Origin of the sequence: Pseudanabaena sp. CCNP1317 (assembly GCF_034931345.1) — a bacterium.
Taxonomy (GTDB): domain Bacteria; phylum Cyanobacteriota; class Cyanobacteriia; order Pseudanabaenales; family Pseudanabaenaceae; genus Pseudanabaena; species Pseudanabaena galeata.
Map to the genome: position 1 here is coordinate 1 of NZ_JAYGIF010000112.1, position 41,868 is coordinate 41,868.

The 41,868-nt window shown below is 40.6% G+C and carries 31 protein-coding genes and 1 pseudogene; 18 read left to right on the forward strand and 14 right to left on the reverse strand.

Features of this window, described 5'->3' with window-relative positions:
- Window positions 1–139 (forward strand): annotated as a pseudogene (locus tag VB775_RS20585) (IS982 family transposase); the annotation flags it as partial.
- A gap of 94 nt (window positions 140–233) precedes the next feature.
- Here VB775_RS20585 and VB775_RS20590 read toward each other — a convergent pair.
- Complete coding sequence (locus VB775_RS20590; RefSeq protein WP_281008553.1) at window positions 234–1,622, reverse strand: dihydroorotase; 1,389 nt, start codon at window positions 1,620–1,622, stop codon at window positions 234–236.
- 94 nt (window positions 1,623–1,716) lie between these two features.
- Here VB775_RS20590 and VB775_RS20595 point away from each other — a divergent pair, with 94 nt between their 5' ends.
- Entirely contained in the window at window positions 1,717–1,869 is a 153-nt protein-coding gene (locus VB775_RS20595) for a hypothetical protein (protein WP_281008554.1), read from the forward strand.
- On the opposite strand, the gene VB775_RS20600 is transcribed toward VB775_RS20595, so the two are convergent.
- From VB775_RS20600 to VB775_RS20635, 8 genes are all read right to left on the reverse strand, one after another.
- The gene (locus tag VB775_RS20600) at window positions 1,870–2,967 is read right to left on the reverse strand and encodes a DNA polymerase beta superfamily protein (protein ID WP_281008555.1); all 1,098 of its coding nucleotides are present in this window, start codon (window positions 2,965–2,967) and stop codon (window positions 1,870–1,872) included.
- A gap of 3 nt (window positions 2,968–2,970) precedes the next feature.
- Entirely contained in the window at window positions 2,971–3,183 is a 213-nt protein-coding gene (locus tag VB775_RS20605; RefSeq protein WP_094530012.1) for a hypothetical protein, read from the reverse strand.
- 142 nt (window positions 3,184–3,325) lie between these two features.
- Window positions 3,326–3,874, reverse strand: a complete 549-nt coding sequence (locus VB775_RS20610; RefSeq protein WP_281008556.1) for an HNH endonuclease — start codon at window positions 3,872–3,874, stop codon at window positions 3,326–3,328.
- Window positions 3,864–4,166 (reverse strand): hypothetical protein, encoded by a 303-nt coding sequence (locus tag VB775_RS20615; protein WP_281008557.1) that lies wholly within the window; start codon window positions 4,164–4,166, stop codon window positions 3,864–3,866. The genes VB775_RS20610 and VB775_RS20615 overlap by 11 nt, the downstream gene beginning before the upstream one ends.
- Window positions 4,167–4,181: 15 nt before the next feature.
- The gene (locus VB775_RS20620) at window positions 4,182–4,355 is read right to left on the reverse strand and encodes a hypothetical protein (protein WP_281008558.1); all 174 of its coding nucleotides are present in this window, start codon (window positions 4,353–4,355) and stop codon (window positions 4,182–4,184) included.
- Window positions 4,345–8,166 (reverse strand): Eco57I restriction-modification methylase domain-containing protein, encoded by a 3,822-nt coding sequence (locus VB775_RS20625; RefSeq protein WP_281008559.1) that lies wholly within the window; start codon window positions 8,164–8,166, stop codon window positions 4,345–4,347. Before VB775_RS20625 ends, VB775_RS20620 begins: the two co-directional genes overlap by 11 nt.
- Before the next feature lie 24 nt (window positions 8,167–8,190).
- A complete protein-coding gene (locus VB775_RS20630) occupies window positions 8,191–8,478 on the reverse strand; it encodes a DNA-binding protein (protein ID WP_281008560.1) in 288 nt (95 codons plus the stop codon).
- Window positions 8,453–8,794 (reverse strand): type II toxin-antitoxin system RelE/ParE family toxin, encoded by a 342-nt coding sequence (locus tag VB775_RS20635; protein ID WP_281008561.1) that lies wholly within the window; start codon window positions 8,792–8,794, stop codon window positions 8,453–8,455. Before VB775_RS20635 ends, VB775_RS20630 begins: the two co-directional genes overlap by 26 nt.
- 120 nt (window positions 8,795–8,914) lie before the next feature.
- Here VB775_RS20635 and VB775_RS20640 point away from each other — a divergent pair, with 120 nt between their 5' ends.
- From VB775_RS20640 to gltX, 3 genes are all read left to right on the forward strand, one after another.
- Complete coding sequence (locus VB775_RS20640; protein ID WP_281008562.1) at window positions 8,915–9,271, forward strand: hypothetical protein; 357 nt, start codon at window positions 8,915–8,917, stop codon at window positions 9,269–9,271.
- A 4-nt stretch (window positions 9,272–9,275) separates the two neighbouring features.
- Window positions 9,276–9,965, forward strand: a complete 690-nt coding sequence (locus VB775_RS20645; protein WP_281008563.1) for a hypothetical protein — start codon at window positions 9,276–9,278, stop codon at window positions 9,963–9,965.
- 168 nt (window positions 9,966–10,133) lie between these two features.
- Window positions 10,134–11,570, forward strand: coding sequence for a glutamate--tRNA ligase (gene gltX / locus VB775_RS20650; protein ID WP_281008564.1), 1,437 nt, complete (start codon window positions 10,134–10,136; stop codon window positions 11,568–11,570).
- Between the two features lie 167 nt (window positions 11,571–11,737).
- On the opposite strand, the gene VB775_RS20655 is transcribed toward gltX, so the two are convergent.
- Entirely contained in the window at window positions 11,738–14,014 is a 2,277-nt protein-coding gene (locus tag VB775_RS20655) for an NACHT domain-containing protein (RefSeq protein WP_323216929.1), read from the reverse strand.
- A gap of 197 nt (window positions 14,015–14,211) precedes the next feature.
- A complete protein-coding gene (locus VB775_RS20660) occupies window positions 14,212–15,117 on the reverse strand; it encodes an alpha/beta hydrolase (protein WP_323216930.1) in 906 nt (301 codons plus the stop codon).
- 23 nt (window positions 15,118–15,140) lie between these two features.
- Between VB775_RS20660 and VB775_RS20665 the strand changes: the two genes are divergently transcribed.
- The 6 genes from VB775_RS20665 (at window position 15,141) to VB775_RS20690 (ending at window position 26,285) form a co-directional block, all read left to right on the forward strand.
- A complete protein-coding gene (locus VB775_RS20665; RefSeq protein ID WP_281008566.1) occupies window positions 15,141–16,361 on the forward strand; it encodes a response regulator in 1,221 nt (406 codons plus the stop codon).
- 376 nt (window positions 16,362–16,737) lie between these two features.
- Window positions 16,738–17,952: a response regulator gene (locus VB775_RS20670; RefSeq protein ID WP_323216931.1), complete on the forward strand. Its 1,215-nt coding sequence runs from the start codon at window positions 16,738–16,740 to the stop codon at window positions 17,950–17,952.
- A 129-nt stretch (window positions 17,953–18,081) separates the two neighbouring features.
- Window positions 18,082–18,459, forward strand: coding sequence for a response regulator (locus VB775_RS20675; RefSeq protein ID WP_281008568.1), 378 nt, complete (start codon window positions 18,082–18,084; stop codon window positions 18,457–18,459).
- Complete coding sequence (locus tag VB775_RS20680; protein ID WP_281008569.1) at window positions 18,456–19,037, forward strand: hypothetical protein; 582 nt, start codon at window positions 18,456–18,458, stop codon at window positions 19,035–19,037. The genes VB775_RS20675 and VB775_RS20680 overlap by 4 nt, the downstream gene beginning before the upstream one ends.
- A 130-nt stretch (window positions 19,038–19,167) precedes the next feature.
- Entirely contained in the window at window positions 19,168–24,732 is a 5,565-nt protein-coding gene (locus tag VB775_RS20685; protein ID WP_281008570.1) for a hypothetical protein, read from the forward strand.
- A 422-nt stretch (window positions 24,733–25,154) separates the two neighbouring features.
- Window positions 25,155–26,285: a sensor histidine kinase gene (locus VB775_RS20690; protein WP_281008571.1), complete on the forward strand. Its 1,131-nt coding sequence runs from the start codon at window positions 25,155–25,157 to the stop codon at window positions 26,283–26,285.
- 47 nt (window positions 26,286–26,332) lie between these two features.
- Here VB775_RS20690 and VB775_RS20695 read toward each other — a convergent pair whose 3' ends face one another.
- Window positions 26,333–27,616, reverse strand: coding sequence for a DUF4912 domain-containing protein (locus VB775_RS20695; RefSeq protein ID WP_281008572.1), 1,284 nt, complete (start codon window positions 27,614–27,616; stop codon window positions 26,333–26,335).
- A gap of 338 nt (window positions 27,617–27,954) precedes the next feature.
- Between VB775_RS20695 and VB775_RS20700 the strand changes: the two genes are divergently transcribed.
- The 5 genes from VB775_RS20700 (at window position 27,955) to VB775_RS20720 (ending at window position 33,970) form a co-directional block, all read left to right on the forward strand.
- The gene (locus VB775_RS20700; RefSeq protein WP_281008573.1) at window positions 27,955–28,473 is read left to right on the forward strand and encodes a hypothetical protein; all 519 of its coding nucleotides are present in this window, start codon (window positions 27,955–27,957) and stop codon (window positions 28,471–28,473) included.
- Between the two features lie 344 nt (window positions 28,474–28,817).
- Window positions 28,818–30,113, forward strand: a complete 1,296-nt coding sequence (locus VB775_RS20705; protein ID WP_323216932.1) for a sensor histidine kinase — start codon at window positions 28,818–28,820, stop codon at window positions 30,111–30,113.
- Between the two features lie 87 nt (window positions 30,114–30,200).
- The gene (locus VB775_RS20710) at window positions 30,201–31,061 is read left to right on the forward strand and encodes an NgoPII family restriction endonuclease (protein ID WP_281008575.1); all 861 of its coding nucleotides are present in this window, start codon (window positions 30,201–30,203) and stop codon (window positions 31,059–31,061) included.
- A gap of 9 nt (window positions 31,062–31,070) precedes the next feature.
- A complete protein-coding gene (locus VB775_RS20715) occupies window positions 31,071–32,129 on the forward strand; it encodes a DNA cytosine methyltransferase (protein ID WP_281008576.1) in 1,059 nt (352 codons plus the stop codon).
- 50 nt (window positions 32,130–32,179) lie between these two features.
- Window positions 32,180–33,970 carry a DUF3685 domain-containing protein gene (locus tag VB775_RS20720; RefSeq protein WP_281008577.1) on the forward strand — a complete coding sequence of 597 codons (1,791 nt, stop codon included), beginning with the start codon at window positions 32,180–32,182 and terminating at the stop codon, window positions 33,968–33,970.
- A 60-nt stretch (window positions 33,971–34,030) separates the two neighbouring features.
- On the opposite strand, the gene VB775_RS20725 is transcribed toward VB775_RS20720, so the two are convergent.
- Window positions 34,031–35,527: a class I adenylate-forming enzyme family protein gene (locus VB775_RS20725; protein ID WP_281008578.1), complete on the reverse strand. Its 1,497-nt coding sequence runs from the start codon at window positions 35,525–35,527 to the stop codon at window positions 34,031–34,033.
- Window positions 35,528–35,846: 319 nt separating this feature from the next.
- Between VB775_RS20725 and psb29 the strand changes: the two genes are divergently transcribed.
- On the forward strand, window positions 35,847–36,566 hold the full coding sequence (gene psb29 / locus VB775_RS20730; protein WP_281008579.1) for a photosystem II biogenesis protein Psp29: 720 nt from the start codon (window positions 35,847–35,849) through the stop codon (window positions 36,564–36,566).
- 97 nt (window positions 36,567–36,663) lie between these two features.
- On the forward strand, window positions 36,664–36,990 hold the full coding sequence (gene cutA, locus VB775_RS20735) for a divalent-cation tolerance protein CutA (protein ID WP_281008580.1): 327 nt from the start codon (window positions 36,664–36,666) through the stop codon (window positions 36,988–36,990).
- Between the two features lie 27 nt (window positions 36,991–37,017).
- On the opposite strand, the gene VB775_RS20740 is transcribed toward cutA, so the two are convergent.
- On the reverse strand, window positions 37,018–41,169 hold the full coding sequence (locus VB775_RS20740; protein WP_281008581.1) for a response regulator: 4,152 nt from the start codon (window positions 41,167–41,169) through the stop codon (window positions 37,018–37,020).
- Between the last annotated feature and the right edge of the window lie 699 nt (window positions 41,170–41,868).

Genomic DNA, 41,868 nt, shown 5'->3' on the forward strand with positions numbered 1-41,868 from the left:
GCATTCAAGACATCGCAGTTTTTTTAATTTTCTTGTCAACCTTTTAGCTGGGTTGGTTGCTTATACATATCGAGAGACTAAACCTGCTTTAGATCTTCTCTTCAAAGGCTTGCCTGCTCTTCCTCCTGCCATCTTTTAGTGCGTCGAACTCACGTTAATTGAGTGGCGGCGCTCCGCGCCGCCACTCAATTAGTTTGGTTAGTAATGAGGCGGCGCTCTGCACCGCCTCATTACTAACCAAACTGCAACGCTTGACCACGCACATCAGGATTAACTTTGCCATTAGCATACACGACCTGACCACCGACAATCGTAGTATCAGCCCAGCCTGTGAGTTCCCATCCAGCGAAGGAACTCCAGCCACATTTAGTCAACAAATCTTCATTTTTTACAGGTTTATAGTTAAGAAGATCTACTAATACTAAATCAGCATCCCAACCAATCCGAATCTCGCCTTTATTGGCGATTTTGTACCCTGTAGCTACATTTCTGCTCATCCATTCACTGACCTGATGCACAGTACAACGTCCTTTCATTGCTTCCGTCAACATCAGCGCTAGAGAAGTTTCTACCCCTGGCATTCCTGATGGCACATTAGCTGGCTCTAGCAATACAGTCTCCTTAGAGGATTTTTCGGATTGGTTGGATTGATGATCTTCACTGGCGGCTAGTCCTTTTTCCACTAAGGTATGCGGCGCATGATCAGTGGCAATAAAGTCGATTACACCATCTAACAGGGCTTGCCACAATATTTCTTGATCGCGGGGCGATCGCAAGGGGGGATTCATTTGCGCTAGAGAGCCAATTTTCTCGTAAGCCCCAATATTCATTAGCAAATGCTGCGGTGTCACTTCGGCTGTCACCCATGCAGGTTTTTCTTGACGCAAAAATTCTGCCTCTTCCCCTGTGGACATATGCAAGATATGCAACCGTCGCTGATATTTTTTAGAAAGCTTTACGGCTAGTTTGGTTGCATTGAGCGCCGCTTGATTGTCCTGAATTAAGGAATGCTTAGCAGGATCTTTACTATCGGCAAATTCAATGCGGCGTTGAGCAATTCTGGCTTGATCCTCAGCATGAACTGCGATTAGGCGATCGCCCTGCGAGAAAATCTTATCTAACAGATCCTCTTGATCGATCAACAAATCACCATGCATCGATCCCATAAATATTTTGATGCCACAGGTAGGATTAGCCGAGAGCAAGTCTGGTAATACTTCGCCTGTCGCCCCAATAAAAAAGCCGTAATTAACTACACATTTGCTAGCCGCTCGACTAAGTTTGTCATCCAACGCCGCCTGTGTAATCGTCAATGGGCGCGTATTCGGCATTTCTAAAAAGCTAGTCACGCCACCCTTCGCACAGGCATGACTCGCCGATCGCAAATCCTCTTTATGCTCTAACCCTGGTTCCCGAAAATGCACTTGCGGATCGATGACTCCCGCTAGCAAAGTCAAACCCTGTGCTTCGATGATTTCTAAAGGCTGATCATCAGTACTTAGCTCAGTGGGATTGAGGGAAGGGGCGATCGCTGCAATCTTGCCATGTTGAATATATACATCGCCAATTAAAGTTTGGCGATCGGGCAAAATAATCGTGCTTTGTCTAATTAATATACTCAAAATAAAATTCCTTATAAAATTCTTTTAAATGTGTCTTGTAGGATGCGTTAGTGCAACGTAACGCATCCATTAGCTTTAAATGTAGGATGCGTTAGTGCAACGTAAAGCATCCATTAGTAGCCAGCAATTAGTCAACAATGATGGGTTACGCGATCCCATCCTACGTTTAATTCCCACAACTTTAGGCTGTGTTGCAAAGAACCAGATTTTCGGTAGTGCGGCGCAGCCGCGCCACCAAACGAAGTAGTTAAAAATTAAGATACTCCTTAATAATCTCAATTTGCTTTTCTTCGATCAGCTTTTGGTCGGGATATTTAGGGAGTTTGGTATTTTTCATCGCTGATTCCATCTCCTGCTCTAGCTTACTGACCTCAGCGATGAGGGTGTCATAGGGTACTTCGCCATTACGGATTTGACGGATAAATTGAGCATCACCTGTGATTTCTCGGTTAGGAATCACGCCCTCTCCCTTCAAAATCTCAATCCCAGATTTGAGGAGGCGATAGCAATGCCCAGAATGCTTGCTGTCATATCCCACCTTCTCCTCAATCTCTGCACGTTTGGAATTACGATTTTTGCGCCATGACTGGAAAGCTTCGTATTCTTGTAGTGCTTGTCGATAGGTTTGAGTATTGTGTAGCAAGGTAATAAATTCATTGGTTGACCTCGTGTAGTACTGCACTGCGGGAAGCAATTCTTCAGCTAATGGATATTGCTTGAGTAAACCCTTGTAATCAACATGGGTTAGCAATTCGGTAGCCACTTCGCTATATTGGCTAGCATCCTTAATTAAAATATAGAGAAACTCAAGAAAGGCATTTAACTGTTCTTTGCGTAAGGGATTTTCCTCTAGTCCGTAGTCTTTGGGGTTTGGTGGCAACGAGAAAAAATCTGGGTCTTCTTTATACCGCAGTAACCATTTTCTGTGGGTCTGCACCTTTTTTATTTGGGCGTGAGCATAGCCAGAATAGCTATAGAAAACTTTTTGGCTTAAAAAAGCATCACGGATTTCAATTAAAGATTCGCCAAATCTAGTTAGAATCAGATAGTCACTTCTATCTATCCATAACAATTCAAGAATATTGGGATTGTTGAGTGTTGCCAAATGACAAAATTTTTTGATGTTGTAGATATTACTATCGGTATCGGTCAAAGCTGAATACAGACAATTTGGGTCAGAGAAACTATCTAATTGCTCAAAGTTCTGTGTGCCAATAAAATAAGGCAGCGTGGGAATGCAGATTCCTTTGTAGTCATAGTCGCTATTCTCATTGTGAACCCTATATAGCCTAGAGCCTGTCAAAGCTAGTAAAATTGTTCTTGTTTCAACTTCTAGTCTTTTCATAATTTATCTTTTGACAATAGTATAGGAACTACCTCTTTCATTAGCTCTTTGCAAAGGTTTATTCCTAGCATTGCTTTCAATTACTTCCCAATCAGCATTCTCTAGCACAGCATCCAAGACATCGGATAGATTACAACGCTGCTCATAGGCAATGCGTCTTAGAATATCGTGATGTTCTGGCAGAACATATACAGGCTTTCTCTGTGTTTGCGCCATTTTTAACTTAGCAATAAATGGATTGTTGTTATCCTAACATAGCTAAGTGCGTAATTTGACAATTGGCTAATTAGCTATTTTAATATAAGTAGTCCATATTGTTCCTCTATTTAATTGATTTGATTGGTATATCAATAAACTTCTAGGGAACGAGCAATATTCGATTTAAGTCTTTCCATGCCTCATTTTCTTCTTCGCTAAGCCAGTCTTTCGCTAAGGAGGATTCTAGTAAGTGAGGTTGCTCTCTAGTTTCCATAAAGTCATCGGAGAAGAGATCGAGGCTACTCCAGAGGGTTTGCCAAGGGTTGTTTTTGGGGATTAGGCGATCGCGGTTACAGTCTAAAGCTTTCACAGTGGCGCGTCCTGTTGGTGTATTGCCTAATAATCGCAGTTTATCGTTAGACCAGACAAAATGATCTTGCCAGCGATCGCTGCGTGGATTAAATAGAGGAGTTTCTATTTTTGTTTCGGGATCGATCACAGTATTTTTTGTGTACTTCTGGCGATTGCAATGGAAGCAAGCAAGGGCAAGGTTATCAAGATTATCATTACCTCCTTGAGATTTAGGCAGGACATGATCTATGGTGAATTGAACGAATTGCCATTTTTCTACAGCATGACAGTATTCGCACAGTCCGTTTGCACGATCTCGAACTTGGGCTTTGATGGTTTCGGTTATGTTACGCGCCATGTTGGATTTCTGGCTGAGTTGTGGCGATGTTTTCGAGTAAGAAGTTATTGCGAATCATCCGATTTACAAAGCTGAGATAGTCATCGATCGCGGCAAAATCATCTAGTTCTTGTTCTTCTGTTTCAGTGAGTGGGTTTTCTTCGCGTTTGTCGAGTAAGTTCTCGATACGTTGTTGGATCTTTTTCGATGCGCGAAAGATCATTACTCCGTCTTGTAGTGTTATAGCGATCGCGCCATCAAGGGGAAGATTTTTGGGTAATGTGGTAATTGGGGCAATTGTTGAAGTATTCATTTTATTTCTCCTGTCTTACATTTCAGATAGCCAAGCTTTGATTTGATTGATGAGTTCTTGGGTGGTTTGTCCTCCAGTAAATGGGCGTATTTGGATTGGTACTAGGCTTTGGCATAGTTGCGCGATCGCCTCGTTAGCACTTTTGCCATAAAGGGCGATCGCTAATTCATTTATCCATTTAAACTCCATAGAGCTTATTCACCATTTGGTCTAATTCTTGATATGTATCTCGAATATCTTCAATTTTTTGTTTAATTTCGGCGGTTAGGCGATCGCATTCTGCAAACACTCTGGCAATATCAGCATCAGTTCTAGGAATTCTTCCTTCATCCAATAAACTCTGCCAAGTAAATCCACAATCTGCAAATTTAGGTAAATAATTTTTCAGATACTCTAATACGAGAGGACTATCTGATTGTAAAAGCTCAGTACGTCCTAGCAGAAGCTTATTATCATTAACTTTCACCTTAGAAATCAACTGATTGTAATCTCCAATCACTTCAAAATTGACTGATTCGGCACTAACAAAATCCCAACTAGGAGGATTTACTAAGTCTAGTACCGTAAAGAAATTAACTTCTATTCTAATACTGTCATTTCTATAATTGAATTGAATTTTATGCCCTATATTCACTAACTCATGAATTTCCCAATTCCATGCAATCAAATTATCAACTGAGTCAATAAATGGCTGTTGTTTTTTTAAAGAGATATTTTTAATTGGAAACTCTTTTAAATCATCTGGATAAATACGACTCTTCGCAGGTTTTCCTACAGTGGTCGTCATAATATTTTCATCACGGTTATTTTCCAGTAAAAATCTCTTACCAAAGCTAGACGCTAGGATTGCCGAGATATAGCGCAAGTCAAATTTTTTCGATAAAGATGCTTGCTGTTTAGCGCGATCAAAAATCTTAACTTTTTTGCCTTGTCCATCTCCTAAAGTACGCTGATACTTTTTCGAGAATTCATACATTTGCCTAGGTTCATCTTCTAATCTTTTGATTTTATAAATGTCTTCCCATTTGACGCAAATTCTGACACTATCAGGGACATAAAAACCATCACCAGCAGTGGCTCCACGATCATAAGTTGGGAAAGAGGTCATGCCAAATAAAATCTTAGGAAGATCATATAATTCAGGAATTGTTATTCTACTAACTTTACTAGGCACTCTTTCTGTATTCCATTCCAAATATCTAATTTTATCTACAGAGAATTCGGCAATTATATTTTCTCCATCTAGATATTTTTTTAAATTAATATCTGTTGGAGTATCGGACAACAAATCATCTTTGCGAAATTCTCCTTGCTCAGAGTGTAGAACCATCGCTTTAGAACAATAACAAATATCTTCTAAATCAGTTATATTCTCAAAAGTGTTTGTTACTGTAAATTGCTTAAACACTTTGGCAGTATGTTCACTCTGAGCTAGAGATTCTAAATTTTCTACTTTGTCAAAAGAGCTTGCATGTAATAATCTTTTCGTTTGATGACTATCACTTGGTTCTACATTTTTCAAAAAGAAAATTGTATTATGTACAACAGCATCAGGAAAAAGCTTAATATTATTCAAAAAATCAACTTGAGTAATCGTTAAAGAATTGGCTAGATAATCTCGAAGCTTTTCGGCATAATTATTTGATTGAATCCCTCTAGATACAATTAAACCAAGCTTGCCATTTGGTGCAGTTAATTTACAAGAAAGTTCTACAAATGGTACAAATAAATCCCATTTTTCATGCAAAGTTTCATATCTACCACTTTGCTCGATAGTGCGTCGGTATTTATCAACATTTGGTTCATCAGCTTTGACATAGGGAGGATTACCAACCACAAAATCAAATCCATTAGAAAATAATTCACCTCTACGGTTTTTTATCTGCGATACAGTCGAAAGTTCTTGATCTAAAACAGGATTGAGAAGATTTGAACGAATATTTTCTACTCTTGGCAACAAAAGAGAATCCGTATTGTAAACATTAAATCTATCTATAGAACAGTCTCGTAAGTCTCCTGATTCTTTAATCTGTTTGAGTAAATCAATGACTTGAATTAATAAGTTAGTCTCAGCCAAATAACAAGCAAATGGATTAATATCCATACAAAATAATGAGTCTTTAATCTGTTGAACGATTCTAGGAATAATACTAATCTTGGGGTTTTTATAGCTTTTAATCAATCGCTGTGCCGCATGAACTAAAAAACTACCTGAACCACCAGATAAATCTAAAATCTTCTTATTACGAATACCCGCAGGATTATCTGAAGTATAACCAATGGTATCTAAAATATATTCCACTACTTTCTGTGGTGTGAAATATCTTCCCTGTTCATGTTTTCCTGCTGTAACATAGCGACTATAAACCATGCCTATAATATCACTGTCAATTTTTTTTAAATTGAAATCATTCAGAATATACAAAACCTCAATTAAGGTATTTGCATTCATATGATACCAATTAAATAAATCTTCATTACTAAAGAAATGGGCATAAATACTTTGAGCAGATCGATAGGACATTTCTAAGAGATAATCCATCGACATTCCTCGGGCAAAGTCTAAATATTGTGGTTCAACTTCGTCTTTCCATTTTTTAAACCCGCCATTAGAAAACTTACGTTTAATCAAACCCTTATCTTCACAAATTCTCACCATCAATAGCCTAATTACATATACATAGGCAGTCTGACGGGCAAATTCAGTTTTTAATTTCAATTCATCAGCATCTTGAAAAATTGTTTTCGTAACTAAGTCTTTCCAAGAATTGAAAAACTGATGTGCTTTAATCGCTCGCTCATATTTAATACTTTGCTGAGCTTGCCAAGCTTGCCAACTAATTACTGTATCTTGATATTCTTCTAACTTCTCCACTAGTTTGGCATCTAGTTTTGTGATTTTACGCTGTGGTTTGATTTTAATACCTAGCTCTTTTTGTTTCGATTCAGAAATTGGTGATAGTAAATCTAACTGATCGGCTTTAAGACTCTTGCCTGAATTGTTGGGTAGAGATTCTCGTTTTTGCTCAGCCTCTTTCAGTCTTGCCAAAAACTTTTCACCTAATAAACTAATTGTACCGCTAGGATTTTGAGCATATTCAAGTAATTTTTTATCTGCCCAAGAATAATCATCAACTTCTGCTAAACCAGATACTCTTAAATAATTAAGAATTTCTTTGTGTAATCTTGTAATAACTTGAGATGTAGTTAGTTCTTCATTGTCTTTGCTATTGCCATTCCCATTAACTAAATAGGTTGACTTAATATAATCTTCATATTCACCTAAAAGTAATTCTAGTTGATATAAAACATCACCTTCTAGTAAAGCGATCGCCTTTTTTAAGTCACTAATTAAAAGCTCATCAAAATTGGAATTGTTCGATTGAGAATGGGCTTCTATTTCCCATTCTTCTATCGGGCGGCAAATCTTATCAATCTTCCTGTTAATTCCTTCAAAATTTTGCCTATGAAATCTCCGAAATAAACCGTTAAGTGCTTGCTGTTGTTCAAAAGTTAAAGCTACAATCCCTCCTTCGACAAAAGTTTGTACAACTTGTTGAATATCTAAATGTAAAACTGGAGTCGAATAACTAGGATTTGACAAATCCCAACCTAGCAGCAATTTGCCATTACAGACTAAACCCAAGCTATAGCCTCGGCTAGTTGCATAAGTTGCCAATTGCTTTAGAGGAGCAGATTTTCTTAGGTCATAGGCAGTATGCTTGTCTTCGACTAAAAAGCATCGACAATCATCCGATAATTTCACTTGAAAGTCGGGTCGGGAACTATCTTTGGTTCCACCTGTTTGATTTTGGGTAATATGCCCAGACTCAAAACCCAAAGCCTTAATTAAAGGATCGATAATCTTTGCATCAACAATGTTTGCTTCATCATTAGTTTGAGGCTCTGCAACGTATTCTAAGTAAGTTTTACCATCATAAAAATTATTGCTAGTAAATATTTCAAAAAAATTAGCTGCAAACTCTTCAAACGTATTCATGCTGCTTTGTGTGTTGAGTTGATTTTATTTAACTGTTACAGTCAATTGTAGTCCCAAACTATCCAACCACGCCGCCAACTCATACACCGCTTGACTTTTATCACTTGCGCCAAAATCTTTCACCCATTGCCGATCGCAATCATCACCTAATGCGATCGCCACATCATCAAGCGCCGAAGCCAACAACTCAGGCTCAGGATCGGATTCCTCCAAAATTGCCGCAATATAGCCAGCCGCCCTTTCAGGATCTTTGAGCGAATTAACTAAATACTCTTGATAATCTCTACTAGTCGGAACCTTCACGCTTTGCATAGTCTCTCCAATACTCCTTAGCTAACTTAATATCTCGATCCTGCGTACTCTTATCACCACCACACAGCAACAGCACCACCACAGAGCCAACTTGCCCAAAATAAACCCGATAACCCGCACCATAATCGATCTTGAGTTCGCATACACCCTCACCAGCAGATCTGTAATTGCCTAAATTTCCCAGCGTTACTCTTTTAAGTCTAGCCGCTATTTTATCCTGTGCCACGCGATCGCGTAAGCCATCAAGCCACTGAGTAAAAGGACGCGAGCCATCAGACCTTGCATATTCACGAATTTTCTTGGGTTGTGACTCCATAAAATAAATGCTTGAGTGGGGACAGATAACGACATTTAAGACAGATATTATCTTCCCTCAAATGTCCTTCACTTCCACAATTACAAACGCTAAGTTAAGCACATCGAACTCAACTTAGTTATGAACACCCACAAACAAATCCAACAGATCGCCGCAACCGATGAACTCCTCGATCAAGCGATCGCCCTTACCCCCATCCGCAAACCCAAAGACCTCAACCACCTCCAACGCCGCCAACAACAACGCGCCATTAGCAACGACATGATCCGCGTCGCGATCGCCTACGGACAACAACGCAGCGATCGGCACGGCGCGATCGTCTACACATTAAGCGATCGCCAACTCAAAACCAGTCCCTACGCCAAATTCACCGACACCCTCAGAGGATTGCAAGTCATCTGTTTACCAGACCTGCAAACCCTCCAAATCCTCACCACCTATTGGAACTTCGACAGCAAACGCAAAGCCAGAAAATAAACCTATGCAAAACTCCAAAGACCTCAGAGCCATCTCCCAACTGCTCAAACAAGCCCAAACCATGATCGACAAATACAATCTCCCGCCGCAAAAATTTCTCGAACAATTAGGATTGCTGCAAACTCAACCCGAAACCGAAATTGTCTTTGAAAGAACTGGCGGACGGTTCCATCTCTTCAAAGCCCTCGAAGAAGCCAAAGAACGAGTCGTGATCAAATGTCCTTGGGCAAGCGATCGCGCCATCGACAACGACCTGATGCTACGGCTCAACTATGCCCTCGACCAAGGCGTACAGATCGATCTCGGCTGGGGCTACCAATACGACATCGGCACTGTCATCAAACAAGACCGTCACGGCAACCTCACCTTCGCCGCCGAAGGACAATATCGCTATAGCGCCATGTCCAAACTCTTCCAACTGCAAAAAAGCTACAGCGATCGCCTCCACCTCAAACTCACAGGCGGACATAGCAAATACTTTGTCTGCGATCGTCAATTCGCCTATGTCGGCAGTCACAATATTCTCAGTTCCACCATTCCCAATCTCAAAAGCACCTATCCCGACCTCCAAGGCGATGAAACAGGAACAATCCATCGAAATCTCGAAATGATTCAAAAACTGATTAACCGCTACGATCAAGCGATCGATCTCACAGGCTCCGATTTGTTCTCAACCGCAAGATTGACAGCATGAATTTTATGTTGCAAAGCGATCAAGATCTCCGACTTTTTCTTTGCTATTACAGAACAATTCTGCTAATCACAAAAAAAGTTGGAGATCTGAGCCTTTACTCTTTCAGCTTTATTTAGCCACCGTTGCGTGATATGAGAGATAATTGGATTTTATAACGTTTACAAATTCATGTCTGTTCGAGTTCGTATTGCACCAAGCCCAACGGGTAACTTACACATCGGCACAGCCCGTACCGCCGTATTTAACTGGCTGTATGCCCGTAACCAAGGCGGGACATTTATCCTCAGAGTCGAAGACACCGATCGCGAAAGATCTAAGGATGAATATACCCAAAATATCTTAGAAGGCTTGGCTTGGTTGGGGATTGACTTTGATGAGGGGCCATTTTTTCAAACACAACGTAGCGATCGCTATATTGCCACCGTACATAAACTTTTAGCCGAGAAAAAAGCCTACTTTTGCTACTGCACCGAAGCTGAGCTAGAGACAATGCGTGAGGCTCAAAAAGCCAACAAACAAGCACCACGCTACGACAATCGCCATCGCAATCTTACCGACGAGCAACGTCAAGCCTTTGAAGCCGAAGGTCGTCGCCCCGTAGTTCGCTTCATCATTGAGGAACCACGCACAGTTGCATGGAATGACCTAGTACGCGGCAATGTCTCATGGAGCAGCAGCGATCTTGGTGGTGATATGGTCATTGCCCGTGTTGATGAGCAAGGCAATATCGGCTTGCCACTGTATAACTTTGCCGTAGTTGTCGATGACATCGATATGGAGATCACCCAAGTTATTCGTGGAGAAGATCATATTGCTAACACCGCCAAGCAAATTCTCATTTATGAAGCATTAGGAGCAACACCACCGCAGTTTGGTCATACGCCACTAATTCTTAATCAGCAAGGCGCAAAAATCTCCAAACGTGATGGCGCAACTTCCGTTTGGGAATTTCGGAATATGGGCTATATTCCTGAAGCATTCAATAACTACATGGCTCTGCTCGGTTGGTCACCTAGCGATGGCAAGGAACTCTTCACCCTCCAAGAAGCATCCCAAATCTTCAGCTTCGATCGCGTCAATAAGGCAGGAGCAAAATTTGATTGGGATAAACTCAATTGGATTAATAGCCAATATTTGCATTCTTTACCAACAGAAGACGTATGCGATCGCCTAACTCCATTTCTCAAGGAAGCTGGCTATGATTTAGCATCTGTCGATCGCCAATGGTTGCTCGACTTGACTAAACTAATCGCACCAAGTTTAACCCTCTTGACCGATGCCGCCACGATTAGCAAGTTCTTCTTCACTGAGTTTGAAGACTATACCGATGAAGCGAAGGCTACACTACAAGGTGATGCGATCGCAGGTATCATTACCGCTCTCATTGAAGCGCTCAAAGAAACTACGGATCTTGACGCTGATAGTGCTGGCGAAGTAATTAAAACAGTCACTAAGTCTCAAGGTGTCAAGAAAGGAGTTGTGATGAAGTCTCTAAGGGCTTCCCTCACAGGCGATCTGCATGGGCCAGAAATCTTGCCCTCGTTTGTACTACTTCAGCGTAAAGGTTTAGCATTGTCCCGTTTACAACGCGCCTTAACTGTATAACTGATGTTACGTGGAAGGAATTCTTGTGATCGCGTAAGCCTAGGGCTGGCACGGGGGCGCAGCCCCTACAAGATCTAAAATTTATAGGTAGGGGCAATCCCCCCGTGGTTGCCCTGTCATGCTAGCAGCAAGAGATTCATCATCTAAATTCCACGTAATATCAGTGATTAAGTAACAGGTAATAGCAAACTTTGCTCGATCGCCTGTCTGACCGATTGACGGATATAGCAATCACTTTCGAGGCATTCGACTAATAGACGATTAGCATTACAGTATTGACGTAGAAGTTCTATTTGATGGGGGGTGAAGTCCCAGCTTTGACCAATGTTACGATGATTGACGGTCTGTAGACGTAAATCATTTGCCCAAAGTTGCCATTGCACATCACTATCAGCATCGTCAGGACAGTTAGCAATTAACTCTGTTAAAGCATTTGCTAAGTGAGGTTCTTGCATCTCTTGGGCGTACTCTAGAGCTAGACTAAGATCAAGATCAAGATCAAGACCCAGATCTTCTCCATCTTTAGTTTCTAACGCCCGCGCCAAATCAAAGGCTAGATCAAGATTGAGATTGCGATTTTGACAGAGATCAAGGTCAAGTACGAGAGTTCTCGTTAATACGTTTGCCAAATTAATCGGATCGCTCTGAGCGATCGCTCTGCCCAGTGTCAAATAGAAAGCGCGTACCGACTGAAGGCGATCGGGAACTTGAGAAGTTTCCGCTTTTAGTTTGACCCATTGCAACAAGCCTTGTAATTGTTGATCTCCAGCTATCAGGCGATCGCATTGCTCTTTCATTAACTGTAATAATTCATCAGCCGATCGCATCATCCCCACCGCCAGACGCAAAATGTCATGCCAACGGTGATCGGTGATTTTACTCGCTAGCAAGGTCAGCGTATCTTGATTGCCATTGTAAACAAGCTCCCGCGCCGCTAGATATTCCTGAAAAGTTAAATGCGAAAAAGAATAAATTCCCTTAGCACGTTCCACAAACAATCCATGTTGAGATTCTATCGCTTTGATAATTGCTTCACTATCTAGTTGCAACGCCTCCTCATCGATATGCGCCTTAGGCAAATTGCGAATGTAATCGGTGATATAACGTTCCAGATCGACTTGCCGAAAGAAATAATCACCTTGATAAAAGGTTGTACAAGCAACCTGCGCCAAGAGATCTTCTTTCCGTTGCATCGATAGATTTTTGTAAATCTGATGTCGTTCGATATTGCGTTTGGCATCCCATTTTTTGAGCAATACATCTAACCCCTCGCGATAGAGTTCCGAACGATTGGTGGGGAAATCACCAAATTCATCAAATACTAAACATAGGAGCGTGAGCAGTAAAGGATTTGTCGCCAATTCTTGAATAGGGCGATTGTCTTCGACTTTTCGCAGAAAAAGCTCAATATGTCGGGAATTACCAGCAAACCAACGCTGAGCAAACTGAGAAATCTGCAATGGTCGGAAGTTCGCCACCTCAACTTCCGTAAACTTCTCAAATACATATTCCTGCGCTCCCAATCGACTTGTAATTACGAAGCGATTGCTATAGTACTGCTCTGAGAAACTCCGCAGATCTTCGAGAACACGATGCAAATCATCTTCGCGAACTTCATCCAGTCCATCCCAAAATAGAATCGCTCGTCCATGTTGTAAAAGTTGTTTAATCGTTAGCTCATCACCAATGTTATAAGCATGAAAGTCTTGGGCAATATAATCTATTAGCCTTGGCTGAATTTCCACGCCTGCATACTGACGCAATGTCACAAAAATCGGTACTAAATCGCCAAAAATCTCACCTTGCGAACATTTCAAGGCGGTATATTTTAACAGCGTCGTTTTGCCTGCCCCCGGTTTGCCTAGCAACATCAGTTTGCGATAACGATTTAAAGCCTCTATGCTCGACACACGATCTTCATTAATCACGCCCATTTCAATGCGATCGCGTCCATGATAGGTAGCCAGTAAATCCGCAATTCCTAAACGTCGACGGCTTGTAATTTTTTCGAGAACATCAGTTCCTGTATAAATGTTTTCCAGATCAATCGGGTGCGACATATCTAAAACTCGCATGGTGGCACAGCGTTCTTGGATAATCTGGCGACTGCGATAGCGCAGTTGCTGCACCAGTTCTTCGATATCAATATCTAAGGAAACAACACCCTGAGTAGATGGAGCTTGGTTACCAAGCAATAAGGTTTGTTCACTCTGTGGACTGGTTTCGGCATCTAGATAATTTTGCAAAATATGCAAGAGGCGATTATTTTTACCAGGTCCCTTACCACTGATGTCAAACTTCCGATAAATTTCTCCCATGCGTTTGCGATAGGCTTCTTCAGAAATACCCAAAAAACTAGCAACTTCGCGATCTTCGCGATTTTCCCCAAATCTTAATAGGAAAACACTTTCCTGATCGGCAGAAAGCTGATGGGTTTGCGCCATTCGCATCAGAAATTTTTGGGGAAACATAAGTTGTAGAAGTTTTAGCAAGCCAACAGGTTTAGTACTACAGCGTTTAGCACTTAAACGAACCAAAAGAAGATTTTTGAAAGCGTTGCAAAGCAACGCTTTCAAAAATCTTCTTGGTTTGGGTTTAAGTGATAAACGCTGTAAAATGCAAAGCGGCTATGCCGCTTTACCTATGATAAATGCCGATCGCACCATGTATCAATATCTGTTAGTAAGCGATCGCCAATTTCCCAAGGCAATAAATGAGCTGTATTTGGATAACAAATAAATTCGCAATTAGGTAATAGTTTTGCTGTCTCTAGGGTTGATGCAGCCGTAATATGTCGATCTTGCTCAGCCGCGATCGCTAGACAAGGAACTTGAATTTTAGATAAATCATTAGTGCGATCATATCCCTGTCGCAGCGCTTGCATTAAGGCTCTTTGGGCATAGCGCGAGGTTTGTAAATAGGCTTTTGCCCCAGTATGAGAAATTTGATCGTAGGCTGACTTTGTATGTTGCTGAATCAAATATTTGATCAGCGATCGCTTACCAAACCATTCAATATGCCATCGACGCTTTGGCAAAATCCAATGCAACCCAACGGCGATTACTAAATTGACATATTCCCACCAAGCGATTTTGGGTAAGCTACTGCGGGGCTTGGCAGCCGTGGCTATTAAAACTAAACCGATAATCTTGGGACTGAAGTTATTTTGCGATGAACCTCGGAACTCCATCGCCCGAAGTGTCAACTCTATCGCTAAAATCCCACCTAAAGACCATCCTAAAATCAGATATTCCGTAGATGACTGATCGTTTAATGCATCTTGCTGCGCTGATTGATGATCACTTTCCAAAAGATCCCACAGATCTTGTATGTGATCTAACATTGTGAAAGTCGCAATTGCCTTACAATTTCCATAACCACGCAAGTCAGGCGAAATCGCCCTAACACCTCGATCATGAAAATGTTGCGCGAATATCTGCATTGCTTCGCTATTTCCGGGGTGTCCGTGCAAGCATAAAACTTTTAATTTGCGATCGCTACTCATTAGAAATACATTAGAAATACATTTGAATTTGAAATAAATCAAGTCTTACTTACCTTAACTTGACAATGGCGCAGACTTTACAAGAGAACGACGCTTCCAAGCTCCCAATAGATAAAAGCGTTAGTCAAAATCAACCAATCAATATCATCCCAGTTGGTGAAGTTATCGCTAACTTAACTTATGAAAGTCTCATAGGAATGTTGCGATTACTCAAAAACCATACAGGGATTGCCAATATTCAAACACCTCATTTCAGTTGGAAAGTATTTATTAACGATGGGAGTATCGCTTTTATTGAAGACAAAAATGAATTTTTACCCACATTAAATCGCAAATTAAAAATCCAAAAAGTTCATATTTCGCAAGATCTTTTGCGTAGTAATGCCAATAAGCCAATTAATAGTATTGATACGTATAGTTTACTAGGTAAAATTTATGCCCAAGATCGGGAAAATTGTCTATCAATTTTTAAAGAAATATTATTAGAAAACTTTTTAGCAATTTCTTTAGAGAAAAAGTTTTCCCTAATATGGAAGCACTTGCCATTAGATCCCCAAATTATTCTGCCAATTTGGCAATTACCCGACCTCGAAAAAGCGATCGCTAAAGCAACTGCTCAATGGCGCACCTTTGCTTATGTTCGTCATCCCTACCAAACAGTACAACTACTAGATCCCGAATGTAGCATCGCCCAAGTGCCACTGTTTACCCAAGTCACCAATGGGAAGTATCGGATTAGTGAAATTGCTGATCGCTTTCAACAACATATCACTCGCACTGCTCTCAAACTCGATAAACTAGCTGAAAATCGCACCGTGGCTATCTTGCCATTAACATTAAGCGGCTCCGATGCAAATGAGGGGTTAAACCTTGATGAAATAGTAGAAACGCGATCGCGCCCCAAAGTGATGATCGTTGATGATTCCCCTGTGTTGTTAAAGCAATTTGGCAATTTACTCACAAGTTGGGGATATCAATTAAGCCTAGTCAGTGACTCCGCTAACGCGACTAAGCAAATGTTGTCAGAAAAACCCAACATTGTATTTATGGATATAAACATGCCTAACTTAAATGGGTTTGAACTGATTAAACAAATTCGTCGTCAACCATCATTAGCTGGCATCCCTTTGGTTTTAGTCACATCCGAAAATACGATCACTAACAACTTTCGCGCAAAATGGGCAAATTGTCGGTTTTTAAGTAAACCGCGCACCACCAATGATATTCAAGAATTTCGTGAGCAAGTTCGGGCGATTTTGCAAGATTTGATCGCCCCATCATCATAGATACATAAGAGTGGCGGCACAAAGCACCACTACTCTTATGAGGAGTAAGCAGCAATTCTCATTATGAAACCGATTTTGGTGTTTCCAGCGCCGAAGGCGCTGGAAACACCAAAATCGGTTTTTTGAAAGCCCGCCGTCGGCGGGCTTTCAAAAAAAACGATTTTTATAATTAGAATTGCGATGGAGTGAATGGCAAGCTATAACTAAGTAGAATTGCTTACAGACGATACGGTGCTAACCTGAATACAATTTGAGATAATGTATCTGAGACAACCAATCGAATTTCTCTCTAGTTGCTACGATCTATAATAAAGTGATCCGTTTTTTGTAATATTTATAGTATTTTTCCCATCCAAGTGCCTCCCAGTCAAAAAACATGATTGCTATGACAGGTTCCTTGCCTAACTCAGACCTTGTGTCTAATAACTTGACAGACGGACAGGTAGTGAGGAATGCCACATTACACATTCTGTTAGCAGCTATGCGTGTCATGAGTCGTTCTACAGGAGTAATCTGCGTAGAGACAAAATATCATCGGTGGAAATTATTACTCACGGGTGGAGGGTTAGTATTAGCAGAAGAAGAAGGTCAAGTCATCCCAACATTGGTTCGCAAATATAATAGTAAAGGTATTAATTTTTCACGCATTCCTGAATGGGAACAACGCCAAAGCAATCGTCCTTACTGTTACCCTTTTGTGAACAATGTTTATAAAAAACATCCTGAAATTACCAAGGAAGTTTTAAAAGAGGTGATCTTAGAAAACCTATTGTCATTGCACCTAGAAGATAGTTTTTCATTTGTGTGGAAACCAGCTAATGATCTGCAAATACATCTACCGATTTGGCAGCTATCGTTACTAGAAAATACCATCGCTAACGAAGTGAGGCAATGGCAAAAATTTGATTGTGTCAAACATCCATATCAATTAGTGCAACTCGTTGATGCGGCTAATTTACTAGCAAGGGTGGGCAATGATAATTTTCCACTTTTTGCCAAGGTCACAACGGGGCAGGATCGTATCTCTGCGATCGCCGATACCTTTAAGCAGCCGATTTATCGCACGGCATTATTGCTAGACAAGTTAGCTCAAAAAAATATTGTGTCAATTGTGCCTCTACAGGAGCGAAAATCCGACAGTGACATTGGTGCACGTATCCAGGCTAATGCCCCATCTGCCCCTAAGGATGAACCTAGAGTTTTTATTGTAGATGACTCACCTGTTTTACTGCAACAAATGCAACGTTTGCTGATTAGCTGGGGTTATCAAGTTGACTTAACCGATCATGCAGAAACCGCAACCGACAGAATCTTAGAATACAAGCCGACGATTGTATTTATTGATATTAATATGCCTAGCTTAAATGGATTTGATTTGATCAAACAAATTCGTCGCCAGCGTGAATTAGCTTCACTATCTTTAGTGTTAGTTACTGCTGAAAATAGTATGACTAATAACTTTAGGGCAAGGTGGGCAAATTGTCGTTTTCTCGCCAAGCCAAGATCGTCGTCAGATACACCTAAATTTCGCGACGAATTGCGTAACTTATTGAGAGAACTTGCACCTTTATCGACGGATACATTAGTCTAGGAGCGGGATTTATATCGATTTTATAAAGTTAAACTTGTGATTAATCAAGAATGTGGGGGGTATATTCATTTTCAAATTAAGCATGAGTAGCAGCATTTAATTAACTGTACAAAATATAGGATGAAAATCATGAGTGAGCATTTTCTAATAATTGACGATTCCGCAATTCAAAGACATTTATTAACTTCTTTTTTGAAGGATCTTGGCCATTCTGTAGATTTTTGCGAATCAACTATTGGCGCTTTGGATAAAATCATCAACAATTCCTACACAGCTATTTTTTTGGATATTGTTTTGCCTGAACAAGATGGTTATAAGTTTTTGCGAGAACTGCGATCGCATCAGCAGCTTGCCGATCAGTACGTGATTTTATGCTCAACCAAAAGTACCAAACTGGAAATTGACTATGGTTTAAAACGAGCCAAAGCTAATGACTATCTACCTAAGCCCGTTAGTCGTGAGTCACTGTCTGAAGTCTTGAAGAAATTACCACAACGTGTGAAATGAGCATTCCTGCCAACACAGAGAACTTACTTGATCTTCAAGTTGCACCAAGTAATCGATATATTGTGGCAAAAGTTGGCGATCGCTCAGTTACTTTTCCTGATGTTCTAATATCAGAAATTATCATTCTCGAACGCAAGTCCATTTTAGTTTTGCCCTTTTACGAAACGGCAATAATTGGTGTAACCCATCACCAAGCAACTGTGATGCCTTTACTATTATTAAGATTGTTAATGGGGGAGCAACGCACTTTAATTACTGAATCTCTAACAGTGGTGAGGTTAAGTAAACTTGCCGATAATTTGGGCAATAAAAATCTTGGTGGGGTCGGGATAATCGTGGATCGCGTAGTCAATAGTCTCACTATTAATGAGTATCAAGAGCTAGATGTACAAGCATCGGACTCAGTTGATCCAACGCTCCCATCCCTTAGCTTTACCGATTCTATCAAGAACGCTCCAAAAAAAGTAAACCAAACAGTAGCGTATATTAAGGAGAACGAGTATACTCCCATTGAAATTATCCTATCGAGTATTCCTACTGATATTTGGCAACCACAACGCTGGCAGATTTCTAGCTAAAGCTAAGTAATTGCTATATGTACAGGTGAAGACATACCTATTTGGCTACATGATTTACATGATTGTGGCAAGTATAGTGTAGGATGATTCTCACAAAAATGCTACGATCCTTTCCCTATAGCGAATGCATATGGCAAGCACATCTAATAAAAATCGAGCGACCTCTTTAGGTAAGAGCAATCAGTCATCTGCAAAGCGATCGCCTAAGTCGCCGAACACATCCAAACCAAATAAGCCTAAAGGCTCAATGGGGCTGGGGTTATTGCTGATTGTGATCGGGACATCGCTAATTGGGTTGGGTGGTTTAGGATATTTTGTCTATCAAGAATTATTAAGTAGTTCTCGGCGGGAAGTTGATCGATCTGCCGAAGCTCAAACCCGTCAGCTTGAATCAAAACTCACAAATGTGCAGCAGACCGTCGATGGAGTCGCGATTGCGTCAAAAGTTTTATTGCAACAACAGCCGCGTCCAAGGGTAGCGGCTCCGTTTCAAAGAATATTGGTAGAGAGTTTGCAAAATGCCAACTCTGTCTCAGGTATGGGGATCACATCAAATGGCAATTTACTATTCCCACCCGCCAAACCACTTGTACCCTATGTCTGGAAAGAACAGTCTGGCTTAAAGCCTGAAACCTCTGGGCAAAAACTGGCTGCTCCCAATGACAAATTATTGTCAGGCGATCGCCCCGATATTCCCAAAGCCGCCTTTTATCAAGAAACATTGAAGGGCAAAGCTTCTTGGTCACAGCCATATAGCGCTGTGGGCAAAACGATTATTACCTATAGCGCTCCCATCAGTGACGGACAAAAAGTAGTCGGTATCGTTAACGCAGATGCGATCGCCAGTGAGATTTTGTCAGTGGTTGATACAGCCACCCAAAATCCTACTGAAGAAAGCAAAATTGGTTTTGTTGTGGCTAGCAGTAGTGGCAAAGTAATTTCTGCCTCTTCCCAGTTTCAGGCATCTGAGACCCAAAATCCTTCAGTTACGCAGGCTCTCACTAGTCTGGCTCAACAAGCTAAAACTGAACCATCAGGAATTACTCAAACTGGAGGTTATATCTGGGCTTACCGCAAAATCGCAGGCAGCGATTTGCTCGTTGCCGCACAGTTACCTGAATCAGAAATCACCAATAAACTAATAATTTTGGTCGGTGGTGCGGCGGTGGGCATCAGTGTGATCTTAGCGATCGCCATCTTAGGATTTGTCAATTCCCTCAAAAAGCGACTTCAGCCCCTTACAGAAGAATGCGATCGGTTCCTAAGTCAACAAGGAAGTTCAGGTGTCAATATTGCAGGCAAAGATGAAATTGATCATCTTGGACTCTCACTCAAAAGTACTTTCCAACAAGTCAAAACCAATGAAATTCGCTTACGTAGTGAATTAAGTCAAGCATCTTCCGCCGATGACATCTCGATGACCGCGCAAATCCAACAGAACTTTGCAGAAACAGAACTAATGGAAGCGGAAGTTGGGGATCTCCTTGATGTGGTCTCATCAATGGAAGAGGGAGATCTGACCATTGAAGCTCAAGTAAATGATCGCGCCACAGGACTAGTTGCCGATACACTCAACCGTTTACGCGAAAAACTGGTGGAGATTATTTCCAGCGTTTTGGGGACAGCCCAACAGGTAGCACAGGGAGCTGCTGATCTTGAAGAGTTAACCAGAACTGTGGTGTTAAACACCGCCGAACAAGCTCAATCGGTTACCCAAGGTCAAGCCTTAACCGAACAAGTAGCAGCGATCGCCGAGCGATCGGCTGCACAGGTCAATGTTGCTAACCAATCACTGCAAGAAGTTCGTGACACAGTTGCTTCTGGACAAACATCAATTAATACTCTAACTGACAGTATCAGTGTCTTGCAGACAGGTTCAGCCCAGATCGTACAGAGGATGAAAACGCTGGGTGAATTCGTCGGCTTAGCAGAACAGTTCGTACAAGATCAGGGACAAATTGCTTCGTTAACCCAAGTGCTAGCCCTTAATGCCACCCTTGTCGCCGCCCGCGCTGCTGAACAAAAAGACCCCAAACAATTTTCTAGTGTGGCTCGTGAATTTGAATCGATCGCAGGTCAAGTTAATGATTTGGCAACGCAAACTAATGACGGACTGACGGTGCTACAACAGCGCACATCTCAAATCCAAACCGTGGTAACGGCGATCGATGCTGAAGTGCAGAATTTGAGTGGACTGGTAGCTGGATTCACTTCAGGCGTAGAGTCATCGCAATCTGCCTTCAATAGCATCCAAGTAGCTACGGAGGAAGTTGTGCAAATTGGACAAGCTATTACTGAGTCTAGCGCCGAAATCGCTGATGCCGCAGGATCTACAGCAAGTTATATCAGTGAAATTGCCCAACTAGCTGATCGTACTGCTGACCTCACGCGATCGGCCAGACAGCAAGCCGAGGCAATGGGAAATCAGGCTCAACAATTATTACAAGGCATTCAATTTTTCCGCTTGCCAGAATCCTCAGGGTTTGTCATCTCTGCAAATAATGCGATCGCTTCAGACGCTTTTGACAGCCCCGATACATCTGCCAACAATTTGTTTGATTCATCGACAGAATCCAGTAGTACTGAAGCTAATAATTTAGGTTTGGTTGTACCTGCGATCGCTGTAGCTGCGACAGCATTCACCTTATCTCAGACAGAACAGAATAAAACGGCAGGCAAATATGCATCCCCAGAAGAGGAAGACAACACTGCTACTGATGGTCAATACCTTGAAAATCTACTTGACGAAGGCATTGGTAACGATTTTGCCGAAAGTCATGCAAATCAGTTATCAGTAGAGCAAAGTCTTGATTCTATTTCAGAAGATTTCATTTCAGAAGAGTTTCTTGACAATCAAAATCAAGAACAAACAGTATACTCTGATCAAACGGAGATATCTTTAATCGAAGAATCACTTCTTGCCGATCTCAAGCAAGAAATCTATGATGAATCTTCACTTGATGAGATTTCTCTTACTGAAGCGTCGTTCAAAAATCCCATGGAGGGGGTTAACGAGTCGGCAATCCACGATGCAGCAAGTGATCCAATGATTGTCTCTGCTACTTCTTCATTCTTAGAAGATACAGCTTTTGGAATTCCCTCACCGCTTGCTGAAGATGCAAATCTTCATTTACCAGCGTTTGTCGATTTTACAATTCCCGATCTAGATGATGAAGATTTTCATATCCCAAAAATGAATATAGAGTCTACGTTAGATAATTCTAACTCATTCTTTGACAGTAGCGATTTAATCCAAGATACAGCCGTGGATACCTATAGAGCGGATTTCGATCCATTTACGATGGATGATCAAACATCTATGCAGCCATTAATAGCATCTGATGATTTAGCGATCGCCGCTAGCGATCATATTTTAACTACATCAGATACAAGTATTCCTGTAAATAATTTGGAGAATATTGCTGACAATATTGAATTTTCTGAGCTTGAAGATTATAGCCAGTTCTCATCAGATAATACAAATGAATCCTTAGAGCAATCTATAGAAAGCTCCTCTAACGAGGCTTTTAGCAATACTTTCGATATATCTTTTGACGAATCCCCATTTGATCGAGCTTTAGATGAAGCCCTGAGTGACTCTCTAGATCAGACTTTTACTGCTGATAATACTTTTGACGAATCGGCTCAAGATGTATTGAATATTGAACTAGCTGATTTGCCATCACAAATTCCAGACATGTATCTTGATTCATCTTCCGACGATGATTTTATAGAAGAGTTTACTTTTGATGTAGATGAAAATCCCTTAACAAATGAAACTAATTCGACCGAAATTGATAGTTTATTTGATTCGAGCCTGAATCAAGGAGAAGATAGATTTACAGAGGAAATCATTGGAGATTTTGAAGATCAAACAGATGATTACGTAGTATCAATGGAATCTTCAGATTTAACTGAAGCAGAAATCTTTTCTGAAGGATTTTTTGATGACAGTTCTAGTCAAGACATGTCTAATCAAGAAATTGACGAACTTATCCCTAACCCATTTGATTTCTCTTCAGGTATTCAAGATGATGACTCTCTTACTTCAGACCCTCAGCATTCAGAAACATCGCTGCTATACCTACCCGATGAGCAATTAGAAGATCTCTCTCCCTTACTTAATGAAATCAACGTAATTGCTTCAGAAAATATTAAAGATCCATTTGATGGTTCTATGGATCTTCAAGAAGACATCCTAAATATAGAGATGGATCTAGAAGCCGATACACAAGAAAATGCGTTATTAGATGCAGCAGAACAACCGCCAGTCAGTCTACCTGAAGATATTTCTGAGAGCCTTTCATTTGAGTTAGAAGACAACTTGACAGCTACTCAACTCTCTCTAACTAATGCTAATCAATTGTTTAATGAGTCTAAAGTAATAGAATCTATTGAGCAGGATGTTTTAGAAGATATCGATCCCTTTACTGTACAACTCAATCCTCAAGAGATTATTAACAGTGATGAAGCATTTGTTTCAGAATTCACACAATCGTATTCTGAAAATGATGATGCAGATGTCTCAACTATGCCAGAGCAAGATTCTGAGACGGCTTTTCCTTCATTGTTTGGCGCAAGTGAGGATCTAGAAGAATTGGATGACTTTGAGCAAAACTGGCAATCTGACATTCAAGAAGAGTTGCCTGAAGCTCAAGATTCAGTTGTGAATAATAGTCCTAATGAAATCTTCGATCTAGTAGACTTTGCACAGATTGAAGAAATGGACAATGCAATGGACAATGATTTATCAGATGAAACATTTGATGAAGTATTTAGTTTAGATGTAACTGAAGATTTTAGTACTTTAACAGGTTCTCTAAATGAAACATCTTCTATGGACTTAGCAGAAGGTTTGTCGATTGACGAACAAGAGTTAGACTATCAAGAATTTATTAATCGTTCCGAAGCTAATAACTTCAATGTCGATGAGAATACATCGGATTTTGCAGGATTTACTGAAGATTCAGAAACTGATGAAGAATCAATTCTATTTAGCGAAATATCAGAAATAGGAAATTCCATAGACAACTCTGAAGAACTTGAAGAATCAGTTGTTTTTGGGGCGATCACCGAAAATCTAGTTGAAGATTCTTCAGTAGTCTTTCCAGAATTTAGTATCTCTGAAACTAGTAATTTAGAATTAGATTCTCTATCTATTGAATCCATACCTGATCATTCCCTAGAATTTTCAGATAATTGGTTTGATGAAATTGCAGGAAAAGATCAAGACAATACAGAAGTTACCAGCTTAGATGATGAAGATATATCTATTGGATATCCATCTAAAGATGCAATTGTTGAAATTTCAGATATTGAGTCCTATGGATTTGCTGATAATTTACTGAATAGTCTACTGGATGAATCTGATGAAAAGTTTGATAATGTATCTATGGGTTTACCAGATTTAGAAACATTGCCAGACTTTTCCGATCTTAGCCATGATCCTTTTGCAATTGAAGATAGCGAAAATGAATTTGGAAAGGAGCCTAAGTTTGACTTTTCGGACTTTGATGCACCAATAATAGATCCAGTTAATACAGCAAGAGCAGAAATTGATGATTTCCTTTCGGGGGATTTAGGGATACCAGATATCTTTGAGGAAAATTTTAAACCTAAACCTCAAGAAACTAAATCTTTAGATGCCGACAATAATCCGCTTCAAACAGACAAACCACATACAAACGAAGCTTAACTTATTCTTACAGCAATTACCGATCAAGCGAAACATAAGAAAAAATTAGAAAGCGTTGCTTTGCAACGCTTTCTAATTTTTTCTTCGATTGGGTTTAAGCGTAAAGCATTGTAATTTAACGTCAGTTCGACAAAAGCGAAAAATGGTAAGAATCGCTAAGCGATTCTTACCATTTTTCGCCATTTGCGGCATGCGAAGCACGCCGCAAATGGCTATATCGAACTCACGTTAATTTAGTATGAGGGTCTTCAAAACACAACATAGCTTCACCTGTTGTGTTTTAGCATAGCTCCTTCAAAGCTATAGGCTGAAAATAATAACATTTTTAGAAAAGTAAAACCACACAAACCGCGTCATCTCTTTTCTGAGTTAGCGATCGCTATATACTAAGATTTACGCGCCTAAATTACAAATTTCTATTCATGCTTGCCGCCAGCCCCGATCTAGTAGCCCTAGCCAGATCTCAAATTATATTACTGACCCAAAGTCTGGGTGCAGTTGCTAGTGCTATCTATATCACTGAAAATGTCGCCGACGGGATGCCTACCAATCTAATTGAGGTTGCCGTATTCCCTGAAGATGATTTGGCAGCGCTGCCAGAAACTTTTCCAGAAAATTTGCCCTTGTTATCAATAGAGGTTGGTGGTCTAGTAAAACAACGCCGATTTGTACTGCCCTTGATTTATGAGGAAACAATTTTAGGCTTTCTGATGACAGGAAGAGACGATCGCGACTGGCAGGAATATGAACAATCGCAAATTCAACAAATTGCCAATACTTTAGCGATCGCCTGTGCTTTAGATCGTCGCAATCAATGGTTAGTCGCGAACCAACAGCGCCACTATGAAGAGCAAAGCAATTTTTTTGCTTCTTTATTGCATCAACTTCGCAATCCTCTGACAGCAATTCGCACTTTTGCTCAACTTTTATCACGGCGCATCATTGAGTCAGATCCTAATCAAAAATTTGTAACGGGGATTTTGCGCGAGACTCAGCATATTCAAGATCTGCTTAATGAAGCAGATCGCCCTGAACCATTGCTACTACCGCAAGCCGAACATGAAAAAGCCCTATTACCTGCGGCAACTATAGATCTTGCACCTGTAAATTTAAACGGAATTTTGGAGGCGATCGCTAATTTTGCCAGTGCGATCGCTCAAGATCGCAATATTCAGTTTCTATCTAATATTCCATCTCATTTACCAAAAGTAGTAGGTAATGAATCAGGGTTAAGAGAAGCGATCGGTAATTTGGTAGAGAATGCCCTTAAGTACACCCCTGAACGTGGCTATGTGTTGCTGGGTGCAGATGTGAAACCTGACACAGTTTATATCTATGTTCAAGATACAGGGGTGGGAATTCCTGATGCTGATTTACCAAGGCTATTTGAACGTAGTTTTCGCGGTAGACAAGCGGATGGCGATATTTCTGGTACGGGGCTAGGGCTAGCGATCGCCAATGAATTGGTACAGAAAATGGAAGGAAGTATTCATGTGATTAGCCAAGTGGGTAAGGGAAGTACTTTTGCGGTGACACTCAAGCGATCGGCATAAAACACAAAAGCCCCGCAATGCGGGGCTTTTGTGTTTTATGTGTAACTTTAGCTAATCCATTCAGGAATAGCTTCTTCTTTGGTGTTGGTACGACGCTCAAGGGTTTGACGCTCGAACTTCATGTGAATGGCTCGATTTTGTTCGCCATCCGCAGCAACCGCAAAGATGGGATAGTCTTGAATACCATCTTGGAAAGAAGTATGGAAGCGGAATGTACCGTCAGCATTGAGCTTAATCGGACGACCGCCAATGGTGACGGAAGCATCAGGCTCAGTTGCACCATAGACGATTAATTCAGCATCAGCAACTAACCAGAATTGGCGAGGACGAATTGGCGCTTCGCTAGAGAAGAAACTATAGCTGGACATACCAATGCCAGAGTAGTTAATGCCGCTAGCACTGATTGCACCTGCCGCACCTGCAAACAATCCTGCCCCAGAGGGGAAGACGTAGGAGCTGATAGACTCAGGAGCCATACCAATGCCCGACTCATGCTGCATAGAGCCATAGAGAGAGCCAGAGATTCTCTGAACTTCAGCTTCACGGGCAATATTGAAGATTTCGTCGTAGGAAGTATCGCTGCTGGTAGTAGCCGTTTCTTCGGGAGCAGGAGCAACCTTCTTAGCTGGAGGAACCAAAGTGAAGAAGGTTTGACCCTTGAGTGTTTGATCCCAAGGTACAGTAATGAAGTTGTCTTCTACCCATTCTGATGGGAATACTGGGGGAACATGAACAACCTTGGAGCGAGTTAGCACTAACCAACGTCCATCGGCACAACGATAGCCAAGTTCCGCTACATAGTCGCGATCGCTAATCGGAATTGGTAAGTACCATTCGCGAGCAAGTTCATCGCTGTTGTATTCCTGTAAGTTATTGGGAGTTTGGTAATCCAAATTAACATCAGTGGCATCATATAGACGTAGAGCCAACTGCTGTCCACCTTGACGGCGTAACTCTTCTTTTTGAGAATTAGGCACGTCCCAATACACGTAAGCCCATTGGGGATCACGAGGTAATAGAACGATACGACTTTCCCCATAACCACTTGGTAAATCACCGATACTTTGATCAATGGCAGCAAGTGATTCTAGGTTTTCTTCTGTTTCTTCACTACCCACATTAAACTTTGATGCTTCCACGATTTCCTGTGTCTCCGAGTTACTACTATCTGCTTGGGTTGAGGCTGCACCTTGAGCCGTAAGAATAGTTTGAATATCAGCGAGTAGCTGAGATTTTCGCATTCGACTGTAACGAGAAATCTCTAGCTCTGCTGCTACTTTGCGAAGCTGACGCAAGGTCATTTCTTCTAGGGGAGGACGTTCCCTCGCCATACAATTAACCTCCAACTGCTTTTAATGGTATCTACCTTAGTTTCACTGAACTGAGGTTTCGGTCTGTAGCTAAGTACATTCTGCCAAATTTTCAGAGAAGGTCAATGGCTGAAAGGGTTATCTTCTATCGGTTTAGGCAAGTTTATTGATGATTTTTAGTACAAATACTTAGCTAAAACCAAATACCTGTCATTGTTGTGGCGATCGCCTTGGCAAATTTAATAGGGGATCGCAATGTTATGAAATCATGACATTGCGATCCCCTCCTTTGGATACTAGGGGAGGTTGCCCGAAAAGCCATAAGATTAAAGGGACAACAAATATGTATTTTTATAAATATGAAGGCAAAATACGAGTCTTTATTTAAGTCTTTAAAAGTTTTAAAAGGTGCTTTAAAAGGCTTATGTCGTTCGGCGATCGCTTTTACATTAGCTGCCCTAGTGGTACTTGGCGGTTTTACACCCGCAGCAAATGCTGCATTGTTTGCTAAAAAGGCTGATGCGTTATCAACAAAAGAAATACAAACGCTTGTCAATGCAGGTTTGACAGGTAATTACATCGCTGATACAACCGATACGATCAAAACGTTGCGAGAAGCGATTAATCTACCAGAAGATGCCGAAACCCGTGCTGCGATCAAAACATCGGCAAGATATAAAATCAATGCCTATGTATCCCGTTATCGTGCCGATCGCGACAAGAGTGGTTTGTACTCCTATACAACGATGCTGACCGCATTGAATACGCTAGCAGGATATTACAACGGCTCGATCAAGCGTGCAATACCTGCTAAGGTTCGCGATCGCCTATTACAAGAGTTTGACCGTGCAGAAACTGCGCTAACTCAAGGACGGTAATTTTATTTTGAGGAAACTGCACTGATTGCATTTTTTTACATTGTCCCTACCAATGTAAGACCGAAAATAAAAAATATGATTTTTTGCATTATTCAAGCAGAAGCTGAGATTTAGGCTTGGAGACCAAGCCCCCCTACCTGTAAAAAAAATGTAGGGATTTGGTCTCCAAATCATCCTATCCTTGCTTGTTTAGAAAAAGTCGGAGATCTAAGTCTATGTTTCTTTATTTTACTTAGGCTTAGTTACTTCCCAAAACACAAAAGTGGCATGACACTTTTTGTGTTTTGGGGTAAGCCCACTTAAATAATGGCTTAAGTGCAGTTTCTTAAATAGATATAACTAGCTTGCCTGAGGATGGCGAAACATTGGCAACAGGATTGGCAACAATATACGAAGCACTGCATCAAGACATACAAACCCGCGAGTTTGTTGAAGAGTTGCATCAAACTGACGCAAAGGAATTTTGGTATAAGCTAATTGCCGTCCTCCAGCAATTTTCGATGCAGCGACAGCTTAAGGGGCTTTTGTTAACTCATCATCCATATATTTTCCCGAATGCAGTCTATCGACAACCCGATTTACATACTTGGGTATTTACTACTAGTAAATCTTCCCTATTTCCCACTGGCTCTTTACCAATTAGCAACACTCAAGTTGTCTCGATTCCTAAAGCCGATCCCCTTAATCAAGAATGGTTTTGTATTTTAGTCACAGAAATTTTTAGTGTTGTAGTTCTAGCCTCTGCAAAAAGTCATAGCTGTATTTGGTCGCTGCATCCTGTGGCTATTCAAGCGGCGATCGCTGTACTTCTAATGCGGATTCGGCGTACTGATCAACAAAATTTATTACAAACAAAGCTGCAACAATTTCCGCTTAGCTTGCCGCCCTATCAAGTCATGGCAAGATTCTGCACAGTTTTAATGGCGCAATCTTCAATTCATCAAGAGTTAGCGATCCCTGAAATCCAAGAAGTTGATATCATCAAGGCGATTACCCATGAGGTGCGAACTCCGCTGACGACGATCCGTATGTTGGTGCGATCGCTAAAACGACGCAAAGATATCTCGGCGGAAGTAAAAGCGCGATTAGATCGAGTTGATGCGGAATGTACGGAGCAGATCGAGAGATTTAATTTGATTTTTGAAGCCGCACAACTCGATAGTTACGCCATTATGTTGGAAGCGACCCAAATTGAACAAATCTTAAGTGATGGATTTATGCGTTGGCAAGACCATGCAGGACGGAGACAGATCTCTTTAGAAATGATATTACCGACAGAGATTCCTGCGATTTTGAGCAATGCTCTCCTGCTTTCTCAAGTTCTCAACGGACTCATCGATCGCCTAGTTCGCAGTTTTCCTCCCGATAGTCATATTCAGCTTATTTTAACCAGTGCGGGTGAGTATCTAAAGCTACAGTTTCAATCACAAGTAACTCAACAAGGCGGCGGTGACTTGCCCTTACTCAAGGCTGTAGGACAATGGCTGATGCTACAACCTGAGACTGGAACCTTAAGTTTGAGTTTGCCAACTACAAAAACTTTGCTAAAAGCGCTGGGCGGAAAACTGACCGTCAGAATGCATTCCACTAGTGCCGCCTACGATGGCGAAATTTTGACAATCTTTTTGCCATTTATTTGAGTATTAAGATAATCAAGGAACTTGAAAAAAACAAGTAAATAATCTCTTCTATATTTGCCACAAATTGAATTAAGTGAATTTACAATAATGACTAACTTACTAGAAGCAATCTTAAATATCGTAAATAATAATCAATTAGATTTAGCTAATCATTCTAAAAGCAGCAACAAGATTAATGCTATTGGGGATAGCCTAGAGTTTTTTATCAAAGATGCTTTTTGTAATTCTTTTAATGTTGAACTAGCAAACAAAGAAATAAGTATCTATCCTCAATACTTTTCATATATTGGCAACTCTAGCAATCCTCCAGATTTAATCTTACAAAATGGAGATGCTGTAGAAGTTAAGAAGATTGAATCGCTCAAAACATCGATCGCTTTAAATAGTTCATATCCAAAGTCAAAACTCTTGGCTAATGATCCCATGATTACTAAGGCTTGTCGTAATTGCGAGGAGGGGTGGAATAGCAAAGACATTATTTATGCAATTGGAGTAGTTCCAAAAGAGGAGAAAAGATTAAAATTACTATGGCTCGTCTATGGAGATTGCATTGCCGCAGACAAACAAATATACGAGAGAATTAGAAGTGGTATCTGTAATGGGATTAATCAAATAGCAGGAATTGAATTTGCTGACACTAATGAATTAGCTAGAGTTAATAAGGTTGATCCTCTTGGCATCACTTATCTGAGAGTAAGAGGAATGTGGGGAATCGAAAATCCTATTAACATCTTTAATTATATAGATATAGAATATAACGAGAAAGATAATTTTCAAATGATTGTGTTATTGCAAGAGAATAAATATTTGGACTTTCCTGAGCAGGTTCGACAATCTTTAGAAACTCTATCAAATACCACAAAGCTAGAGATTAAAGACATTCAAATTAAATCCCCTAATAATCCTGCTAAGTTATTAAAATCAAAAATCATCATTTATAGAAGATAAAAAATAAATATGAATGTAGTTTCTCTTTTTTCAGGATGTGGTGGATTAGATCTTGGTTTCTATAGAGCAGGATTTAATATTATTCTTGCTAATGAATATGACAAATCAATCTGGGAAACTTATGAGTTTAATCATCCCAATACTAATCTAGATAAAAGAGATATTAGAAATATTAAATCTTCGGAAATACCAGATTGCATTGGAATTATTGGTGGTCCACCTTGTCAGAGTTGGAGTGAGGCAGGTGCAGGAAGAGGAATTAATGACTCAAGAGGGCAACTTTTTTATGAATATATAAGAATTGTTCAGGATAAACAACCACTTTTTTTTGTTGCTGAAAATGTAAGCGGTATTCTTTCTGAGCGTCATAGTCAAGCATTTGCCAATATTTTAGCGATGTTTAAAGAAGCTGGCTATGAAGTAGCTTATAAGCTTCTAAATGCGGTCAATTTTAATGTGCCTCAAGATCGAAAAAGAGTAATTATTATTGGATATCGGCAGGACATTGGCGGTGTTTTTGATTTTCCTAAGGGTGAAGATAAAATACTGACACTTAAAGATACGATCTATGATTTAAGCTTAGTAGAAGCTATTCCTAATAAAAATTCAAGCTCAATAGCTCCTATTATACCCAATCATGAATACTTGGATAGCAGCTTTTCTAGCATTTATATGTCAAGAAATCGGGTGCGGAATTGGTGTGAACCATCCTTCACAATTCAAGCAGGTGGAAGACATGCACCGATACATCCTCAGGCGAACAAAATGATATTTGTGGAGAAAGATAAAAGAATATTTGACCCAAATTCATTTAAGCCTTATCGCAGATTATCTGTTAGGGAATGTGCTAGAATTCAAACTTTTCCTGATGAATTTGTTTTTAAATATCGCAATATTAATGATGGATATAAGATGGTTGGAAATGCCGTTCCAATAAATTTTGCTGAGGCGATCGCTAGCAAAATTATCTTAGATATTCAAGATTATCAATCTATTGGTATTTGTCATCGTTTGCGCCAGTTGAAATATCCTGAACAAATAACATTGTTTAGTCCAACTCTTGTTTAATACGCCGTAGTTTAAGATATATTGTTCAAAATCGTCTGACTAGTTTTCCGATGCGTGACGAGAGATATAAATTACTTTTAATAGATGCCGATCGCATTTTTCGGATGGGAATGCGATCATGGTTGGCACAATTTCCAGAGTTGGAAGTGGTGGCTGAAGCAGAGACGGTGGCTGAAGCCGTAGAGTTTTTGCAAGGAGCAGGAGAACTTGATTTAGTTATTCTCGATCTAAATATAGGCGCAAAAAATTCGGAATCAGCAGCAATTGATCGGCAATCTGGTTTAGAACTGTGTCAGCGTTTAAAGTCTGAATATCCCCAATTGCCAATTTTGGTATTAAGTTCCCCACAGCCGTCTGAGCTAGTGGAAATGGTTTTACTCGCTGGTGTTGAGGGATATTGTCTGAAGGGCAATAATCCCGATGAATTAACAACCGCGATTCGCCTAGTTGCTTCAGGAAATCAGTATCTAGACGATCGCCAAAGACTTGTTAGCCAGCCCTCTAACCAAGCTAATCGCTTAATGCGAAATTTGCCTGAGCAAACGGTGGTGGCGATCGTCAAGCGTAATTTCTATTTGTCGGGAATGCGGGGCATCGATCGGGTGTTAGCTGAAGTCAAGGCAAATTTAGCCAATGCCAATAGTGACCAGATTAGCGATCAGATTACCAAAATGGTTTTAGCGGGGCAGGCTAGAGAATTACAAGCAGCGCGTTGGTTAGTGAATCGGTTATGGGGACAAAAAACAGACCCAGCTATGCCAGCAGCAAATGCAGATCCTAATCTGGACGAAATATTTGCTAGTCCTGTGGAACTTAGCGATCGCTCGACTCAAAAAGCGAATAACTCTTCACAAGAGCAATCTGAGGAGCAATCCAGAAATAATGCTTTAGCTGTCCAAGCAAGTCTATGGGACAAGACGGTTAACAAATTACAATCTAGCCTATTAAATATAAGCAAAACTCCTTTAGAAATAGATATTTTGAAAGACGAGAAAAAGCGACAACTTCTATATATAGCTTTGCGTCAAATCGAACAAAGTATCGCTGATTTGCGGTTTTCTCAAATTCAACCATCACAGTTAGAGCTAAAAATATCTGATATTTTAAAAAGTATTTGGCAGGATACGGTAATTAATTTTTTTGGCAAATATTATGTACTGAGTAATGCTGATTCTGAAGTTAATGTTGTGGATGTCTTACTCAAGGATGAAGAGATCGTTCAGACAGAATTTTTAGATAAAATCCCCCAGTTTGATAATTTACTGTCCCATCTGTTATTTGAGACAGAATTAGTCATCGACGACTCTAGCGCTGCTATTGGAACGCCTGAAGCAATGCAGAGGGTCGAGATGATCTTGGATAATTTGATTATTCAAATTGCTAATGCCGTAATTCAACCCCTCTTAAATAATTTTGCAAATATTGAAGAAATCAAACATAATTTCTATCGCTATAACTTACTTGCAACTCGTGAGATCGAACGATTTCGCAATGATTTATCTTGGAAATATCGCTTAGAGAAGTATATTAGTGAGCCGCAATTAATCTTTGAAAGTCGTCATGTTTTGCTGACCTTTGCCGATCGCGGCATCAAAAGAATAACTATATATACCCCTCGTAATCAGGAGCTACAACAGCTAGAAGGTGTGCAACTTGCTGTTACTTTGGTACTGGAATTACAAGATGCGATCGCCCCAAGATTGAAATCGGCGATCGCTTTCATTGGTAGTGGATTTGTGTATGTGTTAACCAATGTGATTGGTCGGGGTATTGGTTTAATTGGGCGTGGTGTAGTGCAAGGAATTGGCAATGCTTGGCAAGAAAACCGCAACAAAAAGTAGGCTGTAGCGCAAAGCGCTACAACCTACTTTTTGTTGTGGTTAAGTCACGACATCAAAAATCTACGGCAAAGTGCTAATTTGTTGGACTAAGATATTTTTCTGGATTTTCCCCATTGCATTGCGGGGAAGTTCAGCGACAAAAAATATTTGCTTAGGACATTTGTAGGTAGCGAGACGACTTTTGCAATGGGTAATTAACTCTTCATGGGTTGTAAGGCCATCTTTAAGGGCGATCGCGGCAACAACTTTTTCGCCAAAATCAGCATCTGGTAATCCTACTACTGCTGATTCTTTGACAGCTTCGTGGGATTCCAGAACATTTTCGATTTCTTTAGGATAGACATTAAATCCACCTGTAATAATTAGCTCTTTAGCACGACCGACTAAGTACAGCCTGTTGTGATCATCGGGATCTTGAAATCCCAGATCACCCGTGTGAAACCATCCATCCGTAAATGATTCAGCCGTTTTATCTGGCATACCCCAATAGCCTTGAAAGACATTTGCGCCACGAATCCAGACTTCACCGACCTCCGTGATCGCTACATCCTCACCATCAAGATTAACGATCCGAATTTCTACACCATCCAAAGGAAATCCCACGCTCTTAGCTTTGCGATGTTCTGATTCAATATGATTGGAGGCATTCATCCCTGTTTCTGTCATGCCATACCGTTCAAGAATGCGAAAACCTGTGATGTTTTCAAATTGATAGAACTGTTGATCGCTGAGGGGTGCGGAACCAGAAATAAATAGGCGCATATTCTGCAAATTTGGCTGAGGTTCTAGTTTTTCCCATTCATTGATCAGCCGTTGATAAATGGTGGGAACGCCCATGAATAGGGTGCAATTTGATGATGTTAAGGTTTCCCAGACGCGGCGTGGTTCAAATCTCTCAAACACGATCATGGTTGCGCCTGCGTAGAGACATCCTAAAGCCGCCACATTCAAGCCATGCACATGAAATAGAGGCAAGACATGGAGCAGAATATCGCGATCGCTCCATTCCCATGCTTTATGTAAAGCTTTCATGTTGGCGATGAGATTGTGATGGGAAATGGCTGCGCCTTTACAGCGTCCCGTTGTGCCTGATGTGTAGCAGATCATGGCAATATCATCACCACCTGCTGCATATTTGGGAAGAATAGCTTCCTCCGACGGTGGAAGTTGTTCTTCTTTGAGGAGAATTTGTAATTCTGATAAATGCTGGATTGTCGATTGTACTTTGCTAAAAATATCGCGAGTGGTCACATATAAAGAACTACCTGAATCCGTCAAGAAATAGTCAACTTCTTCAGGGCGATAATCTGGATTGAGTGGTAGGGCGATCGCACCGATGGAGAGAATCGCAAAATGAAAAAATAAGAATTCGATGCACTTTGGGAGTTGGACTGCGACGCGATCGCCTTTTTTGATACCTAAGCGATCAAGGTGAGCGGCATAATTCTGGACTTGCTGCTCGAAATCTTGGTAAGTCCAAGTTTTGCATCCAAATACGATCGCTGGTTTGTCAGCATATTTTGCTGCGGTTTCGGAAATTAGCCGAGCTAAATTCATGACTGGATTTACCTAAAATTATTAAAATTATTTTTAATGTGGCGATCGCCTAGAATTACAGCACATTGCGTTCACACCCGAACTAAGAATTTTTCTGCAAGGGTAGCAAATCCACCTTTGGTTTAAACGAAAATTACTATAGTTACCGCACAAAGCACTGCTCGTAATTTTATCAAAAACCAAAACAAAAAAGCGATTGGCGGCGCTTCTCGCCACCAATCGCTTTTATACATCAAAATTTATCTATAGCGATAGACCGATGCTATGGCTAACTGTGCGATGATAATTTGAACTATCTTGTCTTTAGGTTTTGTTGACTGTGAATACCGTTCGTACTGTTTCTGATACTAAAAAAGATTTTTATTTAGCTTTCCCCAAACCAGTCAATCAAGTCTACAGACGGGTTGTGGATGAGCTTTTGGTGGAAGTCCATCTACTGAAAGTCAATCAAACATTTGTATATGACACAATTTTTGCATTAGGTTTTGTGACAACTTTCGATCGCTTTACAGTGGGTTACAAGCCTGAGACCGATCGCTTTGCGGTATTTCATGCATTGTGTTCGGCACTTCAGTTTGACTCTGATCGCATTCGCCAAGATGCGACGACTCTGAGCGACCTCGCCACGCGATCGCCTCAAGAAATTAAACCCCTGTTGACCAGCTTAGACTCTGGAATCAACCTTGAACCTTTATCTGGTCAATTAAGGGCGATTGCTAGCAAAGAAAATTTTAAATATAGCCGTTTGCTAGGTGTAGGGCTTTACGCATTGCTAGAAATTAGCGATCCTGACGATATTGCTGACAATACCAAGCGTGAGGAATTGCTTAAATTAGTAGGTGAAACACTGAAATTTGGTAGCGATCGCTTACTCAAAGATGTTGATCTATATCGCTCCAATCTCGACAAGATCGAGCAAGCTCGTCAAATGATTGCGGACATGGTGGAAGCTGAACGCAAAAAACGCGCTCAGAAAGAATCTGCATCGCTCAGCGCAGCAACTACTGAAGCAGCTACGGAAAACACAGAAAACACATAAAAAAATGGAAGGCTTTGCCTTCCATTTTAGAATAGAAGAGAATGGCGGCGTGAAGCGCCGCCATTCTCTTCTATTGGTTATAGCGATAAAACTAATCATGTCAAGCTCCGAACCAACTTTAATTGTTGTAATGACCACATTGCCTGATGTCAGTCAAGCCAATAGTATTGCCAAAATATTGGTTGAAGAAAAACTTGCTGCTTGTGTACAGGTGATGCCTAGCATGACTTCTACATACATGTGGCAAGGCAAACTATGCCAAGAATCAGAGCATTTAGTCTTGATCAAAACTCTGCAAGCCAATTATGAAGCATTGTTGTCTAGAATGCGATCGCTACATCCTTACGAAACCCCAGAAATTATTGCTATACCTACGATCGCCGTCGATCAGGATTATCTTAATTGGGTAATCACGCAACCATAGATAATTCACCATCCTACGCACAGCCCACTATTGCAAACTATTATACGCTTTTTCTAATGCTTGCATTAAATCCTGAACTTGAATCGGTTTACTGACATAATCTTGCATTCCCGCCTCCAAACAAATCTCGCGATCGCCCTGTACTGCATTAGCTGTTAGAGCAATAATCCAAGGCTTTTGCGTAGATTCTGAGACGATTTTTTTGGCGGCTGTTAATCCATCCATTTCTGGCATCAGTACATCCATCAGAATTACATCATATTTCTGGCGATATATTGACTCTAAAACTTCTAGTCCATTGGCTACGACATCGACGCGATATCCTAAGCGATTAAGAAACCGAGTCGCAACTTTTTGGTTAACAATATTATCTTCCGCTAATAAAATCTTTAAGGGAAAACTAGTAGCAAAGTTTTCATTAAAAGACGAAGTATCTTTCTGTTTCGATTGATGGCCAATAAAGGGATCATAGTTACTAATCTTTAGCAAAGATTTATATAGATGCGATCGCTTAATTGGTTTGCTCAGACATATTGTGATGGGGTCAGGATTACATAATTCACAACTGAATCGGTGAGAGAGCAAAACCATAGGCAGAAAACTTGATTCTGTCCGCATCAGTTGTTTGACAGCACAGTTCTCGCAATTGCCTTTAGCATCCTGAGCAGTATGAGGTATGGGAATGCTAGCATCAACAATTGCCAAATCAAATTTTTGCTCACTTTGTAACCAAGCGATCGCTTGCTCCGTAGACTCAGTTGCCATCACTTCCATTTGTAATACTTGAGCAAATATAACTAAGTTTTCACGGCTAACATCATTATCTTCAAGAACTAACAAGCGTTTCCCTATAAAACTGCGATTCCAATCCGCATACGCTAGCGGGGTAGTATCTGCCCCTGTAGAAATCGTAAAGGTAAAGACTGAACCAACCTCGACTTCGCTCTCCATAGACATTTCGCCACCCATCAGAAGAGTTAATTGGTGAGCGATCGCTAGTCCTAGCCCCGTGCCGCCATATTGACGAGTCGTAGATGAATCCACTTGGCTAAAGGGTTTAAAGAGGCGAGCATAGCGATCTTTGGGAATGCCAATGCCTGTATCTGTGACTACAAATACTAATTGATAATTTTGATATCGCCGATCAACTTCTTGCACCGATACTCTTAACGTTACCGATCCTTGATGCGTAAATTTAACAGCATTGCTAAATAGATTGACTAATATTTGTCTGAGGCGGGTTATATCACTGACAATTCGTTCAGGTACATCAACATCCATGCAGTATGCTAGTTCGATTCCTTTAGTAAATGCAGTAGCAGCCAAAAGATCTAGAGATTCTTCGATGCAATCGCGAAGGTTAAAGGGATGAATATCTAAGCTTAATTTTCCTGATTCAATCTTTGAAAAGTCGAGAATGTCGTTAATAATTGTGAGTAAATTATCCCCACTTGACCTGATGATTTCTGCAAACTCCAATTGATCTGGGCTGAGTTTTGAATCTAATAATAAACTAGCCATACCAATCACCGCATTCATCGGTGTACGAATTTCATGACTCATCGTAGCGAGAAATTCACTCTTAGCGCGATTAGCAGTTTGCGCTGATTGCATTGCTTGCAACATTTCCATCTTGGCTTGCTGGCGTTCTAGATGCATTGCCAAAGAAGAGGCTGAAATCCTTAATAGACTTACTTCGACAGGATCGCGTAAGCGATCGCAAATATAGTCATGGAAACTCAAAAATCCCCAGAATTGTTCACTAACAACTATCGGTATCATTAAAATCGATTGAAGATTTTTAGATGCTAGGATCGGTTTTTCAATTTCGGTAATTGTTGATATGGACTCATTGATGATTTGACCTTTGGCAAGGCGTGCTACCCATTGCCGATCAACTAGATTTTGCAGAAATCTAGTTTGTTCTAATTCATCAGGGAACCTAATATTTTCGGCATACCAAGCAGAATGTAACTTAATGTCAGATAGCTCAAGAGCCTTGTCCTTGTAGTTACAGATAAATAGTTTAATGCTAGAGAAATCAGACACATTACCCAGTAATCTCAGAATATCGATATATTCTTGAATGCTGATACTTTCCGCTAGTAAGTGGCGTTGAATTTCAACCAGCATGGCTAAATAACTTTCCCGCTTTTCGAGGGCGGCGATCGCTAGTTTGCGGTCAGTAATATCCTTGTTTGTCCCAACAAGACGAATCGGCTCGCCTTGTTCATTCCATAGAGCTTTTGCATGGGTTAATATCCATTTGTAGCTGCCATCTTGGCATAGCATCTGGTATTCAACAATATAGTGGGGATTTCTATGGGCTAAGTAATCTGCTTGTAACTGCAACAGGTGAGCTTGATCGTCAGGATGAACCAGAGCGATCCAGTCGAATGAATACTCATTATCACAACTCATGCCGAGCATTGTCCGCCAACGTTCCGACCGAAAGATTATGCCTGTTTCAAGATTCCAGTCCCAAATACCATCATCAGCAGCTTGGATAGCCAATTGCCAACGCTCTTCACTTTTAAGAAGTTCAACAGTGCGTTCTTGGATGCGTCGTTCTAAACTTTGATTGGTCTGCTTAATTTCTTGAAACTTCTCTTGGAGTGCGATCGCCATAACTTGAAAATTGTAGCCAAGGGTATCAATTTCCTTCAAATTGCTAGTATCCCAAGTAAAATCATCTTCTGTTGCTAGATTTTGCTGGAGATCGGTGGTCAGTCTCATTAACTTAGCGATCGGTTTGGCAAAACTACGGCTCAGCCAATTTGCCACAAATGTTGCAGGCAAGATAATAGCAAGAATGATCAAGAGAATTTTAGTATGTAGAGCCTCAAGCGTATCGATGTATGGGACCGGGGATAAGCGTATCAACAAGCCCCAAGGAATATCATTAATAGAGGCTTTCTGTAAATAATAAGACCGTCGCCATCGAATCATTGCTGCTGTATTTTTTTGTTTCGGAAACCATTGAACCTGATCAGATCCAAAGGCGATCGTGTCACCTCCTTGACGCAAATCAAAAACCTGCCCCGTTAGAAAGTCTGGAGATGTAGTAGTAATTATTTTTTTGTGACGATCAAGTAGAAAAGTTTCTATTTTCCATGCTTTTGATTCCTCTATTAAAAATTCTTTAATAGAGGAGATATTCAGAGCCGCAGTAACGAATCCATCAAAGCGATTGTTTTTGAAGATGGGGACAGCAACATCAATATGTGGATTAGAAGTCATTTTATCAATGTGAATATCCCCAAAGGCAATGCTTAAGGTGGATTTAACCTGTTGAAAGATATCGGACTTTGCCATAGTTTGACTAAGACTAGCTTTGTCTGCATCAGAAATCAGAGGAAATGCTGTCAAAATATTGCCTTCAGCATCCGTAGTGAAGATAGATAGAAAAGCAGGTGTAACTTTCCCCAGTGCTGTAGTGGCAAACTGTAAACGTTCTAGGTTTGTCTCCTCAGTCGCAATTTTGGCTAACTCTTGTAGGGTTTGGGTATTGCGTTGATGCCAAAATTTTAGATCTATGGTGAGAGAAGCTACACTAGAACGTAATTGACTCGCAATCTCAAGGTTAATATTTTGCAGAGAATGATGCCCTGTCAAAGTCGAGATCGTCAGAATCGGGATAAATACAAAGGCTAACAATAGATAAAACAACATTTGCTGAATGGTCTGTTGCTGTTGATTGCCTTGCCCTTTCTGCAACCATTTGCCTATTGGTAAGTAGTTAACACATAGAGTGGCAATCAGTGCGTTAAATAAGCCATTAATTACTTGCTTAAGCACAACAAGAACAACTGAACTAAATCCAAACTTGAGGAAAACAGAATAAGAAATAGAACATAATGGTGTGCCTAGACATAACCAGTAAGTCAGTACTAGCAAAAACATGTTGCGCGATCGCTTACGCTTTACCTGATAACGCAGCCCTAAACCGACCCAGATGCCTTCTAAAATCAGTAGCAGTGCGGCGTAGGGCTGTCCCCATAAAAAATATGTATAAGTACTAGCGATCGCAGATACCGCAATCCCCATTGCGCTCCCATAAAAATAGATGGCGATCAGTACAAAAATGCTGCCAAATAAAAAGTCAACGCCAAAAAATAAAGGCAGCCGAAAATAATTTCCTAAATACCCTAAAGTTGCAAGCAGAAGAAAAGTAAACAAATAATGCAGGTTAAATTTATCTTGAAATTTATTCTGCGATTTGTCGTTATATCTATCATCTAAAAGCCTATTTAGAAATCTTACAATTGGCGAAGAAAATTTCATTGAATAATCATTACTCTTAATCAATTTTAACTTACAAACTGATGACACGCAGAAGTAATTTCTACGGTGTTTAAAGCTTTCGCACCTCTGTTTTTACTCTCCTCAATTCCTCCTTGCTAAGGGGGAAACTTAACTTCTTTTCCTTAGCAAGCGCTAAATCCTTCTCACTCAAGAATTAGTGGTGCGGCGCACCATTGATTCTTGAGTGAGACCAAAGCACAAAATAGCTAAGTGTGTTTTTTAAAACCCTTACTGAGTTTGGTTTTCAATTTATAAAAGTGTGACTATAGCATTTTTCGAGCAAGCGAGGTACAAAGGTTTGTTTCCCCGCCTTTGACGGGGGAAACAAACCCGTACTTCACTAGACTGATAAACGCTACATACTTTTATGAATTGGTGCTAGAGGGGAGCGCAAAGCGCTCAAAACCAAACCAATAAAAACATTAAAAGCGTTGCAAATTAACACTCGCCAATTCAAGGATGAAATGCAACACCTAGAGATCTTTGCGTAAAGGGACTCATAAGGATATTCTGATATTAATCACAATAATTAGGATACCCTCATGAGCTTTGTCCATCTTACCACCACAGAAA

Coding starts and splice junctions, on each gene's coding strand:
- VB775_RS20610 (WP_281008556.1), bottom strand. CDS start 3,874: ATGGCGCGTAACATAACCGAAACCATCAAAGCCCAAGTTCGAGATCGT.
- VB775_RS20615 (WP_281008557.1), bottom strand. CDS start 4,166: ATGAATACTTCAACAATTGCCCCAATTACCACATTACCCAAAAATCTT.
- VB775_RS20675 (WP_281008568.1), top strand. CDS start 18,082: ATGAGTGAGCATTTTCTAATAATTGACGATTCCGCAATTCAAAGACAT.
- VB775_RS20635 (WP_281008561.1), bottom strand. CDS start 8,794: ATGGAGTCACAACCCAAGAAAATTCGTGAATATGCAAGGTCTGATGGC.
- VB775_RS20665 (WP_281008566.1), top strand. CDS start 15,141: ATGGCGCAGACTTTACAAGAGAACGACGCTTCCAAGCTCCCAATAGAT.
- gltX (WP_281008564.1), top strand. CDS start 10,134: ATGTCTGTTCGAGTTCGTATTGCACCAAGCCCAACGGGTAACTTACAC.
- VB775_RS20640 (WP_281008562.1), top strand. CDS start 8,915: ATGAACACCCACAAACAAATCCAACAGATCGCCGCAACCGATGAACTC.
- VB775_RS20680 (WP_281008569.1), top strand. CDS start 18,456: ATGAGCATTCCTGCCAACACAGAGAACTTACTTGATCTTCAAGTTGCA.
- VB775_RS20710 (WP_281008575.1), top strand. CDS start 30,201: ATGACTAACTTACTAGAAGCAATCTTAAATATCGTAAATAATAATCAA.
- VB775_RS20625 (WP_281008559.1), bottom strand. CDS start 8,166: ATGAATACGTTTGAAGAGTTTGCAGCTAATTTTTTTGAAATATTTACT.
- VB775_RS20720 (WP_281008577.1), top strand. CDS start 32,180: ATGCGTGACGAGAGATATAAATTACTTTTAATAGATGCCGATCGCATT.
- VB775_RS20605 (WP_094530012.1), bottom strand. CDS start 3,183: ATGGCGCAAACACAGAGAAAGCCTGTATATGTTCTGCCAGAACATCAC.
- VB775_RS20700 (WP_281008573.1), top strand. CDS start 27,955: ATGAAGGCAAAATACGAGTCTTTATTTAAGTCTTTAAAAGTTTTAAAA.
- VB775_RS20690 (WP_281008571.1), top strand. CDS start 25,155: ATGCTTGCCGCCAGCCCCGATCTAGTAGCCCTAGCCAGATCTCAAATT.
- cutA (WP_281008580.1), top strand. CDS start 36,664: ATGTCAAGCTCCGAACCAACTTTAATTGTTGTAATGACCACATTGCCT.
- VB775_RS20630 (WP_281008560.1), bottom strand. CDS start 8,478: ATGCAAAGCGTGAAGGTTCCGACTAGTAGAGATTATCAAGAGTATTTA.
- VB775_RS20685 (WP_281008570.1), top strand. CDS start 19,168: ATGGCAAGCACATCTAATAAAAATCGAGCGACCTCTTTAGGTAAGAGC.
- VB775_RS20715 (WP_281008576.1), top strand. CDS start 31,071: ATGAATGTAGTTTCTCTTTTTTCAGGATGTGGTGGATTAGATCTTGGT.
- VB775_RS20645 (WP_281008563.1), top strand. CDS start 9,276: ATGCAAAACTCCAAAGACCTCAGAGCCATCTCCCAACTGCTCAAACAA.
- VB775_RS20600 (WP_281008555.1), bottom strand. CDS start 2,967: ATGAAAAGACTAGAAGTTGAAACAAGAACAATTTTACTAGCTTTGACA.
- VB775_RS20695 (WP_281008572.1), bottom strand. CDS start 27,616: ATGGCGAGGGAACGTCCTCCCCTAGAAGAAATGACCTTGCGTCAGCTT.
- VB775_RS20725 (WP_281008578.1), bottom strand. CDS start 35,527: ATGAATTTAGCTCGGCTAATTTCCGAAACCGCAGCAAAATATGCTGAC.
- VB775_RS20655 (WP_323216929.1), bottom strand. CDS start 14,014: ATGGCGCAAACCCATCAGCTTTCTGCCGATCAGGAAAGTGTTTTCCTA.
- VB775_RS20670 (WP_323216931.1), top strand. CDS start 16,738: ATGATTGCTATGACAGGTTCCTTGCCTAACTCAGACCTTGTGTCTAAT.
- VB775_RS20620 (WP_281008558.1), bottom strand. CDS start 4,355: ATGGAGTTTAAATGGATAAATGAATTAGCGATCGCCCTTTATGGCAAA.